Raw genomic sequence first — 57,406 nt, forward strand, 5'->3', positions numbered from 1 at the left:
TGCCAGGACCAGCGCAGGTTGCGGGCGAGGTCGCTGAGCGGTTGCAGGGGTTCGGGGAGGACGGGACGCACGGTGAATCGACGAATGGCCTTCACGTATCCCACCTTTACAGGGGACGTACGGATCCGAGGGGACGCACCACGGTGTGCGTCCTCTCCGTCACCCTCGACGGTAGCGGCGCGGCACGGTACGCAACCACGGCGCGCGACCGGCTCAGTGGGTCCGGCGCCGATCGGCACGCCCGCCCCGGGCCCGGCTGTTGCACCGTGTGCGCCCTCCCCGAGCCCCCGGGAGCCACGTCCGTCCCGCGGGCCCCGGGCACCTCATCGACCCCGGTGGCCGCATGGGCCAGATGCGCACACATCCGTCACGGGCGATATGGCTGATTTCCCCTCGTCGCGCGACCTTGTGGCGCTTCGCACCACAAGGAAGGCTGCGGTGGTGCGTCCACGCGACGGCCGGGGACCGGCGCGCGGCGCACAGCGCGTGCACCGAGTGCACCCAGGAGTTAACACACCGTCGGGTTGGCCGCCCGAAAACGGTGGGAAGGCTTCCCCGGTACTCAGCCCGAACACGGCTCGCGCAGCACATCCCAGGTGCCCCCGATCCGAGCACGAATCCCCCGCGCACCTGCCATTCGAGTGCCATTCGAGTGAACGCGGACAGGAGCGGCCATGCACACAGCCCGCCAGCCGACAACTGAGCAGCTACAAAGGACGCAACCCCACCATCGCGGCGCGCGCGGTCAGCCCTTCACGCCCACGCCGCGGTCCGCGCATGCCGAGCTCCAGCCCCCAGGTGATTCCATGATCGGTCGCATTCCCGTCCTGGACGTCCGTCCTCTCGTCGACTGCGGCAGACGGCCGGCCAAAGCCGTCGCAGGTGAGACCTTCCAGGTCAGCGCCACCGTCTTCCGTGAAGGCCATGACGCGGTGGCAGCCAACGTCGTCCTCGCCGATCCGAGCGGACGGCCCGGTCCCTGGACGCCGATGCGCGAGCTCGCGCCGGGCACGGACCGATGGGGTGCCGATGTCACCCCGTCCGCCGAGGGCCACTGGACCTACACCGTCGAGGCGTGGAGCGATCCGGTCACCACCTGGCGTGGGAACGCACAGATCAAGATTCCCGCCGGCATCGACACCGAACTGGTCCTCGCGGAGGGGGCCGAGCTGTACGAGCGGGCCGCCACGGGCGTACCGAAGCGGGACGGGCGCGAGGCGGTTCTGGCCGCAGTCGACGCCCTGCGCGACACGAAGCGGCCGTCGGCGTCCCGGCTCGCCGCCGCGCTCACCCCCGAGGTGAACGAGGCGCTCGGCCGTCATCCACTGCGCGAGCTGGTCACCGCCTCCCGTCCGATGCCCCTGACCGTGGAGCGCAGGCGCGCCCTGTACGGCTCCTGGTACGAGATGTTCCCGCGGTCCGAGGGCGCGGGGCCGGAGCCGGCCACCCCCGTGAAGCCCGCGCGCAAGCCACGCGTCACGAAGGCCTCGAAGGCCTCCAAGGCCGCCGCGGGCTCTCCGGCTTCCGCGACCTCTGCGGCCGCGAAGAAGCGCGCGGCCGTGAAGGCGGAACTGCCCCCGCAGCCTCCGCGGATCATCAGCGGCACCTTCCGCACCGCCGCGGACCGGCTTCCGGCCGTCGCCGCCATGGGGTTCGACGTCGTCTACCTCCCCCCGATCCACCCCATCGGCACCTCTCACCGCAAGGGCCCCAACAACAGCCTCTCCCCCGGAGCCGACGACCCGGGAGTGCCCTGGGCCATCGGTTCGGCCGACGGCGGTCACGACGCCGTGCACCCGGAACTCGGCACGCTCGAGGACTTCGACCACTTCGTCGAGACGGCCCGCACCCTGCGGATGGAGATCGCGCTGGACTTCGCGCTCCAGTGCTCCCCGGACCACCCCTGGGTGAGGGAACACCCCGAGTGGTTCCACCACCGGCCCGACGGGTCCATCGCCTACGCCGAGAACCCGCCGAAGAAGTACCAGGACATCTACCCGATCGCGTTCGACAAGGACCTGGGCGGCATCGTCGCGGAGACCGTTCGCATTCTGCGCTTCTGGATGGACCACGGCGTGCGGATCTTCCGCGTGGACAATCCGCACACCAAACCGGTCGTCTTCTGGGAGAAGGTGATCGCCGACATCAACCGCACCGACCCGGACGTGATCTTCCTTGCCGAGGCCTTCACCCGCCCCGCGATGATGCGCACGCTGGCCGCGGTGGGCTTCCAGCAGTCGTACACGTACTTCACCTGGCGTAACAGCAAGCAGGAACTCACCGAGTACGTCCAGGAGCTTTCGGGCGAGAGTTCCTCGTACATGCGGCCCAACTTCTTCGTGAACACCCCCGACATTCTTCCCGGTTACCTCCAGGACGGCGGCCGTCCGGCCTTCGAGGCGAGGGCCGTGCTCGCCGCCACGCTGTCCCCCTCCTGGGGCGTGTACGCGGGCTTCGAGCTGTGCGAGAACACCCCGGTGCATCCCGGGAGCGAGGAGTACCAGGACTCGGAGAAGTACCAACTCAAGGTCAGGGACTGGGAGTCGGCGGAACGTGAGGGCCGCTCGCTGGCACCCCTGATCACGACCCTCAACCGGATCCGGCGTCGCCACCCGGCGCTCCAGCAACTGCGCGACGTGCACTTCCACTCCGTCGACAACGAGGCGCTGATCGCTTACAGCAAGCGCTGCGGTTCGAACATCGTTCTCGTGGTCGTCAACCTCGACCCTCACCACACCCAGGAGGCCACGGTCTCGTTGGACATGCCGCATCTCGGCCTCGACCGGCACGAGAGCGTGCCGGTGCGCGACGAGCTCACCGGCGCCACCTATCACTGGGGCAGGACTTTCTATGTGCGTCTGGAGCCGGGTGTGACACCCGCGCACGTCGTCGTTCTGCGACCGTCCCCGCCGACCGGAGGGTCACCCACGCCATGATCGTCAATGAGCCCGTCCACGACCTGTTCGAGGACACTCCCGCCAAGGACCGCGATCCCGACTGGTTCAAGCGCGCCGTCTTCTACGAGGTACTCGTCCGGTCCTTCCAGGACTCCAACGGCGACGGCGTCGGCGACCTGAAGGGTCTCACCGCCAAGCTGGACTATCTGCAGTGGCTCGGTGTCGACTGCCTCTGGCTGCCGCCGTTCTTCAAGTCCCCGCTGCGCGACGGTGGTTACGACGTCTCCGACTACACCGCCGTGCTGCCGGAGTTCGGTGACCTCGCCGACTTCGTGGAGTTCGTCGACGCCTCGCACCAGCGCGGCATGCGCGTGATCATCGACTTCGTCATGAACCACACGAGCGACCAGCACGACTGGTTCCAGCAGTCCCGCACGGACCCGGACGGGCCGTACGGCGACTACTACGTCTGGGCCGACGACGACAAGCAGTTCCCGGACGCCCGGATCATCTTCGTCGACACCGAGACGTCCAACTGGACCTTCGACCCGGTGCGCAAGCAGTACTACTGGCACCGGTTCTTCTCGCACCAGCCCGATCTCAACTACGAGAACCCGGCCGTGCAGGAAGAGATCATCTCGGCTCTCCGCTTCTGGCTGGACCTCGGCATCGACGGCTTCCGCGTCGACGCGGTGCCGTACCTCTACCAACGCGAGGGCACCAACTGCGAGAACCTCCCCGAGACCCACGACTTCCTCAAGCGGGTCCGCAAGGAGATCGACGCCAACTACCCGGACACGGTGCTGCTGGCCGAGGCCAACCAGTGGCCCGAGGACGTGGTCGACTACTTCGGCGACTTCCCGGCCGGCGGCGACGAGTGCCACATGGCGTTCCACTTCCCGGTCATGCCGCGGATCTTCATGGCCGTACGGCGCGAGAGCCGCTACCCGGTCTCGGAAATCCTGGCGAAGACCCCGGCGATCCCGTCCGGCTGCCAGTGGGGCATCTTCCTGCGCAACCACGACGAGCTCACGCTCGAGATGGTCACGGACGAAGAGCGCGACTACATGTACGCGGAGTACGCCAAGGATCCGCGGATGCGGGCCAACATCGGCATCCGCCGCCGCCTCGCGCCCCTCCTGGACAACGACCGCAACCAGATCGAGCTGTTCACGGCGCTGCTCCTGTCCCTGCCCGGCTCCCCGATCCTCTACTACGGGGACGAGATCGGGATGGGCGACAACATCTGGCTGGGCGACCGCGACGCCGTACGCACCCCGATGCAGTGGACGCCCGACCGCAACGCCGGCTTCTCCTCGAGCGACCCGGGACGGCTCTACCTCCCCACGATCATGGACCCGGTCTACGGCTACCAGGTCACCAACGTCGAGGCGGCGATGGCCTCGCCCTCGTCGCTGCTGCACTGGACGCGGCGGATGATCGAGATCCGCAAGCAGAATCCGGCCTTCGGTCTCGGCTCGTACAGCGAACTGCCGTCGTCGAACCCCGCCGTGCTCGCGTTCACCCGCGAGTACAAGGACGATCTCGTGCTGTGCGTCCACAACTTCTCGCGGTTCGCGCAGCCCACGGAGCTCGATCTGCGGGCGTTCAACGGGCGTCATCCGGTGGAGCTGATCGGCGGGGTGCGCTTCCCGGCCGTCGGTCAGTGGCCCTACCTGCTGACTCTCGCGGGGCACGGTTTCTACTGGTTCCGGTTGCGGAAGGAAGCTCCGGTCGGCTGACCCGAGCTGACGGACAGTTGACGGCGTCTCACTTTCCGGCGCCACCCGCGGGGCGGTTTCCGCCGCCCCGCACGGGGCACTCTCCCCACATATCGAGCTCTTCCGGGCTCCTGGAGCCCTTCGGGCCCATATGTCGAGTCCGTACGGACTTTCCTCACCCGACACGTCCCGCACAGCCGGACAGCCATTGCCGCAATCCGGGACACTCTTCGCATCCTGTGGTGTGCCCGGGGAAAGGACGCGATGCCATGTCGGAGGCTGCATCCACTCGAGTCGCCCTGGCCAAGAGCACAGCGAGAGTCGCAAAGAGAAGAACGAACACGCGGACGACGGCGCTTCTCCCGTCGCTCACCCCCCTGCTCCACGAATGGCTCCCCCGGCAGCGGTGGTTCGCGGGCAAGGGACGGCCGGTCACCGGCTTCTCCCTCGTGGCGGCGACCGAGATACTGCCTCTGGACACCGCCGGTGCGGGCCCCGGACTGCTGCATCTGCTCGTCCGGGCCCACCAGCCGGACACGGCCGCCCAGGCGCACGGCGACTGCTACCAACTCCTGCTCGGCGTACGCACCGCCCTGCCCACGCGGCTGGCCGCGGCCCGGATCGGCCAGGTCACGGACGGCCCGCTGGCGGGCCGCACCCTGTACGAGGGGCTGCACGACCCGCGCGTCGCCGATCTCCTGCTGGAACGGCTCCGTCGCCCCGGGACCCTCGGACCGCTCCGCTTCGACCGGGCGGCGCCGATCCCCTCGGGGCTCGCCCCTCGCTTCCTGGACACCGAGCAGTCCAACTCCTCGCTCGTCTACGGTGACGCCTACATCCTGAAGATCTTCCGCCGGGTCTTCCCCGGTGCGAACCCCGATCTGGAGCTGCCGCTCGCGCTCAGCCGTGAGGGCTGCGGGCGGGTGCCGGCGCCGGTCGCCTGGTTCGAGGCGTCGACGCCCGACACGGCCACCGGGGAGCCGCTGACACTCGGGGTGCTGCAGCCGTTCCTGCGCGGTGCGCAGGACGGCTGGCAGCTCGCCCTCGCGTCGCTCGGCGCGGGGTGCGACTTCGTGCCCGAGGCGCATGCGCTCGGCCGGGCCACGGCGGAGGTGCACACGGCGCTCGCCGCCGCTCTGCCGACGCCCGCTCTCGCCCACGCGCAGACCAGGCACCTGGTGGCGGGGATGGTCGAGCGGCTGGAGGCCGCCGCGCAGGCGGTCCCGGCACTCGTCCCCTACGTACCGGGTCTGCGTACCGCCTTCGACGCCCTCACCGCGCTGGGGCACACGGGCCGCAGCTGGGCCGCGCAGCGGGTCCACGGTGATCTGCATCTGGGCCAGACGCTGCGCGGACCCGACGGTTTCTGGTCACTGATCGACTTCGAGGGCGAGCCGGCCAAGCCACTGCCGGAGCGCCGCAACCCTCAGCTCCCGGTGCGCGATGTCGCGGGGATGCTCCGCTCCTTCGACTACGCGGCACGCTCGCACCGCCCGTGGAATCCGGAGTGGGCGGCCCGCTGCCGCGCCGCGTACTGCGAGGGCTACGCACGGGGCGCGGGAACCGATCCGCGCAGCGAGCCGGAGCTGCTGCGCGCCCATGAGACCGACAAGGCGGTGTACGAGGTGCTGTACGAGGCCCGGCACCGCCCCGACTGGCTGCCGGTCCCGATGGCCGCCATCCAGCGCCTGGCCACGACGACCGCGTGAGCCCGGCACCCGCATCCCTCTCCTCCTCACCTCCTAGGAGGCAGTCCCTGTGACCGCCCGCAAGCCGTCCCGCAAGTCGTCCGAGCCCATCGAGGTCCCGGCCGCTCCCCAGCCGGTCACCACCGAGATCACCGCCCCTCAGCCGGTCACGGCCGCCATCGAGGCCCCGTCCACCGCGACCACCGAGCCCGCCTCCGCGGCCGCCTCCGACCCTGCGGCCCCCGCGTCCCCGGCAGGCCGCGCCAAGCGGTCCCGGGCCAAGCAGTCGGCGTCCGCCGCCAAGGCGCCGAAGGCACCGAAGGCACCCAAGACGCCCAAGGCCGACGCCGCCACCGCCGCCGCCGCCCCACCCCGCCCCCGGCGCGGCGGCGGCAGCAAGGGCGCCCTTCCGGCGACGGCCCTGGACGACAGGGACCGGGCCCGGCTGCTCGCCGGTGAGCACCACGCCCCGCACGATCTGCTCGGCGCGCACCTGACCCGCAGCGGGGTTGTGGTCCGTGCGCTGCGTCCGTTCGCACGCTCCGTGTCCGTCCTGGCGCAGGGCCTGCGGGCGGAACTGCAGAGTGACGGCGACGGCTTCTTCTCGGGCGTGCTGCCGACGCCGGCCGTCCCGGAATACCGGCTGCTGGTCGCGTACGAGGACAACGAGATCGAGATGGAGGACCCGTACCGTTTCCTGCCGTCGCTCGGCGAGCTCGATTTGCATCTGATCGGCGAGGGCCGTCACGAGGAGCTGTGGCGGGCGCTGGGTTCGCAGCCGATGGAGCACCAGGGCGTCGCGGGCACGCGCTTCACCGTCTGGGCGCCGAACGCGCGCGGGGTCCGCGTCACGGGTGACTTCAACTTCTGGGACGGCACCGGCTTCCCGATGCGTTCGCTGGGCTCGACCGGCGTATGGGAGCTGTTCGTCCCGGCGGTCGGCGAGGGCGCCCTGTACAAGTTCGACATCTGCCGCCCGGACGGTTCGCACACCCAGCGCTCCGACCCGATGGCCCGCTACGCGGAGGTACCGCCGGCGAACGCCTCCGTGGTCACCGCCTCGCACCACGAGTGGCAGGACAGCGACTGGATGGCGCACCGCGGCGACCGCCCGGTGCACGAGGCCCCGTTCTCCGTCTACGAGGTCCATCTGCCGTCCTGGCGGCCCGGCCTGAACTACCGTCAGCTCGCGACCCAGCTGCCCGCGTACGTGAAGGACCTCGGCTTCACGCACGTCGAGCTGATGCCGGTCTCGGAGCACCCCTTCGGCGGCTCCTGGGGCTACCAGGTCACCGGTTTCTACGCGCCGACGTCCCGGCTGGGCACTCCGGACGACTTCCGCTTCCTTGTCGACGCGCTGCACGCGGCGGGCATCGGCGTCCTCATGGACTGGGTGCCGGCGCACTTCCCCCGCGACGACTGGGCGCTCGCGGAGTTCGACGGCCGCCCGCTGTACGAGCACTCCGACCCGAACCGGGCGGCGCACCCGGACTGGGGCACGCTGGAGTTCGACTACGGCCGCAAGGAGGTCCGCAACTTCCTGGTCGCCAACGCCACGTACTGGTGCGAGGAGTTCCACATCGACGGCCTGCGGGTCGACGCCGTCGCCTCCATGCTGTACCTCGACTACTCCCGCGAGGACGGCCAGTGGTCGCCGAACGAGCACGGGGGCCGGGAGAACCTGGATGCGGTCGCCTTCCTCAAGGAGATGAACGCGACGGTCTACCGGCGCAACCCCGGTGTCGTCACGATGGCGGAGGAGTCCACGGCCTGGGACGGCGTCACCCGCGCCACGGAGCACGGCGGCCTGGGTTTCGGCCTCAAGTGGAACATGGGCTGGATGCACGACTCCCTCGTGTACATGTCCAAGGAGCCCATCCACCGCAAGTACCACCACAACGAGATGACCTTCTCGATGGTGTACGCGTACAGCGAGAACTACGTGCTTCCGATCTCGCACGACGAGGTGGTGCACGGCAAGCAGGCCCTGGTCAGCAAGATGCCCGGCGACTGGTGGCAGCGGCGCGCCAACCACCGCGCCTACCTCGGCTTCATGTGGGCCCATCCCGGCAAGCAGCTCCTCTTCATGGGACAGGAGTTCGCGCAGGGCGCGGAGTGGTCCGAGGGTCACGGCCCGGACTGGTGGCTGCTCGACGAGACGTACGAGGCCTCCGGCGATCACCGCGGCGTACGCACCCTGGTCACGGACCTCAACGCGGTGTACGGGGCGCTGCCTGCGCTGTGGCAGCGTGACACGGACCCGGAGGGCTTCTCCTGGATCGACGGCGGCGCGGCGGAGGACAACGCGTTCGCGTTCCTGCGCTACGACGCGGACGGCTCGCCGCTGCTCGCGGTCTCGCACTTCTCCCCGGTGGTGCGGCACGACTACCGGCTGGGCGTACCGGGAGGCCCGGAGGCCTGGGTGGAGATCCTGAACACGGACGCGGCCCGGTACGGCGGCAGCGACGTCCGTAACGAGGACCCGCTGAAGCCGGAGGACGTGCCGGCCCACGGCAGGGAGACGAGCGTGACGCTGACGCTGCCGCCGCTGGCGACGGTGTGGTTCCGGCCGGCCTGACAGCCCGGAAACAGGTCGGGGACGGGGCCCCGCGGCACAGCCGCACGGACCCCGTCCCCCACCGCTGCGCAGGGTTCGCTCAGTCCCCCGTCACCCCGTCGGTACGCTCCCGCAGCAGGTCGGCGTGGCCGTTGTGGCGGGCGTACTCCTGGATCATCAGCAGATAGACCCAGCGCAGGCTCAGGGGGCGTCCGCCCGTGGACGCGAAGACCTCGTCGAGACCGTGCCCCGCCACCGCCGCTTCGCAGGCGGCGACTTCGGCCCGGAAGAGCCCGAAGTCCCGCTCCGCGTTGGCCGGGTCGACTCCGTCGAAGCCCTCGTTCCCGTCCGAGGGACCCGCATGGACATCGCCGATGCCCTCACCCCTGAACTGCCGCCGGAACCACCAGCGTTCGACTTCCGCCATGTGCCGGACCAGGCCGAGGAGCGAGAGGCCCGACGGCTCCACGGCCGTCCGCGCCAGCCGCTCCGGATCCAGTCCGGCGCACTTGGCCAGCAGGGTCTCCCGGTGCCGGGTCAACCAGCCCTCCAGCATGTGGCGTTCGTCCAGGGTGCCCGGACTGCCGAGCTGCGCCGTACGCTCCACCGGCGGTGCCGTCCATGTCATGGGCTCATCCTCCGCACGACCGCTCATGTGCACCAGCAGGCGCGCTTCGTCCGGGCGGATACGATCCCGCCCATGACACAGCCCACGACGCCCGCGGCGCGGGCCGAAGCAGCACCGGACGGCCCGAATCGACTCTGGGTGATCGCCGCGGTCTCGTTCGTCGTCTTCCTCGCCACCTGGGGCCTGAGCTGGATCAAGGCGTACGCGATCAACGACGACCTGCCCAACGCCTGCGGCGACGTGCGCAGACAGGCCTTCCCTCCGGAGGTGACGTGCGTGTCCGGAAGCGGCGCGGTCACCGGTGCGAACGCGGGCGGGATCGAGATCCTCTTCTACGCCTCGTTCGGGGTGGCCGTGATGTTCGGGACCCTGGCCCTCGCGGTGACCGTGGCCGTCCGCGGAAAGTGAGGCGGAGGTTGCCGGCCCGTCCGTGGACGTCTAGTCGCCGCGCACGATCTGCCGGGCCACCTGCCTGCGCGCGTCGGCGAGTTCCTCGGCGATCCGTTGCTCCCGGTCGCCGTCCGTCACCACGGCCGCAGGCGTGACCGCGCCGACGAGCAGGCACTCGCGACGCAGATGTGTCGGCGGATGGGTGTCGTCGACACTGTGCCCCCTCCGGGCACCGACGCGCCTCTGCCTCTCGTACTCGTGCTCCGGGATCGAGTCCATGTGTGCGGCGAGCAGCTCCCACAGGCCGTCCGCCCCCTCCTCCGCCCGCCCGGTGCCGCGAGGGCGGGTCCGGAGCTTGTTGCCCTCGCGCCGCACCGTGGTGTCGGCCGAGTCCGCGACGAGCAGCCGGTCCAGGAACGCCACGGCCGCTTCGGTGGAACCGGCACGGGCGGCAACGGAGTCGGCGAGGTACTCGGCACGCTGCATGGAACGCAGAGTCAGCTGGTCGAGCAGCATCAGCATGCCGAGGACCAGCGAGCGGGGCACCAGGTAGACCAGATTCGCCACCATCTCGAGCGGCGACGGATCCTCGGTCGGCCGGAGGTAGTAGTGCCAGATGGCCAGCGAACGGTACGCGGTCGCGAAGACGATTCCGCGCCGGGTGTCACCGTTGCTGTAGTGGCCCAGCTCATGGCCCAGCACGGCGATCCTCTGCTGGGATTCGAGTGTCTCCCACAGGGGCACACCCAGGGTCAGCAGACGGCGGCCACGTACTCCGCAGGTCCGCACACCCGCGTTGAAAGCGGCATCGACCGCGATCACGTCCACGCCCCTGGTGCCGGCCACCTGAGCGATCTCGTCGATGAGCCCGTACAGGGCGGGCGCATCGGTGCGGTACAGCAGCAACCCGTCCTCGGGCAGCCGCGGCATACGCGGACGCAGACTCCATGCCAGCGCCACGAAGAAGAGCCCCGACACCACCGGGCCCGGGCTGCCCCATCCGCCCACCACGCACCACACGCCGCCCGCGGCCAGGGCGACGGTCACGCCGTGAACCACGAGTGCGATCCCGTACGCGAGGAGAGCCGGTCTGTCCTTCCCCGGGCGCAGCGTCCCGCCTGCGCTCACTTCGGCGAGCAGCCGCTCGCCGTGCCGGCCGGCGAGCGTACGGCGCATCCTCGCCAGCCTGCCCTGCTGCTCCTCCGCCGCCGGACCCAAGGGGTCCACGTTCCATTCGCAGTCGCCGCACCAGGCCGGGAACCGGCTGTCCACCCGGATCCCGGATCCGCACTCCGGGCACTGCTGAGTCGTTTCTCCTGCGTGTGTGCGCATCGGAGCCTGCTCCCCATCCCCACGACCTCTCCCCGAGGCCACCCGTTCCCGACCCGGCGAAGCTGATCACGTGGCCCGGAGCGAGTAAAGCCCCGGCACCTCAGGGGTGGGTGCGGGTCCGGGAGACCGGCGTGCCGCCGACGTCAGGGCGAGCGGCCTCCTGCACCGCCGCGTGCATCGGAGCCGGCGTCCGCCTACGCCACCGCGAACACGTCCTCCAGCTCCTGGAGCAGGCGGCGCTTCGGGCGGGCGCCGACCATCGACTTGACCGGTTCGCCCTCCCGGAACACCATCAGCGTCGGCATCGACAGCACCGCGTAGCGGCTCGTGACGCCGGGGTTGGCGTCCACGTCCAGCTGGACGATCTTGATTCGGCCGGCCTCCTCCGCCGCGATCGCGCTGAGCACCGGGGCGAGCTGGCGGCAGGGGCCGCACCAGTCCGCGGTGAATTCGACCAGGACCGGGAGGTCCGCTCCCAGGACCTCCTCGTCGAACGTCGTATCGGTGATCTCGGCGACACCTTCTGCGTGGATCATCTGTCATCCTCCCAGTTCACATCGTGGTTCGGGGCCGCCGGGCTGCTCGGCCGCCGCCTCCAGTTCGGCGCGGGCGAGCTGTGCGCCCACCTCCGTACGGACCGTCTGCAGCTGCCCGATGAGCGAGTCGAGCTCGTCGAGCTTGCGGCGGTAGACAGCCAGGGACGCGGGGCAGGCGTCGCCCGCCGGGTGGCCGGCGCGCAGGCAGTCGACGAAGGGGCGGGTCTCCTCCAGGTCGAACCCGAAGTCCTGGAGGGTCCGGATCTGCTGGATCAGCCGCAGGTCGCCCTCGTCGTACGTGCGGTAGCCGTTCTCCGCGCGGCGTGCGTGCAGCAGGCCGCGCGACTCGTAGTACCGCAGCGTCCGTGTCGTCGTCCCGGCGCGTTCGGCCAGTTCCCCGATTCGCATACGACGACGGTAATCCTTGACGTCGACGTCAAGGCAAGGGACCGGACGGGAAGGGGCGCCGGCCGACCGGTCGGGGAAGTGGAGCGGTCAGGGCCATTGACGGCTGCCCCGGGTGCATCTAAATACCTGTGAGAGCGCTCTCAAAAGCAACCTTCCCCGCACGCCCCCACCGGAGGTTCCCTTGCGTACGAGCCGCACGATCCCCCACAGACGTACGACCGTCCTCTCCGCCCTCACCGCCTTGGCCCTCACCCTCGCCGGGGTGATCACCGTCGCCGGATCCGGGCCCGCCCGCGGTGATGTGCCGACCACCCCCGGGTGGAACCTGCAGTGGAGCGACGACTTCAACGGCGCGAACCGCAGCCTGCCGTCCTCCGCGAACTGGCAGATCGACACAGGTCACGGCTATCCCGGCGGCCCCGGCAACTGGGGCACCGGGGAGGTCCAGAACTACACCGCGAGCCCCGACAACGTCAGCCTCGACGGCAGCGGCAACCTGCGCATCACCCCGCTCCGCGACGGGGCGGGGAACTGGACCTCCGGCCGCATCGAGACCAGGAGGGCCGACTTCAAGGCCCCGGCCGGCGGCACCCTTCGCATCGAGGGCCGCGTCCAGATGCCGAACGTCACCGGCAGCGCCGCCCTGGGGTACTGGCCCGCCTTCTGGGCGCTCGGGTCCCCGTACCGCGGCAACTACTGGAACTGGCCGGGCATCGGCGAGTTCGACATCATGGAGAACGTCAACGGGATCAACTCCGTCTGGGGCGTGCTCCATTGCGGCGTCAACCCGGGCGGCCCCTGCAACGAGACCACCGGCCTCGGCAACAGCCGCGCCTGCCCCGGCGCCAGCTGCCAGTCCGCCTTCCACACGTACCGCTTCGAGTGGGACCGCGCCGTCACCCCCAACGCCCTGCGCTGGTACGTGGACGGCCAGCTCTTCCACAGCGTCACACAGAGCCAGCTGGACGCCGGGACGTGGGCGAACATGACCGACCACGCCGGGTACTTCCTCCTGCTGAACCTCGCGATCGGCGGCGCCTTCCCGAACGCGCTCGGCGGCCCGACCCCGACCGCCGCGACGGTGCCGGGCCGCCCCATGCTGGTGGACTACGTGGGCGTCTGGACCAAGGGCGGCGGCGGAACCACCGACCCGCCGCCCACCGACCCGCCGTCCGGCTCCTCCACCCTCGCCCTGCGCAGCGGCGGAGGTCTCGGCGCCGCCCAGTCCGCAGCCTCGTCGGTGACGGTCGCCTCGGCGGGCGGCGGCAACTACGACGGCACCCCGCACAGCCCGCAGACCTTCACCGCGACGGGCATCACCAGGGCGTACGACGGAGGGGCCACTCAGTTCGACGTGTTCGCGGACTCGGGCACCACCGTCGCCAACGGGCAACAGGTGCGGGTGAGTTACGACCGCACGGGTGACGGGACCTGGGACCGTACGGAGACGTACAACTACTTCGCCACCGATCCCGTCAACGGGTACGAGCACTACACCCAGGCCAAGGGCCTCAAGTCCTCCACCGGCAGCCACGGCAACCTGGCCAACGGCACGGTGAAGGTCGAGATCTGGAACGCCATCGGCAACGGTACGGGCATCGTCGGCGTCGGCAACCAGTCGGTCGTCCACATCCCGTTCGGCTGAGGACAGAGGTTCCGCGCGCCCTGTGGAACGAGTCCTGCGCCGCATCCATGAACGACAGGGGTGAAGTCCCGCTCCGCGAGCTGAATCAGCGATGCCGTGGTCGAGGGCACCCCGGGAACGCGGGGGCGGCCGGTGCGGAACACCGCACCGGCCGCTCTCACGAACCTGCGTCCTACGCCTTCACCAGCGAGGGCCGCTCCTCGCCGCCGTCCCTGGCGTCGGGGACATGCGGGTCCGGGACGTGCGGCTCCGCGGGCCCCTCGTCGACGATCATCTTCTCGTCGAACGGCAGGTGGCCGGAGAGGACCTCGTCCACCCGCGCCCGGTCGATCTCCTTGGTCCAGGTGCCCACCAGCACCGTGGCGACCGCGTTGCCCGCGAAGTTCGTCAGGGCGCGGGCCTCGCTCATGAAGCGGTCGATGCCGACGATCAGGCCGACGCCGTCGACCAGTTCGGGGCGGTGGGACTGCAGACCGCCCGCGAGGGTGGCCAGTCCGGCGCCGGTGACGCCCGCGGCGCCCTTCGAGGCGATCACCATGAAGATCAGCAGCGAGATCTGCTCACTGATGCTCAGCGGGTCGCCGGTCGCGTTGGCGATGAAGAGCGAGGCCATCGTCAGGTAGATCGCGGTGCCGTCGAGGTTGAAGGAGTAGCCGGTCGGCACGGTGATGCCGACGACGGGCTTGCTGATGCCCATGTGCTCCATCTTCGCGATCAGCCGCGGCAGGGCCGACTCGGAGGAGGAGGTGGAGAGGATCAGCAGGAACTCGCGGCCCAGGTACTTCAGCAGGGAGAAGATGTTGACCCCTGCCACCACCCGCAGGATCGCGCCCAGGATCACGAACACGAAGAGCGCGCAGGTGACGTAGAAGCCGACCATGATGATCGCGAGGGACTTCAGGGCGTCCACGCCGGTCTCGCCGACCACCGCCGCGATCGCTCCGAACGCGCCGACCGGGGCGACCCACATGATCATGGCGAGGATGCGGAACACGAGGCGCTGGATGTGGCCGATGCCGCGCAGGACGGGTTCGCCCGCCGAACCCATGGCCTGCAGGGCGAAGCCCGCGAGCAGGGCGATGAGCAGGGTCTGCAGGACCTCGCCCTCGGTGAAGGCCGAGACCATGGTGGTCGGGATGACGCCGAGCAGGAAGTCCACCGTGGACTCGCTCGCCCCCGCCGCCTGCTCCTCACCGGCGGCACGTGCCGCGTCGGTGAGGTGGAGACTGGAGCCGGGCTCCAGGATGTTGCCGACGACCAGGCCGATGGCCAGGGCGACGGTCGACATCACCAGGAAGTAGCCGAGGGCGAGACCGCCGACGGCGCCGACCTTGGCGGCCTTGCGTACGGAGCCGACGCCCAGCACGATCGTGCAGAAGATGATCGGCGAGATCATCATCTTGATGAGGTTGACGAACCCGGTGCCGATGGGCTTGAGCTCCACGGCCACGCCCGGAGCGACGAAGCCGACCGCGATGCCCAGTACCACGGCGGCGATCACAGCCAGGTAGAGATAGTGCGTTCGGTCCCGTCGTGCGACTTTCTCTGCCACGGTGGTCTCCTCGGGGTTGCGGTCGCTCCCCCGTCCCAGGGGGCCCCGGTGACTATTCACTTCCCTGTGACCGCGGTCACCCTTGCGTTCATATCGTTCACGGACGCTTTCGAGCCACCCTGGGCCGGTGGGTCCCGCCATGCAGACTGGGGGCCATGCGCCTGTCCCGTACGCTCCCCCGCAGCCTGGCCGGCCAGCTCTTCGCGATGCAGGCCCTGCTCGTGGCCGCGGTCGTGGCCGGGTGCGCCTTCTTCGCGTACGCCTCCGGCCGGGCGCAGGCGGAGGAGACCGCGGACCGGCAGGTACGGGCAGCCGCCCTCGCCATGGCCGGATCCCCGTCCGTGCGGGAGGCGATCCGCACCCCGGACCCCACCGCCGTGCTCCAGCCGTACGCGGAGCGGGTCCGCGCGGACACCGGGATCACCTTCGTCACGATCATGGATCCGAACCGGGTGCGCTGGACCCATCCGCACCCCTCGGAGATCGGCAGGACCTTCATCGGGAACACCGCCCCGGCCCTGCGCGGTGAGACCTTCACGGAGACGTACACCGGCACCCTGGGGCCGTCGATACGGGTCGTCACGCCGATCCGTGACGGGGGGCGGATCGTCGGCCTGGTCAGCGCCGGCATCACCGTCGACCGGGTCTCCAACCAGGTTCGCGAACAGCTCGGCGCCCTGGGCATGGCGGCGGGCGCGGCACTGGCGCTCGGCGGGCTCGGCACGTACGTGATCAACGCCAGGCTGCGCCGGCACACCCACGGGATGAACGCCCGCGAGCTGGGCCGGATGCACGACTACCACGAAGCCACCCTGCACGCGGTGCGCGAGGGGCTGCTGATGCTGGACGGACAGCGCCGGATCGCGCTGATCAACGACGCGGGCCGGGAGCTGCTGGGCCTGGCACCGGGGTCGGTCGGGCGGAAGGTCGACGAGCTCGCCCTCCCCCCGCCGCTGACCGGGGCCCTCCTGGCGTCCGAGCCACGGGTCGACGAGGTCCACCTGACCGCGGACCGGGTCATCGTCCTCAACACCAGCCCCGTCGTGGGCGGGGAGAAGCGCGGCACGGTGGTGACGCTGCGGGACCACACGGAGCTGCAGGCCCTGTCGGGCGAGCTCGACTCGGAGCGCGGCTTCACACAGGCGCTGCGCTCGCAGGCGCACGAGGCGGCCAACCGGCTGCACACCGTGGTGTCGCTGATCGAACTGGGCCGCGTCGAGGAGGCGGTCGACTTCGCGACGGCGGAACTGGAGCTGGCGCAGGTCCTCACCGACCGGGTCGTCGGGGCGGTCGCCGAGCCGGTACTGGCAGCACTGCTGCTCGGCAAGGCGGCGCAGGCCAACGAGCGCGGTGTGGAGCTCGTCCTCGCCGAGGACAGCCTGATCGACGACGGGGCGCTGCCACCGGCTCTCGCGCCGCGTGATCTGGTGACGGTTCTGGGCAATCTGATCGACAACGCGGTGGACGCCGCGTCGGAGACGGGAGCGGGAGGCGGTGGCGTGCCCATACCCGCCCAGCGCGGCGCGACGCGGCCACGGGTCACCGTCACCGCGCTCACCGACGGCGGTGAGCTGCTGCTGAGGGTCGCCGACACCGGGCCTGGCGTCGGCCCGGACGACGTGGACGAGGTGTTCCGGCGCGGCTGGACGACGCACGGGGCCGGCCGCGGGCTCGGGCTGGCGCTGGTGCGGCAGGCGGTCCTGCGCAACGGCGGGACGGTCGTCCTCGGCCGGGGGGAGGACGGCGGCGCGGAGTTCACGGTGCGGCTGCCCCTGACCGGCCGGCCGGCTCAGGCGGTCCGGGCATGATCCGGGTACTGGTCGTGGAGGACGACCCCGTGGCGGCCGACGCCCATCAGCTGTACGTGGGCCGGGTACCCGGCTTCGAGGTCGCCGCAGTCGCGCACACCCGGGCGCAGGCCGTGCGGGCGCTGGACCGGATGCCGGTGGATCTGCTGCTGCTCGACCTGTACCTGCCCGACGGACACGGACTCCAGCTCCTGCGGGCCCTGCGGGCGGCCGGGCACGGTGCGGATGTCATCGCGGTGACGTCGGCGCGCGATCTGGCGGTGGTGCGGGAGGGCGTGTCGCTCGGAGTCGTGCAGTACGTGCTGAAGCCGTTCACCTACCCCACCCTCCGCGACAGGCTCGTGCGCTACGCCGAGTTCCGGGCGGCGGCCGGTGAGGCGAGCGGCCAGGAGGAGGTGGACCGGGCGCTGGGCGCGCTGCGGATCGCACACCCGGCAGCGCTGCCCAAGGGACTGAGCGGTCCGACGCTGGAGGCGGTGACCCGGGCCCTGCGGGAGTCCCCGGACGGGGTGACGGCGGCGGCCGCCGGGGAGGCACTGGGGATCTCCCGGATCACCGCACGCCGGTATCTGGAGCATCTGGTGACGGCCGGCCGCGCCGAGCGCCGGCCGAACTACGGCCACGTGGGACGCCCGGAACTGCGTTACCGGTGGGTGGCCGAAACTCGCTGACCGCATGAAGATCGGGGAGCACCCTCTCCTAGGAGGATCATACGAAGGGTGAACTGTGAGGAACAGCCTGTAGCCAGGCCGTTCCCGTGCTCCTACGGTGGGGCCGTGCAACCCACTCCGCCCTTCAATGCCCCCGCCGCGCGCCGTCTGCGCGAGGCTCTGGGAATGGCTCCCGGCCATGTTGCGTACGGCCTCGGCGCCCAGTACGGACTCCAGATCACCGCCGAGACCGTGATGGCCTGGGAACGCGGTGTCGCCCTGCCCGGCGAACGCGAACTCATGGCCCTCGCCGGTGTGCTGTGGTGCGCGCCGGGTGAACTGCTGGCCGCCGCGATCACCTTGCGCGAGCACCGGCTGGCCCGGGACATCACCGTGGACGACCTCGCGCGGGAGCTCGGGATGACCGGTGCCGCGTATCTGCGGATGGAGGAGTCGGGCCGCTGGCGCGGCAACGAACGCCAGGCCATGGCGCTCTGCGAGGCCCTCGACATGTCGGCCGCCCAGTTCGTCACGGCGACCGACCGCAACGAGGAGATGGCGGAGCTGCTGAACAGGGCGGTGACGACGCGCTGGCAGGCGTACGTCCGGCCGGTGGCCAAACTCGTACCGCTGGACCGGGTCCTGGTGCAGGACGTGCTGGAGCAGCTGCAGAGCGACTACCAGGCCCTGATGGTGACGACGCTGAGCTGGGACAGCACGGGCCGGGAGCGGTCCGGGACGTCGGGCGACGCCGGGCGGGCGTTCCTGGACCGGGTGGTCGAGCAGTTCTGGCGCACGGCCGGCATCTGAGCCCGCCCGTGCGGCCGGTCCGCGCCGTGTTCCGGACCCGAGGGAAACCGGAACACGGCTCCGGCAGGACCGGCCCCGTGCCGGTCAGAAGACCGACTCGGCCTCGTACATGCGGTCACTGGGCACGGTCTTCAGGCGGGTGACGGCGTCGGCGAGCGGCACCATGGCGATGTCGGAGCCGCGCAGGGCCGTCATCCGGCCGAAATCGCCGCGGTGGACGGCCTCCACCGCGTTCCACCCGAAGCGGGTCGCGAGCACCCGGTCGTACGCGGTCGGCGTGCCGCCGCGCTGCACATGGCCGAGAATGACCGGCCGGGCCTCCTTGCCGAGCCGCCTCTCCAGCTCGACGGCGAGGCGGTTGCCGATGCCCTGGAAGCGCTCGTGGCCGAACTGGTCGATCTCGCCCTTGGCGTACGCCATCGAGCCCTCGGCCGGGTGTGCGCCCTCGGCGACGCAGATGACGGCGAACTTCTTGCCGCGCGAGAAGCGCTCCTCGACCATCTTGACCAGGTCCTCGACCTGGAAGGGCCGCTCCGGGAGGCAGATCCCGTGGGCACCGCCGGCCATTCCGGACTCCAGCGCGATCCAGCCCGCGTGGCGGCCCATCACCTCGACGACCATGACCCGCTGGTGCGACTCGGCGGTCGTCTTGAGGCGGTCTATGGCCTCGGTGGCGACGCCCACGGCCGTGTCGAAGCCGAAGGTCCGGTCGGTGGCGGAGATGTCGTTGTCGATCGTCTTCGGGACGCCCACGACGGGCATTCCGGCGTCCGAGAGCATCCGGGCTGCGGTGAGGGTGCCCTCGCCGCCGATCGGGATGAGGGCGTCGATGCCGTAACGGCGGGACAGCTCCTCACAGTTCTCGGCGGCCTCGCGCAGCCGGTCGCGCTCCAGCCGGGCGGAGCCCAGGATCGTGCCGCCGCGTGCCAGGATGCCGCTCACCGCGTTGAGGTCGAGGGGCCGGTAGTGCCCGTCGAGCAGGCCCTTGAACCCGTCCTCGAACCCGATGACTTCATCGCCGTGACCCACGACGGCACGGTGCACGACCGACCGGATCACGGCGTTGAGGCCTGGGCAGTCTCCGCCTGCGGTGAGAATTCCGATGCGCATCGTGCTCTGTCTCCTGCTCGCTGGGGCCATGCATTTCGGGGGCCGCTCGACAAACCCCCGTACCGTGAGCCATGACGATTGTCCCACGCCCGGTCCGGCACTCGCGCTTCCGACTGCTCGGGTCTCACGCCGGCGACCGCTCGGTCCGACGCCTGCGACCGCTCCGGTGCCGTACGGCACGGGTCGTGGGCGGGTCCGGCAGGGGCCCGGGACCGGCCGTGCGCGGGTGCCGCCCGGCGGGCGATTTACCCGTCTCGGTAGGTATCGTCAAGAGGGCAATGCCAGCCAGCCAGGACGGGAGAGCACGCGTGGCGCGCAGCGTGTACGTGACCGGGATCGACCGGGGAGACGGCCGACAGGTCGTCGATCTGGGCGTCATGGAGCTACTGACGCGCCAGGTGGTCCGGGTCGGAGTGTTCCGTCCGCTGGTCCATGACGGACCCGACCGGCTGTTCGAGCTGCTGCGGGCCCGCTACCGGCTCTCGCAGAGCCCGGAGACCGTCTACGGGCTGGACTACCACGAGGCGTCCGCCATCCAGGCGGAGCAGGGTACCGACGAGCTGGTCTCCCGGCTCGTCGAGCGCTTCCACCGGGTGTCACGCGACTACGAGGTGGTGCTGGTCCTCGGCAGCGATTTCGCCGCCACCCAGCTCCCGGACGAGCTCGCGCTCAACGCCCGGCTCGCCAACGAGTTCGGTGCCTCGGTGATCGCGGTGGTCGGCGGCGGGGGCCAGGACGCCGCGTCGGTACGGGCGGAGACGCGCAACGCCTACCGTGCGTACGCCGGTCTGGGCTGCGACGTCCTGGCGATGATCGTGAACAGGGTGGCACCCGAGGACCGGGCCGCCATCGCCGAGCGGCTCGCCGCGACGCTGCCGGTCCCCTGCTCGGTACTGCCCGACGACCCGGCGCTCTCCGCGCCGACCGTCGCCCAGATCACCGCGGCGCTGGACGGAACGGTCCTGCTCGGCGACGACTCGGGCCTCGCCAGGGACGCGCTGAACTTCGTCTTCGGCGGCGCGATGCTGCCGAACCTCCTCAAGGCACTGACCCCGGGCTGCATGGTCGTCACCCCCGGCGACCGCGCGGACCTGGTCATCGGTGCGCTCGCCGCCCACAGCGCGGGCACCCCGCCCATCGCGGGCCTCCTGCTGACCCTGGACGAGCGTCCCGGCGAGGAGATACTCAGGCTGGCCGCCCGCCTCGCACCCGGCACCCCGGTCGTCGCGGTGACCGGTGGGTCCTTCCCCACGGCGGCCGAACTCTTCTCGCTGGAAGGCAAGTTGAACGCGGCGACGCCCCGCAAGGCGGAGACCGCGCTCGGCCTCTTCGAGCGCCACGTGGACACCGGCGCCCTGCTGGAGGGGATCTCCGTGTCCCGCGGCGGCCGGGTCACCCCGATGATGTTCGAGCACGAGCTGCTGGAACAGGCCCGCTCGAACCGGCGCCGGGTCGTCCTGCCCGAGGGCACGGAGGAGCGCGTCCTGCGTGCAGCCGATGTGCTGCTGCGCCGGGACGTCTGCGATCTGACGCTCCTCGGCGACGTGGACGTCATCCGCAAGAAGGCCGCCGACCTCGGCATGGATCTCGCCGGGACCCAGCTGATCGACCCGCAGACCTCCGAGCTGCGCCAGAGCTTCGCCGAGCAGTACGCGCTGTTGCGCGCGCACCGCGGTGTGACGGTGGAGCTCGCCCACGACGTCGTCGCGGACGTCAACTACTTCGGCACCCTGATGGTCCAGGAGGGTCTGGCCGACGGCATGGTCTCCGGCTCGGTGCACTCCACCGCGGCGACCATCCGCCCCGCCTTCGAGATCATCAAGACCAAGCCGGACGCCTCGATCGTCTCCTCGGTCTTCTTCATGTGCCTCGCCGACAGGGTCCTGGTGTACGGCGACTGCGCCGTCAATCCGGACCCGGACGCGGAGCAGCTCGCGGACATCGCGGTGCAGTCGGCTGTCACCGCGGCGCGCTTCGGTGTGGACCCCCGGATCGCGATGCTGTCGTACTCGACGGGCACCTCGGGCAGCGGCGCCGACGTCGACAAGGTGCGGGAGGCGACCGAGCGGGTACGCGCCTCGCACCCCGACCTGAGGATCGAGGGCCCCATCCAGTACGACGCGGCGGTCGAGCCGTCCGTCGCGGCGACCAAGCTGCCGGCGTCCGAGGTGGCGGGGCGGGCGACCGTACTGATCTTCCCGGACCTCAACACCGGCAACAACACCTACAAGGCCGTCCAGCGCTCGGCCGGGGCCGTCGCGGTCGGCCCGGTCCTGCAGGGGCTGCGCAAGCCGGTCAACGACCTGTCGCGCGGCGCCCTCGTGCAGGACATCGTCAATACCGTGGCCATCACGGCGATCCAGGCGCAGGGCGAGGAGCGAACCCGATGACCACCGACCGAACCACCGGCGGGGCGGGCCGCGTGCTCGTCCTCAACTCGGGCTCCTCGTCGGTCAAGTACCAGCTCCTGGACATGCGCGAGCGGGTGCGGCTCGCGACCGGCCTGGTCGAGCGGATCGGGGAGGAGACCTCCCGGCTGGTGCACACCCCCTCCGGCGGCGGCGAACCCCGTGAGCGCACCGGAAGGATCGCCGACCACGAGCAGGCCCTGAAGGCCGCGGCCGAGGAGCTGGCGGCCGACGGGCTCGGCCTGGACTCCCCCGAACTCGTGGCCATCGGCCACCGGGTGGTGCACGGCGGGCTGAAGTTCAGCGAGCCCACCGTGATCACCGACGAGGTACTGGCCGAGATCGAACGGCTCGTCCCGGTGGCCCCCCTGCACAACCCCGCGAACATCACCGGGATCCGTACGGCACAGGCACTGCGCCCGGACCTGCCGCAGGTCGCCGTCTTCGACACGGCGTTCCACACGACGATGCCGGAGCACGCGGCGCGGTACGCGATCGACGTGGAGACGGCCGACGCGCACCGCATCCGCCGCTACGGCTTCCACGGCACCTCCCACGCGTACGTATCGCGCAGGACGGCCGAGCTGCTGGGCCGGCCGGTGGCCGACGTGAACGTGATCGTGCTGCATCTGGGCAACGGCGCCTCGGCCTCCGCGGTCGCCGGCGGCCGGTGCGTGGAGACGTCCATGGGGCTGACCCCCTTGGAGGGGCTGGTGATGGGTACGCGTTCGGGAGACATCGATCCGGCCGTCACCTTCCACCTCAAGAGGGTCGCGGGGATGTCGGTGGACGAGATCGACGTCCTGCTGAACAAGAAGAGCGGTCTGGTCGGCCTCTGCGGCGACAACGACATGCGGGAGATCCGGCGCCGGGTGGACGAGGGCGACGAGCGTGCCACGCTCGCGTTCGACATCTACATCCACCGGCTGAAGAAGTACATCGGCGCCTATTCGGCGGTCCTCGGCCGGGTGGATGCCGTGGTGTTCACGGCGGGGGTCGGGGAGAACGCGGCTCCCGTACGGGAGGCTGCGATCGCGGGACTGGAGGGGTTCGGCCTGGCGGTGGACGCGGATCTCAACGCCGTACGGTCCGGTGAACCGCGGCTGATCTCCCCCGTCGACGCACGGGTGGCGGTCGCCGTGGTGCCGACGGACGAGGAGCTGGAGATCGCCGGCCAGACCTTCGCACTGGTCCACAACTGAGCGGGACCGCGCCCCTTTGTATCTTCCACCAGACGGAATATTCCGCAGCGAAACAAACCGATAGGATCCGCCTCATGCGCCGTTCCAAAATCGTCTGCACCCTCGGTCCCGCCGTCGACTCGCATGAGCAGCTCGTCGCTCTGATCGAGGCCGGCATGAGCGTGGCCCGTTTCAATTTCAGTCACGGTACCCACGAGGAGCACCAAGGCCGTTACGACCGGGTCCGCAAGGCGGCCGCCGAGACCGGCCGCGCGGTCGGCGTGCTCGCCGACCTGCAGGGCCCGAAAATCCGCCTGGCGAAGTTCGCCGAGGGCCCCGTCGAGCTGGTCCGCGGGGACGAGTTCGTCATCACCTCGGAGGACGTGGCCGGCGACAAGTCGATCTGCGGTACGACCTACAAGGGTCTGCCCGGTGACGTCACCAAGGGCGACCCGATCCTGATCAACGACGGCAACGTCGAGCTCAAGGTCATCTCGGTCGACGGCCCGCGCGTCACCACCATCGTCATCGAGGGCGGTGTCATCTCCGACCACAAGGGCATCAACCTGCCCGGCGCTGCGGTGAACGTCCCCGCGCTCTCCGGGAAGGACGTCGAGGACCTGCGGTTCGCGCTGCGGATGGGCTGCGACCTGGTCGCCCTGTCCTTCGTGCGGGACGCCGAGGACGTCAAGGACGTGCACAAGGTGATGGACGAGGAGGGCCGCCGGGTCCCCGTCATCGCCAAGGTCGAGAAGCCGCAGGCCGTCGAGCACATGGAGGGCGTCGTCGCCGCCTTCGACGGTGTGATGGTGGCCCGCGGCGACCTGGCCGTCGAGTATCCGCTCGAGAAGGTCCCGATGGTGCAGAAGCGCCTCATCGAGCTGTGCCGCCGCAACGCCAAGCCGGTGATCGTGGCGACCCAGATGATGGAGTCGATGATCACCAACTCCCGGCCGACCCGCGCCGAGGCGTCCGACGTCGCCAACGCGATCCTGGACGGTGCGGACGCGGTCATGCTGTCCGCGGAGTCGTCCGTCGGCGCGTACCCGATCGAGACCGTCAAGACGATGTCGAAGATCGTCGTCGCCGCCGAGGAGGAGCTCCTGTCCAAGGGCCTCCAGCCGCTGGTGCCGGGCAAGAAGCCCCGTACCCAGGGTGGTTCGGTCGCGCGTGCGGCCTGCGAGATCGCGGACTTCCTGGACGGCAAGGCACTGGTCGCCTTCACCAAGTCCGGTGACACCGCCCGTCGGCTCTCCCGCTACCGCACGACCCAGCCGATCCTCGCCTTCACCACGGACGAGTCCACCCGCAGCCAGCTCGCCCTGAGCTGGGGCGTCGAGGCCCACGTGGTGCCGCACGTGGCCAACACGGACGCGATGGTCGACCTGGTCGACGAGGAGCTCCTGAAGCTGAACCGCTACAACACGGGCGACATCATGGTCATGACCGCCGGCTCGCCCCCCGGCGTCCCCGGGACCACGAACATGGTCCGGGTCCACCACCTGGGCGGCGAGAAGCGCGACTGACGCACCGGCGGTCCGCGCCTCGTCGCCGACCGCCGGCCGTCCGGACGACGACTGCGGGCCGCGCCTCCTCAGGAGGCGCGGCCCGCAGTCGTCGTTGCGGCTCCCGGACGGGTCCGGATCACCGGCTAGCTCGCGCCGCCGGTGAAGTAGTTGTGCAGTCCGGGGACCGAGAGGGTGCCGCCGAACTGTCCTGCCTGGGTCACCTTCACGTCCGTGAAGAACGCGAACGGTACGTTCAGCGGCGGCGGGGTCTCCGGGCTGAAGGTGATCGGGATGAGACCGAAGAGATTGCCCTTCAGCTCCTCCGTGTACATCGTCACCGTGCCGTTGCGGATCGTGGACGTGGAGCCGCTCCGCGCCTCGACGTGGCCGGTGGTACCGCCAGGGCCCTTCGTGAGCTGGTGAAGGTCCTTGATGTCGACGGAGCTCGCGGTGAACTTCAGCACCTTCTTCGTGCTGCCGTCACCCTTCCTCACCTCGACGATGCCCTTGTAGTCCAGCCCGTTGAGCGTGAGCCTGGACGACTCGAGGATCCACGGGTCGTTCGGGAGCAGCGGGATGCCCTGCTCCAGGTCGGCCGCGGCGAGCGCCTCGGGGTCGGCGGTCGGACACGGGAAGCGCTCCTTGGCGCCGTCCGGGATGTCCTCGTCCTTCACCGGGTCGAGGCCCTTGGCCTCGTCCTCGAGCTCCTCGACGTCCTTGCCCGCCTTGTCGGCGGCGTCACGGATGGCGTCGGCGGTCTCGTCGACCGTGCCCTTCGCCGCGTCCGCGGCCTCCTCGACGGGCTCGGTGGCCTCGTCGACGGGCTCGGTGGTGGCGTTCTCCGTGGGCTTCGGAGCCTCTGTGGTGGCGCTGGGGGACGGACTGGCCGTCTCCTTGTCCGGTCCGTCGAGGAGGTCCTTGAGCGCGTCACCGACACCCAGCGGGTCGAGAGGGTTCTCCGACTCGGTGGGCGTGGGAGTGGGCGCCGCCTGGGCCTTGTTGTCCGCCGTGCCGTCCGCCGGGGGAGCACTCGCACTCGCCGAGGGCTCGGGCGCGGTGGTCTCCTCCTTGCCCTGCTCGTCGTCCTTGCCCTGCTCCTCGTCCTTGTCGGCTTCGCCGGTGGACGTGGCGCTCGGGGTCGGCTTGGCCTCGGGCTCCTGCGACTCGCTCGGTTCGTCGGAGCGCGTCACACAGGGACCGGGGGCGAAGGGTATGTCCCCGTTGTCGTCGGCGAGGGCGAGCTTGGGGGTGAGTCCCATGCCCACGAACACCGCCGTGGGCATCGCGGCGAGCGCGAACGCCTTCTTCCCCGCGGGCATGTGCAGCTTCGTCAGCAGCGACTTCCTGGGGGCCGCGTGGCGCGGCCCGCTTCTCACCCGGGTGTCCTCCCCGGTCGAGTCCGGCTGCGTCTCGTCACCCCGCACTGTTCCTCCCGCCGTTGGCGTCAACGTGTCCGTTCGTGCTGCCGTCGCTCCACGATTCGGATGCGTCGGCACCGTGCGACGGCTCGGCCGCCTGCGCCTGATCGGCGCCGTACTGCGACTCGTTCTGGGGCTCCTGCGGTGTGTACCCGGCGGCGTGCTTGGCCGTCGCCCACTCGGCGTCCGGTGTGCCCGGAGCCCAGGAAAGGGCGAGGCAGCCGCCGATCATGGACAGCAGGAACCCGATCAGGAAGCCGCCGAGGTTGGACACCGGAATGGAGACCAGCGCCAGCAGGATCGAGGCCACACCGGCGAACACCCGGACGATGTGGTGGTACCACATGGTCAGACCGAGCGTGATCAGCAGGACACCGATGATCAGTGAGCCCGCGCCCGCCGTGGTCGCCATGGCCAGCGTCAGATGGCCGATCTTGAGATTCGCGTACGGGAAGTACGCGATCGGACCGCCACCGAGCGCGGTCAGGAGGCCCGCCCAGAAAGGCCGGGTGTGCCGCCAGTCACGGAACCGCAGCCGCCAGTAGGCGGAGTCGCGGGTGCCTGTGGTCTCGGCGCTCATGGAAAACAGCTCCCTGGAACCGGTCGTGCTGTGAGAAGAAGAGGGAGTCGGACGGGCGGGCCGGCGTGGCCGCCGCCCCGCCCGTCCGGGCGGAGTGCTTAGTAGCACTCCTTGACGCCGTTGTAGAGCTTCATGCTCAGGCCGCTGAGCTTGAAGGTTCCGGCCGTGGTCGCCCACGCCGTCTGCTTCACGTTCCGCAGCTGCGCCCGCTCCGCCTGCTGGGCGAAACCGTTCTCGGCGACGTTGTCGCCGGACTTGATGGCCGGACCCTTGGTGGCGTCCTTCGCCGCGACACCGATGTCGATGTTGGTGAACTCGGCATCGGCCGACAGGTCCGCAACGTCGATGTACAGGTTCTCGGCCGAAACCGGCGTCTTGCCGCCACCGGCCTTCAGCTGAAGGCTGACCGAACCCAGCAGCGGGATGTTCGGCGTGACGACGGACTGGCACATGTTCGTGATCTCAGCCGTCTTGAACGACGAGATCGCGACCGGGTGCAGAGTCTTCTTGTCACCCTTCATCTCCGCGTAGCCGGCGTCTATGCCGCCGTACTGCGAGAAGCCGTGACCGTCCAGGTAGTCGGCCGACACCTTGAACGACTGGCCCGACACGCTGAACGACGCTGCGAGCGCACCCTGCGCAAGCCCGACGCCCACCGCGGCGGTCGCGAGAACGCTCGGCACCATGACCAGAGCGAAACGCTTCCATCTGGTCCCACCGCGAACTTGGGAACTCATAAATTTCCTCCTTCTCGGACGTACATCTCCGGTACGGGCATCGTGCCCGTCCTGGGATGGGAGAAGTGCTACGTCCTCGGGAAGGAGAGCGCCCGGACCGGAGGCGCGTACCGCATCCGAATCACCGGCGATCACCCCCGAGCGACAACCACTGGTCACGCGTCTGCGCAACCGGTTCGGACAGGCCCTGCCGAAGGCAGGAACCCCCCTGTCCGCGATCGGCACCACTGCCGCCGACCACCCGGTGGGGACCCAACTGACCGCCGACGCCGACTGGCCGTCGGGCTGGCGGGTATTGGACCGAGCGTGGCCGATCGTGGTGCATTCGCGGCCGCGACACAAGAGGGTCGTTACTCGCTAGTAACGACCCGATAACCAGGGTGCGACAGGGGGGTACCGTCCGGCCACACAGGGTGGCATCAAAGGGGCGTGCGAACGGTGTGATTGGGGTACCAAAGCGGACAGATCCCAGGGTGCGATTTACTGCGAGTAACAGCGCGCACTTTTATCAAGATTTGGTAAAGCGAAGGGACTCATTGTCGTTCGCCCGCGAAAACGGCCGTGGTGCCCCCTGGGCACCACGGCCGTGTTGTCACATCAGAACAAGACGCGCGCAAGGGCCGTTCGCGCGGCGATGACCCTGGGATCGTCCGGCCCGATCACCTCGAAAAGCTCCAGAAGGCGCACCCGCACCGTGTCCCGGTCATCACCGAAATTACGGCGGACGGTCTCGACGAGGCGCCCGAAGGCGTCCTCGACATGGCCACCGACGAGATCCAGGTCCGCGGCGGCCAGCTGGGCCGCCGGGTCGGCCGGATCGTCCGCGGCGTCCTTGCGGACCTGCTGCGGATCCAGGTCGGCGACCCTGCCGAGCAGTTCGGCCTGGGCGAGGCCGAGTTTGGCCTCGGTGTTGGCCGGGTCGTCGGCGAGCACGTTCTTGTACGCCTGGACGGCACCGCTGAAGTCGTTGGCGTCCAGCGCCTGCGCGGCGGCCTCCAGGAGCGCGTCGTACGGCCCCGCGGGCACGTCGGCCTGGACACCGTCCTCCTCCGCGTCCACCGCTCCGTCCGGGTCGACCACGATCCCGGTGAGGCCGAACCGCTCCTCCCCCACCTGGATCAGCTGGTCCAGCGTCTGGCGGATCTGGCTCTCGGGGGCCGCGCCCTGGAAGAGCGGGAGCGCCTGCCCGGCCACCACGGCGAAGACCGCGGGAATGCCCTGGATCCCGAACTGCTGCATCAGCATCTGATTGGCGTCGACGTCGACCTTGGCCAGTACGAAGCGGCCGTTGTACTCGACGGCGAGGCGCTCCAGGAGCGGGCCGAGCTGCTTGCACGGCTCGCACCACTCGGCCCAGAAGTCGATGACTACCGGGACTTCGGCGGAGCGCTGGAGGACGTCGCTCTCGAAGCCCGCCTCGTCGACGTCGATCACCAGGGAGGCGGGGGCGACTCCGCCGCCACCACCCTGCCTGGCGGACTCCGCTCGGGCCTGCTCCGCCTTCGCCTTGGCCTCGCCGGCCGCCTTCACAGCGGCGAGGTCGACGACGCCGCTCATGGACATGTTCCTAGGCTGCATACGTACATCCTCCCCCCTGTGCGCACGGATTCGGAAAGCGATCCGTGAACCGCCTCCGTCCACAGCCACGCCGGTGTGCGCGGCGCGTGGACGGAAACGGTTCCGGGGCCCTGAAAAACCCCGTTCTCGGCGCCGGATCCCCACCCGGCACCTGTGGCTGTCGATCAGTCGTGGCGCGGGGCCGATGAACCATCGTCCTTACGCTACGACCCGTAGCGTAACTGGCCGGACCCCCTCCAGGGCAAGAGTGTCCGGTGATCTGTCTCACGGGCACCGGTACCGGTCAGCGGTACTTACCGGCCGGTATGGTCACCGCATGCTGAGCCGCAGCCACCCCAAACCCACCCGATCGGGACGTCCACGCAGTGCCACCGCCGACGAGGCGATCCTGGAAGCGACCCGTGAGTCGCTCGTCGACCTCGGGTGGTCGAAGCTGACGATGGGTGATGTGGCGACCCGCGCGGGGGTCGCCAAGACGACCCTCTACCGCCGTTGGGCCGGGAAGAACGAGCTGGTCGTGGACGCGGTCGCGGTTCTCTTCGACGAACTGGAGCTGCCCGACCTGGGCAGCCTGTCGGCCGACGTGGAGGCCGTGGTGCTGCAGTTCGCGGCGCTGCTGGAGCGGCCGGAGACCAAGACGGCGCTGATGGCCGTGGTCGCGGAGTCGACCCGCGACGAGGCGCTGCGTGACCGGATCAGGAACTCCATCGTGGACCGGCAGAAACGCCTGGTCCTGGAGGGCCGGGCGCGCGCGCAGGAGCGCGGCGAACTGCCCGCCGAGCCGGATGCGGAGACGGCGGCCCGCACCGCGGATCTGATCTTCGACGTGATCGCCGGTGCGGTCGTGCACCGGGCGCTGGTGAGCGCCGAGCCCGTCGATGCCGACTGGGCCCGGCGCTTCACACTGCTGCTGCTCTCGGGGCTGGGAGCGGCCTCCGCCTAGAAGGCGCGCAGGCGGCGCGTCAGAAGCCGGGCGGCTCCGTGTAGGTGCCCCACTCGTCGCGCAGCACGCCGCAGATCTCTCCCAGGGTCGCCTCGGCCCGTACCGCCTCCAGCATCGGCCCGATCATGTTCGACCCGTCGCGGGCGGCGGCGAGCATCGCGTCCAGCGCGGCGCCGACCCGGGCGGCGTCCCGGCTCTCCTTGCGTCCGGCGAGGTCGCGCACCTGCTCCCGCTCGACCTCGTGGCTGACCCGGAGGATCTCCAGGTCGCCGGTGACCGAGCCGAGCGCGACGTTGACGCCGACGACCCGCTTCTCGCCCTTCTCCAGCGACTGCTGGTACTGGAAGGCCGATTCGGCGATCTCGCCGGTGAACCAGCCGTCCTCGATACCGCGCAGGATGCCCGAAGTCATCGGCCCGATCGGGTGCTTGCCGTCCGGGTGGGCCCGGGTGCCGCGCTCCCTGATCTGGTCGAAGATCTTCTCGGCCTCGGCCTCGATGCGGTCGGTGAGCTGCTCGACGTACCAGGAACCGCCCAGCGGGTCGGCCACGTTGGCGACGCCGGTCTCCTCCATCAGCACCTGCTGGGTGCGCAGGGCGATCTCGGCGGCCTGCGCGGAGGGAAGCGCGAGGGTCTCGTCCAGGGCGTTGGTGTGCAGCGAGTTGGTGCCGCCGAGGACGGCGGAGAGCGCCTCGACCGCGGTGCGTACGACGTTGTTGTACGGCTGCTGGGCGGTGAGCGAGACGCCGGCGGTCTGGGTGTGGAAGCGGAGCCACTGCGCCTTGTCGGTCTTGGCTCCGTACGTCTCCTTCATCCAGCGGGCCCAGATGCGGCGGGCGGCACGGAACTTGGCGATCTCCTCGAAGAAGTCGAGGTGCGCGTCGAAGAAGAAGGAGAGGCCCGGGGCGAAGGTGTCCACGTCGAGCCCGCGGGAGAGGCCGAGCTCCACGTAGCCGAAGCCGTCGGCCAGCGTGTAGGCGAGCTCCTGCGCGGCCGTCGCTCCGGCTTCGCGGATGTGGTAGCCGGAGACGGAGAGGGGCTTGTAGGCGGGGATGTCGCGGGCGCAGTGCTCCATCAGGTCGCCGATGAGGCGCAGGTGGGGCTCGGGCTGGAAGAGCCACTCCTTCTGCGCGATGTACTCCTTGAAGATGTCGGTCTGGAGCGTCCCGTTGAGGACTCCCGGGTCGACTCCCTGGCGCTCGGCGGCGACCAGGTACATGCAGAAGACCGGGACGGCGGGGCCGCTGATCGTCATCGAGGTGGTGACGTCGCCGAGCGGGATGCCCTTGAAGAGGACCTCCATGTCGGCGGCGGAGTCGATGGCCACACCGCAGTGGCCGACCTCGCCGAGGGCGCGGGGGTCGTCGGAGTCGCGTCCCATCAGGGTCGGCATGTCGAAGGCGACACTGAGGCCGCCGCCGCCCGCGTCCAGGATCATCTTGTAGCGCTCGTTGGTCTGCTCGGCGTTGCCGAAGCCGGCGAACTGGCGGATGGTCCAGGTGCGGCCTCGGTACCCGGTCGCGTGGAGCCCCCGTGTGAACGGGTACTCGCCGGGCCAGCCGATCCGCTCGAACCCCTCGTACGTGTCACCGGGGCGGGGCCCGTACGCGGGCTCCACCGGATCCCCGGAGAGCGTGGTGAAGTCGGCGTCGCGCTTGCGGGCCTTGTCGTAACGGGCCTGCCAGCGGAGGCGGCCTTCCTCGATCGCGTGAGCGTCCATGGTTCAAATTTACTAGGACGTCCTAGTAAATGTCGATGGCAAACCGCCCGGTGCTTTGCACGGGGCGGTTCGGCGGGGCGTGGAGGGGTGCGGGCCGGGCGGCCCGGTCAGGCCTTGACGGCCTGCGCGGAGCCGTCCGCGATCAGCGGCTCGACCTCCTGGACGATCTTGCGCTCGACGAAGAACGCGGCCGTCGGAATGGTCCCGGAGACCAGCACCCAGAGCAGCTTGCCGATCGGCCACTTCGCCTTGGAACCGAGGTCGAAGGCGAAGACCAGGTAGATGATGTAAAGGACACCGTGGACCTGCGAGACCACGAGGGTGAGGCCCTCGCCGGTGTCGAATCCGTACTTGAAGACCATGCAGGTGCACAGCACCAGCAACATGACGGCGGTGACATAGGCCATCACCCGGTAGCGGGTCAGCACACTGCGTTTCATGGCATCGAGACTAGCCCGACGACCTGGGCGATCTTGCAGCGCCCTGCCCCCGCGGTCACCGGTCGTCGAAGTCCTGGGCGGCCACCCGCAGCGGGCGCAGCATCGCGAAGATCTCGGCGCACTCCTCGGCGTCGTACACCCCGAGCCCGAAGTCCATCGCCATCAGGTCCTGCGTGGCCGCCTCGACGACCTCACGGCCCTTCCCGGTGATGGAGGCGAGGGTTCCGCGGCCGTCGTTGGGGTTGGGCCGCTTGTCGACCAGCCCGGACCGCACCAGGCGGTCGACGGTGTTGGTCACGGAGGTGGGGTGCACCATGAGCCGCTCGCCGATCTTGGACATCGGCAGCTCACCGGCCTTGGAGAAGGTGAGCAGGACCAGTGCCTCGTAGCGGGCGAAGGTCAGCCCGTACGGCTTGACCACCGCGTCGACCTCGGCGAGCAGGATCTGCTGGGCCCGCATGATCGAGGTGATCGCCCCCATGGAGGGCACCGGCCCCCAGCGCCGGTGCCAGAGTTCCTCGGCGCGGGCGATGGGATCGAAGGGAAGGCTGAGCGGCTTCGGCACGGCACGACCTTACCCACTGGTCACATGCCGGTCAGCCCTGTCTCGCACTTCGGTACCGGACGCCTGTTCTACGTACCTCGGCGACCAGGAAGAGAGTGCACACGGTGCCGATCGCCCCGGAGGCCGCGACCACCTGGTGCACCGGGAAGAACTCGGCAGCCAGGCCGGCCAAGGCCATGCCGATGCCCTGGACCGTCATCAGACCGGCGGTGAGCAGGGTCATCGCCCGGCCCCGCAGGTGTTCGGGAACCGCATCGACGAACCACTGGTCGAGCCCGATGACGTACGCCGCCCCCGCCCCCGCCAGCACGAGGGACGCCACGGTCAGTGCCATGCCGGGCCGGAACGCGTACATCACCAGGGGCAGCAGCCCGAACGCGGCCACCGGCAGGACGATCCGCGAGCGTGCCCGGGGGCCGAGGACGGTCCCCGTGTACAGCTCGGCGCCGATGTGGCCGACGGCCATGGAGCACATCAGCAGTCCGAGCGCGGCCGGTCCGACGCCGATCGCGTCCGCATACGGTGCGGCGAGCGCCTCCGGAGCGACCACGAAGAGTGCGGGCACCCAGAACAGGAGCATCAGCGCCCGGATCCTGCGGTCGGCGAGGACGACACGGGCACCGGCGAGCGAGTCCCTCATGAGCGCGCCGCCCCCCTCGCCGCCGGTGCGGGCGGGCCTGGCGTGGGTACCGAGGCGGAGCAGCGCGGCCGAGCAGAGGAACGTGCCCACGGTGATCGTGATCGCCCCGCGCGGGGACAGCGCCGCGAGCAGCACCCCGCCCGCGCCGAAGCCGATGAGCAGGGCGCTCTGCGAGACGAGGCGCAGCAGCGAACGCCCCAGGACGTAGAGGTCGCCCTCGCCGAGGATGTCGGTGAGGGCCGCCATCCGTGTCCCGGTGAAGACGGGCGCCACGGCGGCCACCAGACAGCGCAGCGCGAGGAGCCCGCCGACAGGGGTGCCCGGCAGCACCATCACGGCGACGCAGCCGGCGCAGATCAGGTCGCAGGTGACGAGGACCCGGCGGGCGGGGTACCGGTCGGCGACCCCGGCGAAGAGCGTCCCGCCGACGAGGTACGGGAGGAAGCCGAGCGCGAAGGTGAGCGCGGAGAGCAGGGGCGATCCCGTCAGGTCGTAGACGAGGACGGTGAGTGCGAGCTCGCTGACGACGACGCCGAGGAGGGACAGCAGGTGCGCGGCGAACACGGCACGGAACTCACGCACGGCGAACACGGCCCCGTAGCCCCCCGCGGGCTTCCCGGCCGGCTGCGGAGTCTGCTCCCGGAGCGAGGGCGCCGTGCCCTGGCCGGGGTGGGCGGCGCTCTCCGGGGGCAGCACGTCCGGGGCGGGAACGGTGCGGGGTGTACCCGCCTGGTTGCGGTCGTCGCTCGGCATGGGCGCAGCCTGCCCGGCGGGGCCGCCCGCCCGTAGACTTTCGGCTGACGCCGAAACTTGACGGAGCCCATGCCGTTCCACCTGCACTTCGACGAGAGTGACCTGCTCCGCTGCCGCTTCGCGCTCTCGCCGCTCTGGGAGACCCAGGAGGCGGTACGCACACTGTCGCGTCCCGGGCGGCACGGATACCACCTGCCCTGGCTGCGCCGGATCCGCGAGGACGCCGCCGCCCTGGATCTCGAACCGCTCTGGCGGCTGATGCCCGAGGGCGGTCACAACCCGGACTTCGTGTGCCCGCCGCCCGTCGGCCCGTTCACCACCTTCGAGGAGGAGATCGCCGCCGTGCGCGCGGTCGATCCGCTCGTCGCCAGGGACGACATGGCGCGGGCGCTCGCCGACAGGCCCGGCAGCCTGGACTCGCCCACCGGGCGGCGGATGCTGGCCGACCCCGAACGGGCGGTCCAAGAGCTCGCGGATCTGCTGGAACGCGCCTGGCAGGTCCTGATCGAGCCGCACTGGCCCCGGCTGCGGGCCCTGCTCGAGGCGGACATCGCCTACCACTCGCGGCGCCTCGCCGAGGTCGGCTTCGAGCGGCTGCTCGGCGAGATCAGCCCGCAGCTGCGCTGGTCCGGGTCGACCCTCACCGTGGTCGGCACCCGGGGGGACCACACCCGGGTCCTGGGCGGCCAGGGGCTCGTCCTCATGCCCAGCGTCTTCGTGTGGCCCGATGTCGTCGGCGGCTACGAGCCGCCGTGGCTGCCCGCGGTGATCTACCCGGCACGCGGCATCGGCGGACTGTGGACGGAGTCCGCCGAGCGGACTCCCGAAGCGCTCGCCCGGCTGCTCGGGAGGGCACGCGCCGATGTCCTGTGCGCGCTGGACGAACCCGCCGGGACCAGCGCCCTGGCGCACCGGCTCTCGCTCGCGCCCTCGTCCGTGTCGGCGCACCTGTCGGTGCTGCGCACGGCGGGACTGCTCACCTCCCGGCGGTACGGGCACCAGGTGCTGTACGAACGCACGCCGCTCGGCATCGCCCTGACGGCACAGGACCCGTGAGCGCGCTCAGCCGGCCCTGACCCACTTCGCCTCGGACGGCGTGCCCTGGGTGTCGGTGACGAAGAGCATGTACCAGCCGGGCGGCACCAGCGTGCGGTCCTTCGGCACCGTGACCGTCACCTTGCCCGCGGTCTTCTTCAGACCCAGCTCGATGGAGCGCTGCTCGACGTCCGTCGTGTGCGTGACGGCGCTCGGCCGCATCAGCCGTGCCGCCGCGATCCGCTCGGAGCCCTCGACGGCGTACGTCGCCGAGCCGCCGCGGGCGACCGACTCCGGCCCCTTCCCGATCACCGGCCGCACGCCCTTGCTCCGGTGCAGTGCGGGCGGTGTGTAGACCTCCATCCGCTGCTCGAACGTGCCGAGCCTCGTGTTGGCCCTGTCGCCGTACAGGGAGTCGGAGCCGAAGGTCGCCACCCGTCCGTCGGGCAGCAGCAGCGCCTCCGAGTGGTAGTTGCGCCCGACGGTCGGATCGGCCGCCCGCGTGAACACGTTGGTCGCCGGGTCGTAGAACTGCGCCTTGAGGATGTTGCTGGCGCCGCGCCCCCGGTAGTCCCTGGACCCCCCGGTGGTGAACACGGTGTCGTCGGGCATGAGCACGCTGTTGAGGTAGCGGGTGCCCTGCGGAAGGTCGGGGCCCCGCTGGAAGACCGGGCTGTCCTTCGCCAGATCGACGATCGCGGTGCGGGCGGTCGACTTCCTGGACTCGCCGACCCCTCCGCCGCCGAGCACCATCACCTTCTGGTCCTGGACGGGCGGCAGCATGAGGGAGGCCGCGGTCTCCAGCTCGTCGGTGTCGGTCAGTCCGCCGGCCGCCGTGAAGGTGTTCTTCCCCGGGTCCCAGAGCCCGGGGACCCTCCCCTTGTCCGCGGGCCCGTAGCCGGCGTTCGCACCCGGGTAGAAGAGCTTGCCGCCCTTGGTGAGGAAGAGCGCGGGGTAGGTCGGGAAGTAGCGGAAGGGACCCTTGGACCACTTCTTCGTCTTCGGGTCGTAGATCTCGTTGTCGCCGTTCAGGATCTCGCCGACGTCGTCCAGCCCGGACACGGCGAGCACCCTGCCGTCCTCCAGGCCCACGAGCGTCGGGTACCAGCGGGCCTCCTTCATGGGGCCGACCGGGACGTACTTCTCGGCCACCGGGTCGAATTCGTACGCCGCCCTGATCCCCTGGAAGTCCTGCTTGTCCATGGTGATCTTCTCGGCGAGCCCGTACGCGTTGTCGGCCGCCTTCCCCTTGAGGCCTCGGATCCTGTACTGGGCGGCCTCGGTGGCCACCGCCTGCGGGCCGTCCTTCACGGCCTCCACGAAGACGCGTTGTTCGGAGGCGGTCACCCTCGTCTTCCACGGCTTCATCGCGCCGCTCTCGAAGTAGTCCACCTCGAAGGCGCGCTTCGCCTTCGGGACGGTGACGTCGAACATGGATCGGTACTCGACTCCGTCCGGTGACCGGAAGACGGTGCCCTTCCTGAGGGTGAGCGGCTTGTCCGGGTTCTCGTTCTTCACCCGCATCCCGCCGCCGGCGTGCCGCACCTTGTCGTCGAGCACCTCGTAGCGCGCGGTACCGCCCGCGATGAGGAGGCGGCCGTCCGGGAGGGCGGCATGGCCGCCGCAGAAGAAGTCCTCCGGGGTGTCGATCTTCTTGAAGGTGCCGGCCTCCGGGTCCCACAGGACCGTGTCGAAGGTTCCCGCGTCGAAGTGCTCCTCGTCGTTGCCCGAGCCCGCCACGATCAGCACCTTCCCTGTGCGCAGGAGGGCTGCGTGAATGGCGTTCGTACGGAACTTCTCGGGGATGACGACCCTTTCCCAGGAGCCGTACTCGGCCTTGTACGCCGGCCGGTCGATCTTGTACGCGTGGTACCTGTCCTCCGCGAAGGACAGCGCCGCGGGGGCGTTGAGTCCGGCGAGGACGACGACGGCGGCGCCGCCCAGAAGGGTCTTCTTCGTCCGTCGCGTGGGCCGGTGGGACACGGGCATGTGTCAGTTCCCTCCTGCGGGAGTGCCCGCGGTGGTGGTGACGGGCGCCGGTTCCGCCTCCTGCACGGATCCGGCAGACCGGGCGGTGCGCGCCCCGCGCTCCCTCAGCCGCCCCCACGACCACACCGCGACCGGGGAGAGGGCGACCACCAGGGCCAGCAGCGTCCAGGTCCGCATCGCCGCATGGGTGTGGTCCAGCACCACCGACGCGACGAGTGAGGCCACCAGCAGCGCCGCCCAGGTGAGATGCACCCGGAAGGTGCTGAGCCGGTCGGGGCTGGCGGAATCGCCCTTGGGGGTGACGACGAACCGGCCGTCGGTACGCAGGACGGCCGCGCCCAGGGACTTCAGATAGATCGGGGCGCAGAGCGCCGACATCGCCATGCCGGCCAGTCCGCCGGAGCCCTCGGGCTCGTGCGGGGAGACGTTGTGGCGCCGGTTCCACAGATAGAGCCCGATCTGGAGTGCCGCGGCGTCGCTGTACAGCATCAGCCAGAGCGACGCGGCGACCTGGGTGCCGGAGGCACCGAGCCAGAGGAACAGCACGCAGCTCAGCACACCGAGCAGCCAGTTGACGGCGCTCATGGGGTAGTAGGCGAGCATCAGCGTGTAGCTGAGCAGCCGTCCGGGCGGCATCCGGAACCATGTCTTCCCGTACTGCCTCAGCAATGTCTCGTACGTCCCTCTCGACCAGCGCAGCTGCTGGGTGAAGAAGTCGGTCCAGGAAGCGGGCCCCTCACCGACGGCCAGCACGTCCGGCGTGTAGACGGAGCGCCAGTGACGCCCGGTCAGCGGGTTGCGGTGGCAGTGGATCTCGAAGCCGGTGGCCATGTCCTCGGTGATCGAGTCGTAGAGCCCTCCGACCTGGCGCAGTGCCGCGATGCGTACGACGTTGTTGGTGCCGACGAACATGGGTGCGCCGTAGCGGTTGCCGGCACGCTGGATCAGCGCGTGGAAGAGGAACTGCTGGGACTCGGCCGCCTTGGTGACGGCCGCTTCGTAGTTCCCGTAGACCTGGGGGCCGACCACGAAGGCGGTGTCCGGGTCACGGAAGTAGCCGAGCATCCGTTCCAGGAAGTTCGGCTGCGGCACGTGGTCGGTGTCGATGGAGGCGAAGAAGTCGTAGGCGGCTCCGTACTTGGCGATCCAGGCGTTGTAGTTGCCGTGCTTGGTCCTGGCCTTGTGCGGGCCCGTCGCACGGTTCCACTCGGGCACCCCGCTGCGGGTGAAGTGATGGACCCCCAGCTCGGCGCAGAGCATCCTGGCCCCGGGGTCGTCCCCCTCGTCGAGCAGCCAGACGTCCAGCAGCCCGGCGTGCCGCACCGCGACGGCGCCCTGCAGGGTGGCCCGCACCATGGAGAGCGGTTCCTTGCCGGGGACGAACGTGGTGAGGAAGGCCACCCTCGTACCGGGCTCGGGCGGCACCGGGACGGGGTCCCTGGCCACCATCGTGGCGTGCGCGATCGAGACCACGTTGACCAGCATGAACAGTTCGACCAGACCGATGCAGACACGCATCACCGTGTCGGCCAGGACCAGCCAGGGCTCGCCGTTCTCGCGCTCGGTCCAGTGCGTGGGCCAGACCAGGTAGAGCAGGAGGAGTCCGGTGAGGACGGGAGCGAGCGTCATCAGGAGGACTGCTCTTATTCGGTGCTTCTCCGCCGAGAGGAGGCTGCGGTACTCCACCCGGTACCCGGTCGCGGCCGGCTCGGTGAGCGGCCCCGCGAGCCGGCTGTACCCGGCGTAGTCATAGCCCTCCGACGGCACCGCGCCTCCCACTGTCGAACGGGTGATATCACCACAAAAGATGACATCCCGCCACATGTCGAGCCGCCGGGCCCGAGCGAGGGATTTTCGTCCCCCGTCCGACCAACGAGCCCCCGGCGTGGCGCCGGGGGCTCGATGTGCGCGGTGCGGCGGACGGGGCGTCAGCCCGCGAGGTGCCGCTCGACCGTCTCGACCTTGGAGGTCAGCCCGTCGGTGACACCCGGCCTGATGTCGGCCTTCAGCACCAGGGACACCCGTCCGGCGCGGGCCTCGACGGCGGCGACGGCGCGCTTGACGACGTCCATGACCTCGTCCCACTCGCCTTCGAGGCAGGTGAACATCGCGTCCGTACGGTTGGGCAGTCCGGACTCGCGGACGACCCGCACGGCGTCGGCGACGTACTCACCGACGTCCTCGCCCACACCCAGGGGGCTCACGGAGAAGGCGACGATCATGCGCTGACCTTGCCCTCGGCACGGGCACGGGCGGCGATGACGCCGTCGGCCTCGTACTGCTTGAGCAGCTTGTCTCCGTAGAACCCGCCGAAGGGCACGACCGCGAGGAGGAAGAACAGCGCGACGCGCTTGAGCGGCCACTTGGCCTTGACCCACACGTCCAGCAGGAACACCACGTAGATCGTGAAGAGCAGGCCGTGCAGGGCGCCGAGGGGCGGCATCAGGAAGTCGATGTCCGAGACGCGCATCAGAAGCGAGCCGAAAATGAGCAGCGCCGGGAAGGAGAGCGCCTCGGGAACGGAGATGAGGCGCAGCCGGTGCAGGGCGCTGGCGGTCTTGATGTCCACGTGGGCACCTTCGGTGGGAGGGGGCGTGACGGCTTGTGAACGCAGGCACAAGCCCAGCCATTGTGGCATCGACCCCGGCCGGGTTGTCCCCGAGGGTCCACTCCGGGACACATCGTCCCCAGGGGCCCTGTTCCGTCGGGTGCGGTGGGGCTACCGTCACTTCGTGGCAATGTTCCGGCTCCAGGGCAGCAAGACGCTCGCCGTCGATCTGACGGGCGATGCGGTCAGAGCGAAGAACGGCTCGATGGTCGCGTACGACGGCCGGATGGCCTTCAAGAAGATGTCCGGCGGCGGTGAGGGTGTCCGAGGCATGGTGACCCGCCGGCTGACCGGCGAACAGATGACGATGATGGAGGTGAAGGGGCAGGGGACCTGCTACTTCGCCGACCGGGCGAGCGAGATCAATCTGGTCTCGCTGCGCGGCGACAAGCTGTACGTCGAGGCGAGCAATCTGCTGGCCACCGACGCCGGGCTGCGCACCGGCACCACCTTCACCGGCCTGCGCGGCGGGGCGAGCGGCAACGGGCTGTTCACCACCACCGTCGAGGGCACCGGCCAGGCGGCGATCATGTCGGACGGCTCGGCCGTGGTGCTGCGGGTGACGCCCCAGTACCCGCTGAACGTCGACCCGGGCGCCTACGTAGCGCACCAGGGCAGTCTTCAGCAGCACTTCCAGTCCGGGGTCGGCTTCCGGACGTTCATCGGGGAGGGCTCCGGGGAGTCGTTCCAGATCCGCTTCGAGGGGGACGGTCTCGTCTACGTGCAGCCGAGCGAGCGGAACACCGTCGGAGGCGATGTCTGATGCCGTTCCGTGAGATCAACTCGAAGATGGTCGAGGCCACGGTGGTACCCGGCCGGAAGATGTACAGCCAGCGGGGCGCGATGCTCGCCTACCGCGGCGACGTGTCGTTCACCCCGAACATCCAGGGCGGGCAGGGCGGCCTGGCGTCGATGATCGGCCGGCGGGTCGCCAACGAGGCGACCCCGCTGATGACGGTCGAGGGCAGCGGCACGGTGATGTTCGGCCACGGCGGCCACCACGTCCAGGTGATCGGGCTGTCCGGCGACACCCTCTTCGTGGAGGCCGACCGGCTGCTCGCCTTCGACGGGACGCTCCAGCAGGGCACGATGTTCATGGGCTCGCAGGGTGGCGTGATGGGCATGGTGCGCGGTCAGGTGACCGGTCAGGGCCTGTTCACCACGACCCTCAAGGGGCACGGGGCGGTCGCCGTGATGGCGCACGGCGGGGTGATCGAACTGCCGATCACCCCGGGGCGCCCGGTGCACGTGGACCCGCAGGCGTACGTCGCCCACCACGGCGATGTGACGAACAAGCTCTCCACCGCGCTGGGCTGGCGCGACATGGTGGGGCGCGGCTCCGGTGAGGCGTTCCAGCTGGAGCTCAGCGGCAATGGCGCGGTGTACGTCCAGGCGTCGGAGGAGAAGCTGTGAGCACGCCCGTGATCCACGATCCGATGACACTGCCGTCGGACGACAACGTCAACGCGTACACCTTCTGCGTGGAGCTCAAGGGGAGCCGGTGGTTCCTGCAGAAGGGCAAGATGATCGCCTATTACGGGCGGATCGACTTCAACGGCATAGGGCACGGCCGCTTCGACCGGCTGATCCGCACGAGCTTCCACTCCCCGCTGCACGCGAGCGACTGGGTGGTGGCCGAGGGCAGCGGGAAGATGCTGCTGGCGGACCGGGCCTTCGACGTGAACTCCTTCGACCTGGAGAACGGCAATCTGACGATCCGGTCCGGGAACCTGCTGGCGTACCAGCCGACGCTGGCACTGAAGCAGTCGATCGTGCCGGGCTTCCTGACCCTGATCGGCACGGGGAAGTTCGTGGCCGCCTCCAACGGCCCGGTCGTCTTCATGGAGCCGCCGGTGCGGGTCGACCCGCAGGCCCTGGTGGGCTGGGCCGACTGCCCCTCACCGTGCCACCACTACGACCACGGCTACATGACGGGCGTGATGGGCGGACTCCGGTCGCTGACCGGGATCGGCGGCACGTCGGGCGAGGAGCACCAGTTCGAGTTCGTGGGGGCGGGCACGGTCCTGCTGCAGTCGACCGAGGTGCTGATGTCCGAGCAGGCGACGGGCGCGACCCCGAACCAGCCGGGGGTTCCGGGCGGCGGCGCGGGTCAACCCGGGTCCACACCCCGCATGCCCGGTCAGCTGGGGGACCTCCAGCGTCGCTTCGGATTGTGAACGGTACTCTGCGGAGTGTGACGCGGGGCATCGCGTGCGCGGTGTCACACCCCCCAATTTCGTCCGTCTTTCAACTTCTTAGGTAGAATCCATACATGGAGACCGAGACGGCCACCCGTTGGCTGACCGATGCGGAGCAGTGCGCCTGGCGCACCCACCTGGACGTCAGCAGGCTGCTGACCCACCAGCTGGAGAAGGACCTCCAGCCGTTCGGGCTGACCATGAACGACTACGAAATCCTGGTCAACCTCTCGGAGTCGGACGACCAGCGCATGCGGATGAGCGACCTCGCCGCGGCCACCCTCCAGTCCAAGAGCAGGCTCTCGCACCAGATCACCCGCATGGAGACCGCGGGTCTCGTGCGGCGTGAGCACTGCGAGTCGGACCGGCGAGGGCTGTACGCGGTGCTGACCGACCTCGGGGCGGAGACGATGCGCAAGGTCGCGCCGCACCACGTCGAGTCGGTGCGCAGGCACTTCATGGACCTGCTGTCCCCGGAGGCACTCGCGGATCTGCACGCGGCACTGACACCGATCGCGGACCACCTGCGCGGACGGCGCGGCAAGCCGTAGGGCTCCACGTCCGGATCAGGGCGCCCGCAGGACCGGCTACGACCGCGGCAGCCGCAGCGTGAACAGCGCCCCGCCCTGCGGCGCGGTGCCCACCGTGAGCGTGCCGCGGTGGCGGGTCGCCACATCGCGGGCGATGGCCAGGCCCAGGCCCGCCCCTCCGTCGTCCCGGCTGCGTGCGTCGTCGAGGCGGACGAAACGCTCGAAGATCCGGTCGCGCTCCTCCTCGGGGACCCCCGGGCCGTCGTCCGTGACCGCGACGAGCACATCGCCCCCGTCCGCCGACACGGCGACCGCCACCGAACGCTCGGCGTGGCGCTCGGCGTTGTCCAGCAGGTTGCCGACCACCCGGGTCAGCTGTCCGCGCGAACCGCGGACCTCCAGCTGCCCGGACCCCGCGACGGACACCGCCACCGCGATCCGGTCCCCCGTGCGCTGCGGGACCTCCTCGCGTACCAGCGCCCCCAGATCGACCACCGCCCGCCCCGGCCGCTCCCCCGCGTCCAGCCGGGCCAGCAGCAGCAGATCCGCGGCCAGCACCTGCAGTCGTACGGTGTCGGCGACCGCGCCCGGCACATCCAGGAGCTCCGGATGCGCCGCGCCCACCTCCAGCTGGGTGCGCAGCGAGGCGATGGGGCTGCGCAGCTCGTGCGAGGCGTCCGCGACGAAGCGCCGCTGCCGGTCCACCGAGGCTTCGAGCACGGTCAGGGTCTCGTTGGTGGTGCGGGCCAGCCGGGCGATCTCGTCGTGCGAGCCCGGCTCCGGCACCCGGCGGCCGAGGTCCTGGGACGCGGTGATCGCGGCCAGCTCCCGCCGGATGCCCTCGACCGGTCGCAGCGCGCGCCTGGTGACCAGCCAGGTGACCCCGGCGACGACGAGCAGCAGGACGGGCAGCCCGGTCAGCATGGTGGTGCGTACGGAGTCCACGGCCTCCTGCTCGGCGGCGAGCGGGGCGCCCGCGTGGACGATCACCGGGAGACCCGTCCGTGTGACGGCCTCGACGGCGGCGAAGCGGAAGTCGGCCGTGTCGCCCTCGACGGTGGCGGTGCCGTTGCTGAAGTCGGGGTCGTCGGGGGAGACTTCGCCGCGGTCCGGGTCGCTGCCCCGGCTGCCGTCGTCCTCGTCCTCGCCGTCGTCACCGCGGCCCGAGCCGTCCCCGGAGCTCCCGGCCGACGCCGAGGGAGCCGGGGCGACCTCTGTCGTGGTGGTCCCCGAAATGGCCTCCAGGCCCTCCGAGACGGCCAGTACATGCCCTTCCTCGTCGGTCACCTGGACCGGGTGGACGTCCTCGTCGCTCAGGTCCAGATCCTCGTACGGCACGTCCAGGGCGACCTGCCCGGCCACCTCGCGCGCCACGACCTCCGCCTCCAGGCCGGCCCGGTCCATCAGGTTGCCGCGCAGCACCTGCAGCACGACGAGCCCGGCGGCCACCAGGGCCACGGTGACGACCAGGGTGGCGCCCAGGGCGGCTCTGGCCCGTACGGACCTCACAGCGCCTCCAGGCGGTAGCCCGCCCCGCGCACCGTACGGATGGACGCCGCGCCGAGCTTGCGCCGCAGGGTGCTGATGTAGACCTCGACGATGTTCGGGTCGCCGTCGTACGCGAAGTCCCAGACGTGTTCCAGGATGTCGGCCTTGCTGACCACCTCGCCGGCCCGCAGAGCGAGCTGCTCCAGTACGGCGAACTCCTTGGTCGTGAGGATGACTTCGTCCTCCCCCCGGTGGACCCGCCGTGCGGCGGTCTCCATCCTCAGCGTGCCGACGGTGAGCACCGGCGAGGCGGTGCCGCCGCCCCGGCGGCGCAGCAACGCCCGGACCCGGGCGACGAGCACGACGTACGAGAACGGCTTGGTCAGGTAGTCGTCCGCCCCGGTGTCGAGGCCCTCCGCCTCGTCGTACTCCCCGTCCTTCGCGGTCAGCATCAGGATCGGCACGTCGTGGCCTGCGGCGCGCAACTCGGCACAGACCCGGTAGCCGTTCATGCCGGGCAGCATGATGTCCAGGACCACGAGGTCGTGGACGCCCTCACGGGCCCGGTACAGCCCTTCGAGGCCGTCGTGCACGACATCCACGGCGAAGCCCTCGGCGGTGAGTCCCCTGGCCAGGGACACCGCAAGGCGCTTCTCGTCCTCCACGATCAACAGGCGCATGGGGACAGCCTCCCAAACCGAACCTGAAGGCGGCTTCAGGTGGCTTCAGGCTGCGTTCAGCATCGCCGGGCCAGTGTGGGTCCCGTCGCACCGCACATCCATCGGGGAGGAACCTCATGCAGCGCAACATCGCCGTCATCGCCGTCGCCGCGGCCGTGCTCATCGGCGGCGGGGCCGCGGCCGCCGCCGCGTTCACGGACGACGGGAGCAGCGGCGACAGCAGCCGGCAGGACTCGGCCCCGGTCGCCGTGAGGGGCGACTCGGTCACCGTCGACGACGCCGTGGCCGCCGCGCTGAAGGCCGTCCCGGGCAGGGTGATCGAGGCGGAGCTGGAGGACGACGACGGCAACGGGCAGGTCTGGGAGCTCGATGTGTACGGCTCCGACAAGGTCTGGCACGACGTGAAGGTCGACGCGGACAACGCGAAGGTGCTGTCCGACCGGGGCGACGCCGACAACCGGCGCCCGGTGCCCGGTTCGGACCGTGTCTCGGTGATCGCCGCGGTGGACGCCGCACGCGGGGCGGAGCCGGGCACGGTGACGTCCGTGGACCTGGACGGCGACGACGGCGCGCTGGTCTGGGACGTCGACATCGCGGGCAAGGACGGCAGGAACCACGAGCTGGACGTGGACGCGAGGACGGCCGACGTCAGCGGGAGCAAGGACGACGGCGACAACGACGACTGACGGTCTCCCCGCGCCGTGCGGTGCAGTGCCGTTCGGCGGTTCCCGGGCGGCCCGCACGCCGCCCGGGAGCCGCCGGCCGTCAGTCGTCGGCCGGGAGCCCCGTGAGTCCCGCCACCAGCTCGTCCGCCGCCGCGTACGGGTCGAGGCGGCCGGCCACGATCCGGGCCGCCAGCGCGTCCAGCCGCCGGTCTCCGTGGAGATCGGCGATCCGCTCGCGCAGGGCGGTGACGGCGATCGTCTCGACCTCGCGGGCGGCACGTGCCGTGCGCCGCTCGGCCAGGACGCCGTGCTCCTCCATCCAGGCCCGGTGCTTCTCGAGCGCCTCGACGACCTCGTCGATGCCCTCGCCCCGGGCGGCGACCGTCTTCACGATCGGCGGCCGCCAGTCGCCGGGCCCCCTGGACTCCCCGAGCCCCAGCATGTGGTTGAGCTCGCGGGCGGTGGCGTCCGCACCGTCCCGGTCGGCCTTGTTGACGACGTACACATCGCCGATCTCCAGGATTCCGGCCTTCGCCGCCTGGATCCCGTCGCCCATGCCCGGGGCGAGCAGGACGACGGAGGTGTCGGCCTGGGAGGCGATCTCCACCTCCGACTGGCCGACGCCCACCGTCTCCACGAGGATCACGTCGCAGCCCGCCGCGTCCAGCACCCGGATCGCCTGCGGGGCGGACCAGGCGAGGCCGCCCAGATGGCCGCGGGTGGCCATCGAGCGGATGTAGACGCCCGGGTCGGAGGCGTGCTCCGACATCCGGACCCGGTCACCGAGGAGCGCGCCCCCGGAGAACGGGGACGACGGGTCGACGGCCAGGACCGCGACCCGCTTCCCCGCCTTCCGGTAGGCGGAGACCAGCGCCGAGGTCGAGGTGGACTTGCCGACACCCGGCGAGCCCGTGAGCCCGACGACATACGCGTGACCCGCGAGCGGTGCCAGCGCCGCCATCACCTCGCGCAGCTGGGGCGAGGCCCCCTCCACCAGGGAGATGAGCCGGGCCACCGCACGTGGCCTGCCCTGGCGTGCCTGCTCGACCAGGGTGGGGACGTCCACCATCACGCTCGGTCTCCTCGCTCACTCATACGTACGGCTGACTACTTGCCCGGAACGCGGATGATCAACGCGTCACCCTGACCGCCGCCGCCGCACAGCGCGGCCGCTCCGGTGCCGCCGCCGCGCCGCTTCAGCTCCAGCGCCAGGTGCAGCACCACGCGGGCGCCGGACATGCCGATCGGGTGGCCGAGGGCGATGGCGCCGCCGTTCACGTTGACCTTGTCGGGGGTGACGCCGAGGTCCTTCATCGACTGGACCGCGACGGCCGCGAAGGCCTCGTTGATCTCGATGAGGTCGAGGTCCTCGACGCCGATGCCCTCCTTCTTCACCGCGTGCCGGATGGCGTTGGACGGCTGCGACTGGAGCGAGTTGTCCGGGCCCGCCACGTTGCCGTGGGCGCCGATCTCGGCGATCCAGTCCAGGCCCAGCTCCTCGGCCTTGGCCTTGCTCATGACGACGACCGCGGCCGCGCCGTCGGAGATCTGCGAGGAGGTACCCGCGGTGATCGTGCCGTCCTTGGCGAACGCGGGGCGCAGCTTGCCGAGCGACTCGGCGGTCGTCTCGGGGCGGATGCCCTCGTCCTTGGAGAAGAGGACCGGGTCGCCCTTGCGCTGCGGGATCTCGACCGGGGTGATCTCGGCCTCGAAGAGCCCGTTCTTCTGGGCGGCCGCGGCACGCTGGTGGGACAGGGCGCCGATCTCGTCCTGGGCAGCACGGTCCAGTCCGAGGCGGGTGTTGTGCTTCTCGGTGGACTCGCCCATCGGAATGTTCTCGTAGGCGTCGGTCAGACCGTCGTACGCCATCGAGTCGAGCATCTCGATCGCGCCGTACTTGTAGCCCTCGCGGGACTTCGGCAGCAGGTGCGGGGCGTTGGTCATCGACTCCTGGCCGCCGGCCACCACGACGTCGAACTCGCCGGCGCGGATCAGCTGGTCGGCGAGCGCGATCGCGTCGAGTCCGGACAGGCACACCTTGTTGATGGTGAGCGCGGGAACGTTCATCGGGATCCCGGCCTTGACCGCTGCCTGGCGCGCCGGGATCTGCCCTGCCCCGGCCTGGAGCACCTGGCCCATGATCACGTACTCGACCTGGTCGCCGCCGATGCCGGCCCGGTCGAGAGCGGCCTTGATGGCGACGCCTCCGAGGTCGGCTCCGGAGAAGGTCTTCAGCGAGCCGAGGAGACGGCCCATGGGCGTACGGGCGCCCGCGACGATCACTGAGGTGGTACCGGTCGTTCCTGACATGAGGCGCAGCCCCTTGGATTGGTTGTGAACGAGGGTTTACCTGAATGTACTGAGCAGTACCGCGCCCGTCATCCGGCAGCGGGTGTGATCGCGCGCACGTTGCGTAACCATGCCCGTAGCGCTGCACTGGTTCCATGCTGACGCGAATCGACCACATCGGAATCGCCTGTTTCGACCTCGACAAGACGGTGGAGTTCTACCGCGCGACCTACGGGTTCGAGGTGCACCACTCCGAGATCAACGAGGAGCAGGGCGTCCGGGAGGCCATGCTCAAGATCAACGACACCTCGGACGGCGGGGCTTCGTACCTCCAGCTGCTGGAGCCGACCCGTGAGGACTCGGCCGTGGGCAAGTGGCTGGCAAAGAATGGGGAGGGTGTCCACCACATCGCCTTCGGGACCGCGAACGTGGACGAGGACGCCGCGGACATCCGCGAGAAGGGCGTCCGGGTGCTGTACGACGAGCCCAGGACCGGGTCGATGGGGTCCCGGATCACCTTCCTGCACCCCAAGGACTGCCACGGCGTACTGACGGAACTGGTCACTGCCCGGGCAGAGCACTGACCTGACCGATACCCGGCCCGGTAGAGTGGGCGGTTCCGGGCCGGGGCCGGATCGGGGTCGCGCCGCGTCCTCGCCGTTGATCTGTCACCATTCCCCGGGGGACCGTTCGCCGGCGAGCGGTACTCGTTCGGAGAATTGCGACCAGGGTTGGGGTCTCCCCTGCTCAGTGGGGCATCCCCTGCTCGAACGAAGTTGAGAGCTTGGGGAAGACGTTGAGAGCTCGGGGAAGGATGGGACCGCGCAGTGCGGGGCTACGAAAGCCAGCAGAGCCACCGAGCTGACGACGACCATCTCTCGCGGTTCGAAGCCGAGATGGACCGGCTGAAGACCGACCGGGAGAAGGCCGTCCAGCACGCCGAGGACCTCGGTTACCAGGTCGAGGTCTTGCGTGCCAAGCTGCACGAGGCCCGGCGCAATCTCGCGACCCGTCCCGCGCACGACAGTGCGGACATCGGCTACCAGGCCGAACAGCTGCTCCGTAATGCCCAGATCCAGGCCGACCAGCTGCGCACCGACGCCGAGCGCGAGCTGCGCGACGCCAGGGCCCAGACCCAGCGGATCCTGCAGGAGCACGCGGAGCACCAGGCCCGCCTCCAGGCCGAATTGCACACCGAGGCGGTCCAGCGGCGCCAACGTCTCGACCAGGAGCTGGCGGAGCGCCGCCAAACCGTCGAGTCCCACGTCAACGAGAACGTCGCCTGGGCCGAGCAGCTGCGTGCGCGCACCGAGTCCCAGGCCCGCAGGCTCCTGGAGGAGTCGCGCGCCGAGGCGGAGCAGTCGCTGGCCGCCGCTCGCAGCGAGGCCGCCCGGCTCGCGGAAGAGACCCGCCAGCGCGTCGGCGCCGAGGCCGAATCGGCCCGCGCCGAGGCCGAGGCCACCCTGCTGCGGGCCCGCCGGGACGCCGAACGGCTGCTCAACGCCGCCTCCACGCAGGCCCAGGAAGCCACGAGTCACGCCGAGCAGTTGCGCTCGACGGCCACCGTCGAGACCGACCAGACCAGGCAGCAGACCGCGGAGCTGAACCGCGCCGCCGACCAGCGCATGCAGGAGGCCGAGACCCGGCTGCGCGAGGCCCGGCTGGAGGCCGAGAAGGTCCTCGCCGAGGCGAAGGAGGCCGCGGTCAAGCGGCTGGCCGGCGCCGAGTCCCAGAACGAGCAGCGCACCCGTACGGCCAAGTCCGAGATCGCACGGCTGGTCGGCGAGGCCACGAAGAACGCGGAGACGCTCAAGGAAGAGGCCGAGCAGGCGCTCGCAGACGCCCGAGCCCAGGCCGAGCGGCTGGTCACCGAGGCCGGCGAGAAGGCCCGCACGGTCGCCGCCGAGGACGCCGCGGCCCAGCTCGCCAAGGCGGCCCGCTCCGCCGAGGAGGTCCTGACCAAGGCCTCGGACGACGCAAGGTCCACCACCAAGGCGGCCGGCGAGGAAGCCGAGCGGATCCGCCGCGAGGCGGAGTCCGAGGCGGACCGGCTGCGCGGCGAGGCGGCCGAGCAGGCCGACCAGCTCAAGGGCGCGGCCAAGGACGACACCAAGGAGTACCGGGCCAGGACGGTCGAGCTGCAGGAGGAGGCGCGCAGACTGCGCGGCGAGGCCGAGCAGCTTCGCTCCGAGGCGGTCGCCGAGGGCGAGCGGATCCGTGGCGAAGCCCGCCGCGAGGCCGTCCAGCAGATCGAGGAGGGTGCCCGCACCGCCGAGGAGCTGCTGACCAAGGCCAGGTCGGACGCCGACGAGCTGCGTACCTCCGCGGGGGCGGAGAGCGAGCGCGTCAGGACCGAGGCGGTCGAGCGTGCCGCCACCCTGCGCAAGCAGGCCGAGGAGGCGCTGGAGCGCAGCCGTACCGAGACGGACAAGCTGCGCGCCGAGGCCGAGGAGCAGGCCGCTTCCCTGACCGCCGCGGCCGAGGAGGCCGCGGAGAGCCTTCGCGCGGAGACCGAGCGCGCCATGGACGCCCGCAAGGACGACGCCGCCGCCGAGCTGACCCGTCTGCACACGGAGGCCGAGACCCGGGTCACCGCTGCCGAGCAGGCGCTGAGCGAGGCCCGTACGGAGGCGGAGCGGATCCGCCGCGAGACGAGCGAGGAGTCCGAGCGGCTGCGCGCGGAGGCCGCCGAGCGGCTGCGCACGCTCCACGAGCAGGCCGCGACGGAGGCCGACCGGCTGCGGGACGAAGCCGCCGCCGAGGCCGCCCAGTCCCGCGCCGAGGGCGAGTCCGTGGCCGTACGGCTGCGCACCGAGGCCGCCACCGAGGCGGAGCGGCTCAGGACCGAGGCACAGGAGAGCGCCGACCGGGTGCGCTCCGAGGCCGCCGCCGCCGCCGAGCGCGTGGGTGCGGAGGCCGCCGAGGCCCTCGCCGCCGCGCAGGAGGAGGCGAACCGGCGCCGCCGCGAGGCCGAGGAGACGCTCGGTGCCGCCCGCGCCGAGGCGGAGCAGGAGCGCGAGCGGGCCCGCGAGCAGAGCGAGGAGCTGCTGGCCTCGGCCCGCAAGCGGGTCGAGGAGGCGCAGGCCGAGGCCCAGCGTCTGGTCGAGGAGGCGGACGCCCGCGCGACCGAGATGGTCTCCGCTGCCGAGCAGACCGCCCAGCAGATGCGGGACTCCGTCAGCGGGCTCCAGGAGCAGGCCGAGCAGGAGATCGCCGGACTGCGGTCCGCCGCGGAGCACTCCGCGGACCGTACGAGGACCGAGGCCCAGGAGGAGGCGGACCGGGTACGCGCCGACGCCTACGCCGAGCGCGAGCGGGCCACCGAGGACGCCAACCGGATCCGCCAGGTCGCGCACGAGGAGTCGGAGGCCGCGAAGTCACTGGCCGAGCGGACCGTTTCCGAGGCGATCACCGAGTCGGAGAAGCTGCGCTCGGACAGCGCGGAGTACAGCCAGCGGGTCCGGACCGAGGCGTCCGACGCGCTCGCCTCGGCGGAACAGGACGCCTCGCGCGCCCGCGCCGAGTCCCGCGAGGACGCCAACCGGATCCGTTCCGAGGCGGCAGCCCAGGCGGACCGGCTCATCGGTGAGGCGACGAGCGAGAGCGAGCGCGTCCGTACGGAGGCCGCGGAGCAGTCGGAGCACCTCCTCGGCGAGGCGACCGACGAGGCGGAGCGGCTGCGTGCGGAGGCCGCCCGGACCGTGGGTTCGGCGCAGGAGCACGCGGCCCGTACCCGCGAGGAGTCGGAGCGGGTGCGCGCCGACGCGGAGTCCGCGGCCGAGCAGATGCGCGCGGAGGCCCGCCAGGAGGCGGACCGGATGCTCGACGAGGCGCGCGACGCCGCGGCGAAGCGGCGCACCGAGGCCGCCGAACAGGCCGACCAGCTCGTCAGCAAGGCCCAGGAGGAGGCGCTGCGCGCCGCCACCGAGGCCGAGGGACAGGCCGACAGGATGGTCGGGGCCGCGCGCAACGAGGCCGTACGGATCACCTCGGAGGCGACGGTCGAGGGCAACTCCCTGGTGGAGCGGGCCCGTACCGACGCGGACGAACTGCTGGTCGGCGCCCGCCGGGACGCGACCGCTACGCGGGAGCGGGCCGAGGAGCTCAGGGCACGGCTGGAGAGCGAGATCGAGGAGCTGCACCAGCGCGCCCGCCGGGAGACGTCCGAGCAGATGAAGACGGCCGGCGAGCGCGTCGACAAGCTGATGAAGGCGGCCACCGAACAGCGCGCGGAGGCCGAGGCGAAGGCCAAGGAACTGCTGGCGGACGCGAATTCGGAGGCGAGCAAGGTCCGAATCGCCGCGGTGAAGCGTGCTGAGTCGCTCCTGAAGGAAGCCGAGCTCAAGAAGGCCGGGCTGACCCGCGAGGCCGAGAAGCTGCGCGCGGACGCCGAGGTGGAAGCGAAGCAGATGGTGGACGAGGGCCGTCGCGAGCTGGATCTGCTCGTCCGCAGACGCGAGGACATCAATACGGAAATTTCCCGTGTCCAGGACGTGCTCGAGGCGTTGGAGTCTTTCGAGGCTCCGGGCGGGACCGGCAAGGCTGCGGGCGGCAACGCCGCGGGCGTCAAGGCGGGGGCCGCCGCAGGTACGCGAGCGGGCGGAAAGGCCTCGGACGGGTGATCGGTCCGCCGCATCGCGCACTTCGGCATGAACATTCAAACGTTCGGGTGGCAAGCGCTCCCGAGGTCAGCCACTCAAAAGGGGTGTCATTCTCCATACCAAAGCGGCATCTTCACGTTGACACGCCGCCCAGGCCCCTAGGATTCCCCCTAACACCTCACCGGTCTCATTCGACAGGAACCCCATGAGTGACCCTTCCTCCCCCTTCGGCTTCGAGCTCGTGCGACGTGGATACGACCGCGGTCAGGTGGACGACCGCATTACCAAACTCGTCGCCGACCGTGACAGTGCTCTCGCCCGTATCACCTCTCTGGAAAAGCGCATCGAGGAGCTTCATCTCGAGACGCAGAACGCCCAGGCCCAGGTCAACGAGGCCGAGCCGTCGTACGCCGGTCTCGGCGCCCGCGTCGAGAAGATCCTCCGCCTCGCCGAGGAGGAGGCGAAGGACCTGCGTGAGGAGGCCCGTCGCGCGGCCGAGCAGCACCGCGAGCTGGCCGAGTCGGCCGCCCAGCAGGTGCGCAACGACGCGGAGTCGTTCGCGGCCGAGCGCAAGTCGAAGGCCGAGGACGAGGGCGTTCGCATCGTCGAGAAGGCCAAGGGCGAAGCGAGCACGCTGCGCACCGACGCCCAGAAGGACGCCCAGCAGAAGCGCGAGGAGGCGGACGCCCTCTTCGAGGAGACCCGCGCCAAGGCCGCCCAGGCCGCCGCGGACTTCGAGACGAACCTCGCCAAGCGCCGCGAGCAGTCGGAGCGCGACCTCGCCTCCCGTCAGGCGAAGGCCGAGAAGCGTCTTGCCGAGATCGAGCACCGCGCCGAGCAGCTCCGCCTCGAGGCCGAGAAGCTCCGCACGGACGCCGAGCGCCGGGCCCGCCAGACGGTGGAGACCGCGCAGCGCCAGGCCGAGGACATCGTGGCCGACGCGAACGCCAAGGCCGACCGGATCCGCAGCGAGTCCGAGCGCGAGCTGGCGGCGCTCACCAACCGCCGCGACTCGATCAACGCGCAGCTGACCAACGTCCGCGAGATGCTTGCGACGCTGACCGGTGCCGCCGTGGCCGCCGCCGGCTCCCCCGCCGACGAGGAGCCCGCCTCCCGCGGAGTCCCGGCCCAGCAGACCCGCTGACCCGTCCGTACATCAGCTGTACCCCTTGCGCGCCCGGTTCCGCCTGTGTGGTGGCGCCGGGCGCGCGGCCGTTCTAGCGTGAACGCATGATCGAGCTCGACGGTCTCACCAAACGCTTCGGCAACAAGGTTGCCGTCGACCATTTGTCATGCCAGGTCAGACCGGGGATGGTGACGGGATTCCTCGGCCCGAACGGGGCCGGTAAGTCCACCACCATGCGCATGATGCTCGACCTCGACAATCCGACCAGCGGTTCGGTGCTCATCGACGGCAAGCACTACCGCGAACTGCAGGAGCCGCTGAAGCACATCGGGGCCCTGCTGGACGCCAAGTCGATGCACGGCGGGCGCAGCGCGTACAACAATCTCCTCTGTCTCGCACAGAGCAATCGCATCCCCGCGAGCCGGGTCTCCCACGTGCTCGACACGGTCGGCCTCAGCGCGGTGGCGAAGAAGAAGTCCAAGGGTTTCTCCCTCGGTATGGGCCAGCGGCTGGGAATCGCGGCGGCGCTGCTCGGCGATCCCGAGATCCTGATGTTCGACGAACCGGTCAACGGTCTGGACCCCGAGGGAATTCACTGGATCCGGAATCTGATGAAAGCCCTCGCCTCGGAAGGCCGGACGATCTTCGTTTCCTCCCATCTGATGAGCGAAATGGCTCTCACCGCGGATCACTTGATCGTGATCGGCCAGGGCAGACTGCTCGCGGACACGTCCATGGCCGACTTCATCCACGAGAACTCCCGCAGTTATGTGCGGATGCGTTCCCCGGAGCAGGAGAGGCTGCGCGACGCGCTGCACGCCGAGGGCATCGTGGCGGTCGAGGCGGGCAACGGCACGCTGGAGATCGACGGCGCCACCACGGAACGGCTCGGCGAGTTCGCCGCCGGGCACGGGTTCGTCCTGCACGAGCTCAGCTCCCAGCGGGCCTCGCTCGAGGAGGCCTTCATGCAGATGACGGCGGGTTCCGTGGAGTACCACGCACATTCCGACCGGGACGAGGAGCAGCCCCCGCCCGTGGGCCCGCACTGGGGCGACCAGTGGAACCAGCAGCCCGGCGGCGCTGCTTCCGGCGACGAAGCGAAGGGGGTGTGACGGCGATGGCATCGGTGCCCGCGGTCCTCAACTCCGAATGGACCAAGATCCGTACGGTCTCCTCGACCACCTGGACCCTGATCTCCGCGTTCGCCGTCACCGTCGCGATGGGAGCGGCGCTCAGTGCCCTGCTGAACGCCCAGTTCGACGACCTGTCCGATGCGGAGCGCGCCACGTTCGACCCGACGTTCGTCGGTTTCTCCGGGATGATCCTCGGCCAGCTCGCGATGGTCGTCTTCGGCGTCCTGGTGGTCGGCACCGAGTACAGCTCCGGCATGATCCGCACCTCGCTCGCGGCCGTACCGCAGCGGGGCCCGTTCCTGTTCAGCAAGATCGCGGTGGCCGGCCTCCTGGCCTTGCTGGTCGGCCTCGCCACCAGCTTCGTGACCTTCTTCCTGAGCCAGGCCCTGCTGGGCGACCACCGTACGGAGATCGGCGCGGACAACGTGCTGCGCGCGGTGTTCGGCGGCGGGCTCTACATGGGCCTGATCGCGATCTTCTCCATGGGCGTGGCCGCGATGCTGCGCAGCTCGATGCTCTCGCTCGGCATCCTGATGCCCTTCTTCTTCCTCGTCTCGCAGATCCTGTCGGCGGTCCCCGGCGCCAAGAGCGTGGCCCGGTACTTCCCCGACCAGGCCGGATCCAAGATCATGCAGGTGGTTCCGGACGCCATGAACAGCGATCCGGCACCGTACGGGCCCTGGGGCGGGCTGGGCATCATGGCTCTGTGGGTGGTGGCGGCGGTGGCCGGCGGCTATCTCGTACTCAAGAAGCGGGACGCCTAGCCCGGGAGCACGAAGCCCGTACAGGCCGTACGGGAAGATCCGGTGTTCCGCACAACGACTTGGCCGGAACCGTCACGGGCTGGTTATCCTCCTAACTCTTACGGGGGCGTGCGGCCGGTCGGCCTGGGCCCCGACCGACAGATAAGTCGATGGGGCTGGAGAATGATCGAGGCAGTCGGCCTGACGAAGCGCTACGGCGCCAAGACAGCCGTGTACAACCTTTCCTTCCAGGTGCGGCCGGGGGCCGTCACGGGGTTCCTCGGTCCGAACGGGTCGGGCAAGTCCACGACCATGCGCATGATGCTCGGCCTGGACCGGCCGACCGCGGGACACGTGACGATCGGAGGCCATGCCTTCCGCAGCCTGCCGAACGCACCGCGCCAGGTGGGCGCCCTGCTGGACGCCAAGGCCGTGCACGGGGGGCGCAGCGCCCGCAACCACCTCCTTTCGCTCGCCCAGCTGGCCGGTATCCCGAGCGCCCGGGTGGACGAGGTCCTCGGCGTCGTCGGTCTGCAGGACGTCGCGAAGAAGCGGTCCAAGGGCTTCTCCCTCGGCATGGGGCAGCGGCTCGGCATCGCCGCGGCGCTGCTCGGCGACCCGCAGGTGCTCCTCTTCGACGAGCCGGTCAACGGCCTCGACCCCGAGGGCATCCTCTGGGTCCGCAATCTCATGAAGCAGCTGGCCTCCGAGGGGCGCACGGTCTTCGTGTCCAGCCACCTGATGAGTGAGATGGCGGTCACCGCGGACCATCTGATCGTGATCGGACGGGGCCAGCTCCTGTCGGACATGAGCGTCACCGACTTCATCTCGGCCAACTCCGCGGACTTCGCCCGGGTCCGGGTCCCCGCGGACGGGCCGGAGCAGCGGGAGAAGCTGACCGCCTCGCTGACGGAGGCGGGCGGCCAGGTCATGTCGGAGCCCGACGGCGCCCTGCGGATCACCGGACTCCCGTTGCCCCGCATCAGCGATCTGGCGCATGCCTCGGACGTCCGGCTGTGGGAGCTCTCGCCGCACCAGGCGTCCCTGGAGGAGGCGTACATGCGGATGACGCAGGGCGCCGTGGACTACCGCTCGACGGCCGACGCGAAGGCGGGGCTCCAGCAGCCGCCGCCCGGGTACGGGCACCAGCCGGGCTACGGTCCGCAGCCGGGGTACGGGGCCTACGGGCAGCAGCCCGGCCGTCCGCAGCAGCCTCCGGTGGAGGTGCCGCAGCAGGGCTGGTACGCACCGCCGCCGCCGGGACAGAACCCGTACGCCGCCACTCCGGCGCCCGCACCGGCCGCGCCCGCTCCGGCTCCGGCCGCCCCCGCAGACCTGACCAAGAGCGAGACCAGCGAGGACTCCCGATGACTACGCCGGCAACCCCGCCGTCCCCGCAGGCACCCCAGACGCCCTACCAGCAGCCGCACCAGCCCCCGGCCCACGCCCAGGCCCAGGCCCAGCAGAACTGGCAGGGTGGCGGCCCGGTCGGCCAGTACGCCTCGCCGATTCCCGTGCGGAGTCCCGGCCTGGGGGACGCGATCGCCTCCGAGTGGACGAAGATCCGCTCCGTCCGCTCCACGATGTGGACGCTGGGCGTGATGATCGTGCTGCTGCTCGGCATCGGGCTGCTGTCCGCGTTCGCCGTCAGCGCCTCCGACGCCGATCTCGGCGACACCCCGGTGCTCAGCCTCGGCTTCTTCGGGGTGCTGCTCGGCTCGATCTGCGTGATCACCCTCGGCGTGCTGACCATCGCCTCCGAGTACGGCACGGGAATGATCCGTACGACGCTGACCGCCTGCCCCAGCCGGGCGCGGGTGCTGATCGCGAAGTCGATCGTCTTCTTCCTGCTCTCCTTCACCATCACCACGGTCACGACCGGAATCGTCGGTGTGCTGCAGACGGCCATGCTGGACGGCGGGACGCCCAGCGGCAGCGACTGGCTGCGCGCCACGGTGGGTGTCGGCCTCTACATCGCGACGCTCGGGCTGCTCTCGCTCGCGCTCGGCGCGCTCATCCGGCACTCCGCGGGCGCGATCACCATCATGATCGCGGTGGTGCTGCTGCCGCTCGTACTGGCGATGTTCATGTTCTCCGAGACGCTGGCCGACCTCCAGA

49 protein-coding genes (2 of these 49 running past the window's edge) are annotated in these 57,406 nt (G+C 70.5%); 26 read left to right on the forward strand and 23 right to left on the reverse strand.

Annotation, left to right across the window (positions count from 1 at the left end):
- On the reverse strand, window positions 1-95 hold the start of the coding sequence (gene glgP / locus OG844_RS20180) for an alpha-glucan family phosphorylase (protein WP_406392042.1). It extends 2,581 nt beyond the left edge of the window; the window shows 95 of its 2,676 coding nt (coding positions 1-95); it begins with the start codon at window positions 93-95; the stop codon falls past the left edge of the window.
- Window positions 96-806: 711 nt separating this feature from the next.
- Between glgP and OG844_RS20185 the strand changes: the two genes are divergently transcribed.
- The 4 genes from OG844_RS20185 to glgB all read left to right on the forward strand — a co-directional run bounded on the left by OG844_RS20185 (window position 807) and on the right by glgB (window position 8,884).
- Window positions 807-2,936, forward strand: a complete 2,130-nt coding sequence (locus OG844_RS20185; protein WP_406392044.1) for an alpha-1,4-glucan--maltose-1-phosphate maltosyltransferase — start codon at window positions 807-809, stop codon at window positions 2,934-2,936.
- Window positions 2,933-4,639, forward strand: a complete 1,707-nt coding sequence (gene treS, locus OG844_RS20190) for a maltose alpha-D-glucosyltransferase (protein ID WP_406392046.1) — start codon at window positions 2,933-2,935, stop codon at window positions 4,637-4,639. Before OG844_RS20185 ends, treS begins: the two co-directional genes overlap by 4 nt.
- Before the next feature lie 248 nt (window positions 4,640-4,887).
- The gene (locus tag OG844_RS20195; protein WP_406392047.1) at window positions 4,888-6,327 is read left to right on the forward strand and encodes a maltokinase N-terminal cap-like domain-containing protein; all 1,440 of its coding nucleotides are present in this window, start codon (window positions 4,888-4,890) and stop codon (window positions 6,325-6,327) included.
- A gap of 49 nt (window positions 6,328-6,376) precedes the next feature.
- On the forward strand, window positions 6,377-8,884 hold the full coding sequence (glgB, locus tag OG844_RS20200) for a 1,4-alpha-glucan branching enzyme (protein ID WP_406392048.1): 2,508 nt from the start codon (window positions 6,377-6,379) through the stop codon (window positions 8,882-8,884).
- Window positions 8,885-8,963: 79 nt separating this feature from the next.
- Here the strand turns inward: glgB and OG844_RS20205 are convergent, their stop codons facing one another.
- A complete protein-coding gene (locus OG844_RS20205) occupies window positions 8,964-9,491 on the reverse strand; it encodes a DinB family protein (protein ID WP_406392050.1) in 528 nt (175 codons plus the stop codon).
- Window positions 9,492-9,563: 72 nt separating this feature from the next.
- Here OG844_RS20205 and OG844_RS20210 point away from each other — a divergent pair, with 72 nt between their 5' ends.
- Complete coding sequence (locus OG844_RS20210; protein ID WP_406392052.1) at window positions 9,564-9,899, forward strand: hypothetical protein; 336 nt, start codon at window positions 9,564-9,566, stop codon at window positions 9,897-9,899.
- A 30-nt stretch (window positions 9,900-9,929) separates the two neighbouring features.
- Here the strand turns inward: OG844_RS20210 and OG844_RS20215 are convergent, their stop codons facing one another.
- The 3 genes from OG844_RS20215 to OG844_RS20225 all read right to left on the reverse strand — a co-directional run bounded on the left by OG844_RS20215 (window position 9,930) and on the right by OG844_RS20225 (window position 12,157).
- Window positions 9,930-11,213, reverse strand: coding sequence for a M48 family metallopeptidase (locus OG844_RS20215; RefSeq protein WP_406392054.1), 1,284 nt, complete (start codon window positions 11,211-11,213; stop codon window positions 9,930-9,932).
- Window positions 11,214-11,407: 194 nt separating this feature from the next.
- Entirely contained in the window at window positions 11,408-11,749 is a 342-nt protein-coding gene (trxA, locus tag OG844_RS20220) for a thioredoxin (RefSeq protein ID WP_406392056.1), read from the reverse strand.
- A gap of 3 nt (window positions 11,750-11,752) precedes the next feature.
- Window positions 11,753-12,157, reverse strand: coding sequence for a MerR family transcriptional regulator (locus OG844_RS20225; RefSeq protein ID WP_356423957.1), 405 nt, complete (start codon window positions 12,155-12,157; stop codon window positions 11,753-11,755).
- A gap of 181 nt (window positions 12,158-12,338) precedes the next feature.
- Between OG844_RS20225 and OG844_RS20230 the strand changes: the two genes are divergently transcribed.
- A complete protein-coding gene (locus OG844_RS20230) occupies window positions 12,339-13,802 on the forward strand; it encodes a glycoside hydrolase family 16 protein (RefSeq protein WP_406392058.1) in 1,464 nt (487 codons plus the stop codon).
- Window positions 13,803-13,974: 172 nt separating this feature from the next.
- Here OG844_RS20230 and OG844_RS20235 read toward each other — a convergent pair whose 3' ends face one another.
- Window positions 13,975-15,354 (reverse strand): cation:dicarboxylate symporter family transporter, encoded by a 1,380-nt coding sequence (locus OG844_RS20235; protein ID WP_406392060.1) that lies wholly within the window; start codon window positions 15,352-15,354, stop codon window positions 13,975-13,977.
- Between the two features lie 155 nt (window positions 15,355-15,509).
- On the opposite strand from OG844_RS20235, the gene OG844_RS20240 reads away from it, so the two are divergent.
- The 3 genes from OG844_RS20240 to OG844_RS20250 all read left to right on the forward strand — a co-directional run bounded on the left by OG844_RS20240 (window position 15,510) and on the right by OG844_RS20250 (window position 18,622).
- Window positions 15,510-17,162, forward strand: coding sequence for an ATP-binding protein (locus tag OG844_RS20240; RefSeq protein ID WP_406392062.1), 1,653 nt, complete (start codon window positions 15,510-15,512; stop codon window positions 17,160-17,162).
- Window positions 17,159-17,833, forward strand: a complete 675-nt coding sequence (locus tag OG844_RS20245; protein WP_406392063.1) for a response regulator — start codon at window positions 17,159-17,161, stop codon at window positions 17,831-17,833. Before OG844_RS20240 ends, OG844_RS20245 begins: the two co-directional genes overlap by 4 nt.
- 165 nt (window positions 17,834-17,998) lie before the next feature.
- Complete coding sequence (locus OG844_RS20250) at window positions 17,999-18,622, forward strand: helix-turn-helix domain-containing protein (RefSeq protein WP_406396195.1); 624 nt, start codon at window positions 17,999-18,001, stop codon at window positions 18,620-18,622.
- Window positions 18,623-18,706: 84 nt separating this feature from the next.
- Here OG844_RS20250 and OG844_RS20255 read toward each other — a convergent pair whose 3' ends face one another.
- Complete coding sequence (locus OG844_RS20255) at window positions 18,707-19,732, reverse strand: ATP-dependent 6-phosphofructokinase (RefSeq protein ID WP_351168744.1); 1,026 nt, start codon at window positions 19,730-19,732, stop codon at window positions 18,707-18,709.
- Window positions 19,733-20,040: 308 nt separating this feature from the next.
- On the opposite strand from OG844_RS20255, the gene pta reads away from it, so the two are divergent.
- The 3 genes from pta (at window position 20,041) to pyk (ending at window position 24,847) form a co-directional block, all read left to right on the forward strand.
- Window positions 20,041-22,122 carry a phosphate acetyltransferase gene (gene pta, locus OG844_RS20260; RefSeq protein WP_406392064.1) on the forward strand — a complete coding sequence of 694 codons (2,082 nt, stop codon included), beginning with the start codon at window positions 20,041-20,043 and terminating at the stop codon, window positions 22,120-22,122.
- Window positions 22,119-23,342, forward strand: coding sequence for an acetate kinase (locus tag OG844_RS20265; RefSeq protein ID WP_406392066.1), 1,224 nt, complete (start codon window positions 22,119-22,121; stop codon window positions 23,340-23,342). Before pta ends, OG844_RS20265 begins: the two co-directional genes overlap by 4 nt.
- Before the next feature lie 74 nt (window positions 23,343-23,416).
- On the forward strand, window positions 23,417-24,847 hold the full coding sequence (gene pyk, locus OG844_RS20270) for a pyruvate kinase (RefSeq protein ID WP_351168738.1): 1,431 nt from the start codon (window positions 23,417-23,419) through the stop codon (window positions 24,845-24,847).
- Window positions 24,848-24,972: 125 nt separating this feature from the next.
- Here the strand turns inward: pyk and OG844_RS20275 are convergent, their stop codons facing one another.
- The 4 genes from OG844_RS20275 to OG844_RS20290 all read right to left on the reverse strand — a co-directional run bounded on the left by OG844_RS20275 (window position 24,973) and on the right by OG844_RS20290 (window position 29,142).
- A complete protein-coding gene (locus OG844_RS20275) occupies window positions 24,973-26,253 on the reverse strand; it encodes a hypothetical protein (RefSeq protein WP_406392068.1) in 1,281 nt (426 codons plus the stop codon).
- Complete coding sequence (locus OG844_RS20280; RefSeq protein WP_406392070.1) at window positions 26,243-26,827, reverse strand: DUF6114 domain-containing protein; 585 nt, start codon at window positions 26,825-26,827, stop codon at window positions 26,243-26,245. The genes OG844_RS20275 and OG844_RS20280 overlap by 11 nt, the downstream gene beginning before the upstream one ends.
- A 98-nt stretch (window positions 26,828-26,925) precedes the next feature.
- Window positions 26,926-27,564, reverse strand: a complete 639-nt coding sequence (locus tag OG844_RS20285) for a DUF6230 family protein (protein WP_406392072.1) — start codon at window positions 27,562-27,564, stop codon at window positions 26,926-26,928.
- A 597-nt stretch (window positions 27,565-28,161) separates the two neighbouring features.
- Window positions 28,162-29,142, reverse strand: coding sequence for a tetratricopeptide repeat protein (locus tag OG844_RS20290; RefSeq protein WP_406392074.1), 981 nt, complete (start codon window positions 29,140-29,142; stop codon window positions 28,162-28,164).
- A 316-nt stretch (window positions 29,143-29,458) separates the two neighbouring features.
- Here OG844_RS20290 and OG844_RS20295 point away from each other — a divergent pair, with 316 nt between their 5' ends.
- Window positions 29,459-30,085, forward strand: coding sequence for a TetR/AcrR family transcriptional regulator (locus OG844_RS20295; RefSeq protein WP_406392076.1), 627 nt, complete (start codon window positions 29,459-29,461; stop codon window positions 30,083-30,085).
- Window positions 30,086-30,104: 19 nt separating this feature from the next.
- On the opposite strand, the gene OG844_RS20300 is transcribed toward OG844_RS20295, so the two are convergent.
- From OG844_RS20300 to OG844_RS20315, 4 genes are all read right to left on the reverse strand, one after another.
- Window positions 30,105-31,805, reverse strand: coding sequence for a methylmalonyl-CoA mutase (locus tag OG844_RS20300; protein WP_406392078.1), 1,701 nt, complete (start codon window positions 31,803-31,805; stop codon window positions 30,105-30,107).
- 107 nt (window positions 31,806-31,912) lie between these two features.
- Entirely contained in the window at window positions 31,913-32,245 is a 333-nt protein-coding gene (locus tag OG844_RS20305; RefSeq protein WP_406392080.1) for a DUF3817 domain-containing protein, read from the reverse strand.
- A 55-nt stretch (window positions 32,246-32,300) separates the two neighbouring features.
- On the reverse strand, window positions 32,301-32,810 hold the full coding sequence (locus OG844_RS20310) for a MarR family winged helix-turn-helix transcriptional regulator (RefSeq protein WP_406392082.1): 510 nt from the start codon (window positions 32,808-32,810) through the stop codon (window positions 32,301-32,303).
- A 31-nt stretch (window positions 32,811-32,841) separates the two neighbouring features.
- Complete coding sequence (locus tag OG844_RS20315) at window positions 32,842-34,203, reverse strand: MFS transporter (RefSeq protein WP_406392084.1); 1,362 nt, start codon at window positions 34,201-34,203, stop codon at window positions 32,842-32,844.
- Window positions 34,204-34,272: 69 nt separating this feature from the next.
- On the opposite strand from OG844_RS20315, the gene OG844_RS20320 reads away from it, so the two are divergent.
- Window positions 34,273-35,259, forward strand: a complete 987-nt coding sequence (locus OG844_RS20320; RefSeq protein WP_406392086.1) for a DUF5937 family protein — start codon at window positions 34,273-34,275, stop codon at window positions 35,257-35,259.
- Window positions 35,260-35,265: 6 nt separating this feature from the next.
- Here the strand turns inward: OG844_RS20320 and OG844_RS20325 are convergent, their stop codons facing one another.
- From OG844_RS20325 to OG844_RS20340, 4 genes are all read right to left on the reverse strand, one after another.
- Window positions 35,266-37,227: a galactose oxidase-like domain-containing protein gene (locus OG844_RS20325; RefSeq protein WP_406392088.1), complete on the reverse strand. Its 1,962-nt coding sequence runs from the start codon at window positions 37,225-37,227 to the stop codon at window positions 35,266-35,268.
- Between the two features lie 3 nt (window positions 37,228-37,230).
- Window positions 37,231-38,994, reverse strand: coding sequence for a glycosyltransferase family 2 protein (locus OG844_RS20330; RefSeq protein WP_406392090.1), 1,764 nt, complete (start codon window positions 38,992-38,994; stop codon window positions 37,231-37,233).
- A 161-nt stretch (window positions 38,995-39,155) separates the two neighbouring features.
- The gene (locus tag OG844_RS20335; protein WP_406392092.1) at window positions 39,156-39,449 is read right to left on the reverse strand and encodes an MTH1187 family thiamine-binding protein; all 294 of its coding nucleotides are present in this window, start codon (window positions 39,447-39,449) and stop codon (window positions 39,156-39,158) included.
- Window positions 39,446-39,796, reverse strand: coding sequence for a DUF3817 domain-containing protein (locus OG844_RS20340; protein WP_356423900.1), 351 nt, complete (start codon window positions 39,794-39,796; stop codon window positions 39,446-39,448). The genes OG844_RS20335 and OG844_RS20340 overlap by 4 nt, the downstream gene beginning before the upstream one ends.
- 169 nt (window positions 39,797-39,965) lie before the next feature.
- Between OG844_RS20340 and OG844_RS20345 the strand changes: the two genes are divergently transcribed.
- The 4 genes from OG844_RS20345 (at window position 39,966) to OG844_RS20360 (ending at window position 42,584) form a co-directional block, all read left to right on the forward strand.
- Entirely contained in the window at window positions 39,966-40,598 is a 633-nt protein-coding gene (locus OG844_RS20345; protein WP_406396196.1) for an AIM24 family protein, read from the forward strand.
- Window positions 40,598-41,248, forward strand: coding sequence for an AIM24 family protein (locus OG844_RS20350; protein WP_406392095.1), 651 nt, complete (start codon window positions 40,598-40,600; stop codon window positions 41,246-41,248). The genes OG844_RS20345 and OG844_RS20350 overlap by 1 nt, the downstream gene beginning before the upstream one ends.
- Window positions 41,245-42,012, forward strand: coding sequence for an AIM24 family protein (locus OG844_RS20355; RefSeq protein WP_406392097.1), 768 nt, complete (start codon window positions 41,245-41,247; stop codon window positions 42,010-42,012). The genes OG844_RS20350 and OG844_RS20355 overlap by 4 nt, the downstream gene beginning before the upstream one ends.
- Window positions 42,013-42,107: 95 nt before the next feature.
- Window positions 42,108-42,584, forward strand: a complete 477-nt coding sequence (locus tag OG844_RS20360) for a MarR family transcriptional regulator (RefSeq protein ID WP_351178559.1) — start codon at window positions 42,108-42,110, stop codon at window positions 42,582-42,584.
- 36 nt (window positions 42,585-42,620) lie between these two features.
- Here OG844_RS20360 and OG844_RS20365 read toward each other — a convergent pair whose 3' ends face one another.
- Entirely contained in the window at window positions 42,621-44,072 is a 1,452-nt protein-coding gene (locus tag OG844_RS20365; RefSeq protein ID WP_406392100.1) for an ATP-binding protein, read from the reverse strand.
- A complete protein-coding gene (locus OG844_RS20370) occupies window positions 44,069-44,731 on the reverse strand; it encodes a response regulator transcription factor (protein ID WP_406392102.1) in 663 nt (220 codons plus the stop codon). The genes OG844_RS20365 and OG844_RS20370 overlap by 4 nt, the downstream gene beginning before the upstream one ends.
- A gap of 116 nt (window positions 44,732-44,847) precedes the next feature.
- Here OG844_RS20370 and OG844_RS20375 point away from each other — a divergent pair, with 116 nt between their 5' ends.
- Window positions 44,848-45,417, forward strand: coding sequence for a PepSY domain-containing protein (locus tag OG844_RS20375; RefSeq protein WP_406392103.1), 570 nt, complete (start codon window positions 44,848-44,850; stop codon window positions 45,415-45,417).
- A 79-nt stretch (window positions 45,418-45,496) separates the two neighbouring features.
- Here the strand turns inward: OG844_RS20375 and meaB are convergent, their stop codons facing one another.
- Window positions 45,497-46,465 carry a methylmalonyl Co-A mutase-associated GTPase MeaB gene (meaB, locus tag OG844_RS20380; RefSeq protein WP_329215047.1) on the reverse strand — a complete coding sequence of 323 codons (969 nt, stop codon included), beginning with the start codon at window positions 46,463-46,465 and terminating at the stop codon, window positions 45,497-45,499.
- Window positions 46,466-46,503: 38 nt separating this feature from the next.
- Complete coding sequence (locus OG844_RS20385) at window positions 46,504-47,706, reverse strand: acetyl-CoA C-acetyltransferase (RefSeq protein ID WP_351165842.1); 1,203 nt, start codon at window positions 47,704-47,706, stop codon at window positions 46,504-46,506.
- Between the two features lie 134 nt (window positions 47,707-47,840).
- On the opposite strand from OG844_RS20385, the gene mce reads away from it, so the two are divergent.
- The 7 genes from mce to OG844_RS20420 all read left to right on the forward strand — a co-directional run.
- The gene (mce, locus tag OG844_RS20390; protein ID WP_351165844.1) at window positions 47,841-48,269 is read left to right on the forward strand and encodes a methylmalonyl-CoA epimerase; all 429 of its coding nucleotides are present in this window, start codon (window positions 47,841-47,843) and stop codon (window positions 48,267-48,269) included.
- A gap of 243 nt (window positions 48,270-48,512) precedes the next feature.
- A complete protein-coding gene (scy, locus tag OG844_RS20395; protein WP_406392106.1) occupies window positions 48,513-52,307 on the forward strand; it encodes a polarized growth protein Scy in 3,795 nt (1,264 codons plus the stop codon).
- Window positions 52,308-52,491: 184 nt separating this feature from the next.
- On the forward strand, window positions 52,492-53,430 hold the full coding sequence (locus OG844_RS20400) for a cellulose-binding protein (RefSeq protein WP_329207274.1): 939 nt from the start codon (window positions 52,492-52,494) through the stop codon (window positions 53,428-53,430).
- An 86-nt stretch (window positions 53,431-53,516) separates the two neighbouring features.
- Window positions 53,517-54,524 (forward strand): ATP-binding cassette domain-containing protein, encoded by a 1,008-nt coding sequence (locus tag OG844_RS20405; protein WP_406392108.1) that lies wholly within the window; start codon window positions 53,517-53,519, stop codon window positions 54,522-54,524.
- Window positions 54,525-54,529: 5 nt separating this feature from the next.
- Entirely contained in the window at window positions 54,530-55,309 is a 780-nt protein-coding gene (locus OG844_RS20410; RefSeq protein WP_406392109.1) for an ABC transporter permease subunit, read from the forward strand.
- 162 nt (window positions 55,310-55,471) lie between these two features.
- Complete coding sequence (locus OG844_RS20415) at window positions 55,472-56,659, forward strand: ABC transporter ATP-binding protein (protein ID WP_406392111.1); 1,188 nt, start codon at window positions 55,472-55,474, stop codon at window positions 56,657-56,659.
- A protein-coding gene (locus OG844_RS20420) for an ABC transporter permease subunit (RefSeq protein ID WP_406392113.1) crosses the window boundary here: on the forward strand, window positions 56,656-57,406 show its 5' portion. Its footprint extends 164 nt past the window's final position; the window shows 751 of its 915 coding nt (coding positions 1-751); it begins with the start codon at window positions 56,656-56,658; the stop codon falls past the right edge of the window. Before OG844_RS20415 ends, OG844_RS20420 begins: the two co-directional genes overlap by 4 nt.

The sequence above is a fragment of the Streptomyces sp. NBC_00887 genome (assembly GCF_045207585.1).

Coding starts and splice junctions, on each gene's coding strand:
- treS (WP_406392046.1), top strand. CDS start 2,933: ATGATCGTCAATGAGCCCGTCCACGACCTGTTCGAGGACACTCCCGCC.
- OG844_RS20375 (WP_406392103.1), top strand. CDS start 44,848: ATGCAGCGCAACATCGCCGTCATCGCCGTCGCCGCGGCCGTGCTCATC.
- mce (WP_351165844.1), top strand. CDS start 47,841: ATGCTGACGCGAATCGACCACATCGGAATCGCCTGTTTCGACCTCGAC.
- OG844_RS20255 (WP_351168744.1), bottom strand. CDS start 19,732: ATGCGCATCGGAATTCTCACCGCAGGCGGAGACTGCCCAGGCCTCAAC.
- OG844_RS20290 (WP_406392074.1), bottom strand. CDS start 29,142: ATGCAGCCTAGGAACATGTCCATGAGCGGCGTCGTCGACCTCGCCGCT.
- OG844_RS20240 (WP_406392062.1), top strand. CDS start 15,510: ATGCGCCTGTCCCGTACGCTCCCCCGCAGCCTGGCCGGCCAGCTCTTC.
- OG844_RS20370 (WP_406392102.1), bottom strand. CDS start 44,731: ATGCGCCTGTTGATCGTGGAGGACGAGAAGCGCCTTGCGGTGTCCCTG.
- OG844_RS20405 (WP_406392108.1), top strand. CDS start 53,517: ATGATCGAGCTCGACGGTCTCACCAAACGCTTCGGCAACAAGGTTGCC.
- OG844_RS20195 (WP_406392047.1), top strand. CDS start 4,888: ATGTCGGAGGCTGCATCCACTCGAGTCGCCCTGGCCAAGAGCACAGCG.
- OG844_RS20205 (WP_406392050.1), bottom strand. CDS start 9,491: ATGACATGGACGGCACCGCCGGTGGAGCGTACGGCGCAGCTCGGCAGT.
- meaB (WP_329215047.1), bottom strand. CDS start 46,465: ATGGTGGACGTCCCCACCCTGGTCGAGCAGGCACGCCAGGGCAGGCCA.
- OG844_RS20250 (WP_406396195.1), top strand. CDS start 17,999: ATGGCTCCCGGCCATGTTGCGTACGGCCTCGGCGCCCAGTACGGACTC.
- OG844_RS20385 (WP_351165842.1), bottom strand. CDS start 47,706: ATGTCAGGAACGACCGGTACCACCTCAGTGATCGTCGCGGGCGCCCGT.
- OG844_RS20245 (WP_406392063.1), top strand. CDS start 17,159: ATGATCCGGGTACTGGTCGTGGAGGACGACCCCGTGGCGGCCGACGCC.
- OG844_RS20320 (WP_406392086.1), top strand. CDS start 34,273: ATGCCGTTCCACCTGCACTTCGACGAGAGTGACCTGCTCCGCTGCCGC.
- OG844_RS20345 (WP_406396196.1), top strand. CDS start 39,966: ATGTTCCGGCTCCAGGGCAGCAAGACGCTCGCCGTCGATCTGACGGGC.
- trxA (WP_406392056.1), bottom strand. CDS start 11,749: ATGATCCACGCAGAAGGTGTCGCCGAGATCACCGATACGACGTTCGAC.
- pyk (WP_351168738.1), top strand. CDS start 23,417: ATGCGCCGTTCCAAAATCGTCTGCACCCTCGGTCCCGCCGTCGACTCG.
- OG844_RS20305 (WP_406392080.1), bottom strand. CDS start 32,245: ATGAAACGCAGTGTGCTGACCCGCTACCGGGTGATGGCCTATGTCACC.
- OG844_RS20400 (WP_329207274.1), top strand. CDS start 52,492: ATGAGTGACCCTTCCTCCCCCTTCGGCTTCGAGCTCGTGCGACGTGGA.
- OG844_RS20350 (WP_406392095.1), top strand. CDS start 40,598: ATGCCGTTCCGTGAGATCAACTCGAAGATGGTCGAGGCCACGGTGGTA.
- OG844_RS20315 (WP_406392084.1), bottom strand. CDS start 34,203: ATGCCGAGCGACGACCGCAACCAGGCGGGTACACCCCGCACCGTTCCC.
- OG844_RS20410 (WP_406392109.1), top strand. CDS start 54,530: ATGGCATCGGTGCCCGCGGTCCTCAACTCCGAATGGACCAAGATCCGT.
- OG844_RS20225 (WP_356423957.1), bottom strand. CDS start 12,157: ATGCGAATCGGGGAACTGGCCGAACGCGCCGGGACGACGACACGGACG.
- OG844_RS20295 (WP_406392076.1), top strand. CDS start 29,459: ATGCTGAGCCGCAGCCACCCCAAACCCACCCGATCGGGACGTCCACGC.
- OG844_RS20335 (WP_406392092.1), bottom strand. CDS start 39,449: ATGATCGTCGCCTTCTCCGTGAGCCCCCTGGGTGTGGGCGAGGACGTC.
- OG844_RS20300 (WP_406392078.1), bottom strand. CDS start 31,805: ATGGACGCTCACGCGATCGAGGAAGGCCGCCTCCGCTGGCAGGCCCGT.
- OG844_RS20360 (WP_351178559.1), top strand. CDS start 42,108: ATGGAGACCGAGACGGCCACCCGTTGGCTGACCGATGCGGAGCAGTGC.
- OG844_RS20415 (WP_406392111.1), top strand. CDS start 55,472: ATGATCGAGGCAGTCGGCCTGACGAAGCGCTACGGCGCCAAGACAGCC.
- OG844_RS20325 (WP_406392088.1), bottom strand. CDS start 37,227: ATGCCCGTGTCCCACCGGCCCACGCGACGGACGAAGAAGACCCTTCTG.
- OG844_RS20210 (WP_406392052.1), top strand. CDS start 9,564: ATGACACAGCCCACGACGCCCGCGGCGCGGGCCGAAGCAGCACCGGAC.
- OG844_RS20280 (WP_406392070.1), bottom strand. CDS start 26,827: ATGAGCGCCGAGACCACAGGCACCCGCGACTCCGCCTACTGGCGGCTG.
- OG844_RS20265 (WP_406392066.1), top strand. CDS start 22,119: ATGACCACCGACCGAACCACCGGCGGGGCGGGCCGCGTGCTCGTCCTC.
- OG844_RS20285 (WP_406392072.1), bottom strand. CDS start 27,564: ATGAGTTCCCAAGTTCGCGGTGGGACCAGATGGAAGCGTTTCGCTCTG.
- OG844_RS20215 (WP_406392054.1), bottom strand. CDS start 11,213: ATGCGCACACACGCAGGAGAAACGACTCAGCAGTGCCCGGAGTGCGGA.
- OG844_RS20185 (WP_406392044.1), top strand. CDS start 807: ATGATCGGTCGCATTCCCGTCCTGGACGTCCGTCCTCTCGTCGACTGC.